Annotated in this window: 55 protein-coding genes and 1 tRNA gene (1 of these 56 running past the window's edge); 14 read left to right on the forward strand and 42 right to left on the reverse strand. The window is 39.2% G+C overall.

All coding sequences use genetic code 11. The annotated features are described in order from the left end of the window. Nucleotides 1-165: 165 nt before the first annotated feature. The 7 genes from ABMQ40_RS08440 to ABMQ40_RS08470 all read right to left on the reverse strand — a co-directional run bounded on the left by ABMQ40_RS08440 (nucleotide 166) and on the right by ABMQ40_RS08470 (nucleotide 12,415). A complete protein-coding gene (locus ABMQ40_RS08440) occupies nucleotides 166-492 on the reverse strand; it encodes a VanZ family protein (RefSeq protein ID WP_370898668.1) in 327 nt (108 codons plus the stop codon). A gap of 25 nt (nucleotides 493-517) precedes the next feature. Then, nucleotides 518-895, reverse strand: coding sequence for a glycine cleavage system protein GcvH (gene gcvH / locus ABMQ40_RS08445; RefSeq protein ID WP_370898513.1), 378 nt, complete (start codon nucleotides 893-895; stop codon nucleotides 518-520). Between the two features lie 110 nt (nucleotides 896-1,005). Beyond that, nucleotides 1,006-8,091, reverse strand: coding sequence for a T9SS outer membrane translocon Sov/SprA (sov, locus tag ABMQ40_RS08450; RefSeq protein ID WP_370898515.1), 7,086 nt, complete (start codon nucleotides 8,089-8,091; stop codon nucleotides 1,006-1,008). A gap of 6 nt (nucleotides 8,092-8,097) precedes the next feature. Then, a complete protein-coding gene (gene ruvA, locus ABMQ40_RS08455) occupies nucleotides 8,098-8,682 on the reverse strand; it encodes a Holliday junction branch migration protein RuvA (protein ID WP_370898670.1) in 585 nt (194 codons plus the stop codon). Between the two features lie 217 nt (nucleotides 8,683-8,899). Next, the gene (locus ABMQ40_RS08460; RefSeq protein WP_370898517.1) at nucleotides 8,900-11,200 is read right to left on the reverse strand and encodes an NADP-dependent malic enzyme; all 2,301 of its coding nucleotides are present in this window, start codon (nucleotides 11,198-11,200) and stop codon (nucleotides 8,900-8,902) included. Between the two features lie 15 nt (nucleotides 11,201-11,215). Beyond that, nucleotides 11,216-12,067 carry an ATPase gene (locus tag ABMQ40_RS08465; protein WP_370898519.1) on the reverse strand — a complete coding sequence of 284 codons (852 nt, stop codon included), beginning with the start codon at nucleotides 12,065-12,067 and terminating at the stop codon, nucleotides 11,216-11,218. Between the two features lie 84 nt (nucleotides 12,068-12,151). Then, nucleotides 12,152-12,415, reverse strand: a complete 264-nt coding sequence (locus tag ABMQ40_RS08470; RefSeq protein ID WP_370898521.1) for a hypothetical protein — start codon at nucleotides 12,413-12,415, stop codon at nucleotides 12,152-12,154. A 228-nt stretch (nucleotides 12,416-12,643) separates the two neighbouring features. Between ABMQ40_RS08470 and ABMQ40_RS08475 the strand changes: the two genes are divergently transcribed. The 4 genes from ABMQ40_RS08475 (at nucleotide 12,644) to ABMQ40_RS08490 (ending at nucleotide 16,367) form a co-directional block, all read left to right on the forward strand. Beyond that, a complete protein-coding gene (locus tag ABMQ40_RS08475; RefSeq protein ID WP_370898523.1) occupies nucleotides 12,644-13,102 on the forward strand; it encodes a GtrA family protein in 459 nt (152 codons plus the stop codon). Between the two features lie 3 nt (nucleotides 13,103-13,105). Beyond that, the gene (locus tag ABMQ40_RS08480; protein ID WP_370898525.1) at nucleotides 13,106-13,834 is read left to right on the forward strand and encodes a lysophospholipid acyltransferase family protein; all 729 of its coding nucleotides are present in this window, start codon (nucleotides 13,106-13,108) and stop codon (nucleotides 13,832-13,834) included. A 39-nt stretch (nucleotides 13,835-13,873) separates the two neighbouring features. Beyond that, on the forward strand, nucleotides 13,874-15,319 hold the full coding sequence (locus ABMQ40_RS08485) for an MFS transporter (RefSeq protein ID WP_370898527.1): 1,446 nt from the start codon (nucleotides 13,874-13,876) through the stop codon (nucleotides 15,317-15,319). A gap of 88 nt (nucleotides 15,320-15,407) precedes the next feature. Further along, nucleotides 15,408-16,367 carry a DUF3810 domain-containing protein gene (locus ABMQ40_RS08490; protein ID WP_370898529.1) on the forward strand — a complete coding sequence of 320 codons (960 nt, stop codon included), beginning with the start codon at nucleotides 15,408-15,410 and terminating at the stop codon, nucleotides 16,365-16,367. Nucleotides 16,368-16,740: 373 nt separating this feature from the next. Here the strand turns inward: ABMQ40_RS08490 and ABMQ40_RS08495 are convergent, their stop codons facing one another. Then, nucleotides 16,741-18,444: a CocE/NonD family hydrolase gene (locus tag ABMQ40_RS08495; RefSeq protein WP_370898531.1), complete on the reverse strand. Its 1,704-nt coding sequence runs from the start codon at nucleotides 18,442-18,444 to the stop codon at nucleotides 16,741-16,743. A 398-nt stretch (nucleotides 18,445-18,842) separates the two neighbouring features. Here ABMQ40_RS08495 and ABMQ40_RS08500 point away from each other — a divergent pair, with 398 nt between their 5' ends. The 7 genes from ABMQ40_RS08500 to ABMQ40_RS08530 all read left to right on the forward strand — a co-directional run bounded on the left by ABMQ40_RS08500 (nucleotide 18,843) and on the right by ABMQ40_RS08530 (nucleotide 26,752). Further along, nucleotides 18,843-19,055, forward strand: coding sequence for a bacteriocin-like protein (locus ABMQ40_RS08500; RefSeq protein ID WP_370898533.1), 213 nt, complete (start codon nucleotides 18,843-18,845; stop codon nucleotides 19,053-19,055). A gap of 9 nt (nucleotides 19,056-19,064) precedes the next feature. Then, on the forward strand, nucleotides 19,065-19,886 hold the full coding sequence (locus tag ABMQ40_RS08505; protein ID WP_370898535.1) for a GLPGLI family protein: 822 nt from the start codon (nucleotides 19,065-19,067) through the stop codon (nucleotides 19,884-19,886). Between the two features lie 140 nt (nucleotides 19,887-20,026). After that, nucleotides 20,027-20,830 (forward strand): GLPGLI family protein, encoded by an 804-nt coding sequence (locus ABMQ40_RS08510; protein WP_370898537.1) that lies wholly within the window; start codon nucleotides 20,027-20,029, stop codon nucleotides 20,828-20,830. 234 nt (nucleotides 20,831-21,064) lie between these two features. Beyond that, nucleotides 21,065-22,573, forward strand: a complete 1,509-nt coding sequence (locus ABMQ40_RS08515; protein ID WP_370898539.1) for a thioredoxin domain-containing protein — start codon at nucleotides 21,065-21,067, stop codon at nucleotides 22,571-22,573. Between the two features lie 300 nt (nucleotides 22,574-22,873). Continuing rightward, nucleotides 22,874-25,066, forward strand: coding sequence for a peptidase domain-containing ABC transporter (locus ABMQ40_RS08520; protein ID WP_370898541.1), 2,193 nt, complete (start codon nucleotides 22,874-22,876; stop codon nucleotides 25,064-25,066). Between the two features lie 117 nt (nucleotides 25,067-25,183). Beyond that, complete coding sequence (locus ABMQ40_RS08525; protein WP_370898543.1) at nucleotides 25,184-25,390, forward strand: bacteriocin-like protein; 207 nt, start codon at nucleotides 25,184-25,186, stop codon at nucleotides 25,388-25,390. Nucleotides 25,391-25,453: 63 nt separating this feature from the next. Further along, nucleotides 25,454-26,752 carry an HlyD family secretion protein gene (locus tag ABMQ40_RS08530; protein WP_370898545.1) on the forward strand — a complete coding sequence of 433 codons (1,299 nt, stop codon included), beginning with the start codon at nucleotides 25,454-25,456 and terminating at the stop codon, nucleotides 26,750-26,752. An 82-nt stretch (nucleotides 26,753-26,834) separates the two neighbouring features. Here the strand turns inward: ABMQ40_RS08530 and ABMQ40_RS08535 are convergent, their stop codons facing one another. The 8 genes from ABMQ40_RS08535 to greA all read right to left on the reverse strand — a co-directional run bounded on the left by ABMQ40_RS08535 (nucleotide 26,835) and on the right by greA (nucleotide 33,616). Further along, entirely contained in the window at nucleotides 26,835-27,296 is a 462-nt protein-coding gene (locus ABMQ40_RS08535) for an Lrp/AsnC family transcriptional regulator (protein WP_370898547.1), read from the reverse strand. A gap of 432 nt (nucleotides 27,297-27,728) precedes the next feature. Beyond that, nucleotides 27,729-27,802, reverse strand: a tRNA-Met gene (locus tag ABMQ40_RS08540). Between the two features lie 44 nt (nucleotides 27,803-27,846). Continuing rightward, nucleotides 27,847-29,133, reverse strand: a complete 1,287-nt coding sequence (locus tag ABMQ40_RS08545) for a peroxiredoxin family protein (RefSeq protein ID WP_370898549.1) — start codon at nucleotides 29,131-29,133, stop codon at nucleotides 27,847-27,849. A gap of 64 nt (nucleotides 29,134-29,197) precedes the next feature. Beyond that, a complete protein-coding gene (locus tag ABMQ40_RS08550; RefSeq protein ID WP_370898551.1) occupies nucleotides 29,198-29,413 on the reverse strand; it encodes an Fjoh_0651 family PID-CTERM protein in 216 nt (71 codons plus the stop codon). Nucleotides 29,414-29,418: 5 nt separating this feature from the next. Beyond that, nucleotides 29,419-31,398 carry a T9SS type A sorting domain-containing protein gene (locus ABMQ40_RS08555; protein WP_370898553.1) on the reverse strand — a complete coding sequence of 660 codons (1,980 nt, stop codon included), beginning with the start codon at nucleotides 31,396-31,398 and terminating at the stop codon, nucleotides 29,419-29,421. Nucleotides 31,399-31,476: 78 nt separating this feature from the next. Next, nucleotides 31,477-32,664: an ATP-dependent Clp protease ATP-binding subunit ClpX gene (gene clpX, locus ABMQ40_RS08560; protein ID WP_370898555.1), complete on the reverse strand. Its 1,188-nt coding sequence runs from the start codon at nucleotides 32,662-32,664 to the stop codon at nucleotides 31,477-31,479. 58 nt (nucleotides 32,665-32,722) lie between these two features. Continuing rightward, the gene (locus ABMQ40_RS08565; RefSeq protein ID WP_370898557.1) at nucleotides 32,723-33,112 is read right to left on the reverse strand and encodes an HIT family protein; all 390 of its coding nucleotides are present in this window, start codon (nucleotides 33,110-33,112) and stop codon (nucleotides 32,723-32,725) included. 33 nt (nucleotides 33,113-33,145) lie between these two features. Then, nucleotides 33,146-33,616, reverse strand: coding sequence for a transcription elongation factor GreA (greA, locus tag ABMQ40_RS08570; protein ID WP_370898559.1), 471 nt, complete (start codon nucleotides 33,614-33,616; stop codon nucleotides 33,146-33,148). Nucleotides 33,617-33,725: 109 nt separating this feature from the next. Here greA and ABMQ40_RS08575 point away from each other — a divergent pair, with 109 nt between their 5' ends. After that, nucleotides 33,726-34,178: a hypothetical protein gene (locus ABMQ40_RS08575; RefSeq protein ID WP_370898561.1), complete on the forward strand. Its 453-nt coding sequence runs from the start codon at nucleotides 33,726-33,728 to the stop codon at nucleotides 34,176-34,178. A gap of 2 nt (nucleotides 34,179-34,180) precedes the next feature. Further along, nucleotides 34,181-34,630: a D-aminoacyl-tRNA deacylase gene (gene dtd, locus ABMQ40_RS08580; protein ID WP_370898563.1), complete on the forward strand. Its 450-nt coding sequence runs from the start codon at nucleotides 34,181-34,183 to the stop codon at nucleotides 34,628-34,630. A gap of 78 nt (nucleotides 34,631-34,708) precedes the next feature. Here dtd and ABMQ40_RS08585 read toward each other — a convergent pair whose 3' ends face one another. The 26 genes from ABMQ40_RS08585 to ABMQ40_RS08710 all read right to left on the reverse strand — a co-directional run bounded on the left by ABMQ40_RS08585 (nucleotide 34,709) and on the right by ABMQ40_RS08710 (nucleotide 56,840). Continuing rightward, entirely contained in the window at nucleotides 34,709-35,221 is a 513-nt protein-coding gene (locus ABMQ40_RS08585; protein ID WP_370898565.1) for a hypothetical protein, read from the reverse strand. A 43-nt stretch (nucleotides 35,222-35,264) separates the two neighbouring features. Next, on the reverse strand, nucleotides 35,265-35,804 hold the full coding sequence (locus ABMQ40_RS08590; protein ID WP_370898567.1) for a hypothetical protein: 540 nt from the start codon (nucleotides 35,802-35,804) through the stop codon (nucleotides 35,265-35,267). A 93-nt stretch (nucleotides 35,805-35,897) separates the two neighbouring features. Continuing rightward, a complete protein-coding gene (locus ABMQ40_RS08595) occupies nucleotides 35,898-36,563 on the reverse strand; it encodes a DUF1361 domain-containing protein (RefSeq protein ID WP_370898569.1) in 666 nt (221 codons plus the stop codon). Nucleotides 36,564-36,687: 124 nt separating this feature from the next. Further along, complete coding sequence (locus ABMQ40_RS08600) at nucleotides 36,688-37,941, reverse strand: DUF4153 domain-containing protein (protein ID WP_370898571.1); 1,254 nt, start codon at nucleotides 37,939-37,941, stop codon at nucleotides 36,688-36,690. A 28-nt stretch (nucleotides 37,942-37,969) separates the two neighbouring features. After that, nucleotides 37,970-38,455, reverse strand: coding sequence for a Coq4 family protein (locus ABMQ40_RS08605; RefSeq protein WP_370898573.1), 486 nt, complete (start codon nucleotides 38,453-38,455; stop codon nucleotides 37,970-37,972). Between the two features lie 32 nt (nucleotides 38,456-38,487). Further along, nucleotides 38,488-38,769, reverse strand: a complete 282-nt coding sequence (locus ABMQ40_RS08610) for a hypothetical protein (RefSeq protein ID WP_370898575.1) — start codon at nucleotides 38,767-38,769, stop codon at nucleotides 38,488-38,490. A gap of 66 nt (nucleotides 38,770-38,835) precedes the next feature. Further along, nucleotides 38,836-39,126 (reverse strand): winged helix-turn-helix domain-containing protein, encoded by a 291-nt coding sequence (locus ABMQ40_RS08615; protein ID WP_370898577.1) that lies wholly within the window; start codon nucleotides 39,124-39,126, stop codon nucleotides 38,836-38,838. Between the two features lie 63 nt (nucleotides 39,127-39,189). Next, nucleotides 39,190-39,807, reverse strand: coding sequence for a hypothetical protein (locus ABMQ40_RS08620; RefSeq protein WP_370898579.1), 618 nt, complete (start codon nucleotides 39,805-39,807; stop codon nucleotides 39,190-39,192). Nucleotides 39,808-39,938: 131 nt separating this feature from the next. Continuing rightward, complete coding sequence (locus ABMQ40_RS08625; RefSeq protein WP_370898581.1) at nucleotides 39,939-40,703, reverse strand: enoyl-CoA hydratase/isomerase family protein; 765 nt, start codon at nucleotides 40,701-40,703, stop codon at nucleotides 39,939-39,941. Nucleotides 40,704-40,811: 108 nt separating this feature from the next. Next, on the reverse strand, nucleotides 40,812-41,498 hold the full coding sequence (locus ABMQ40_RS08630; protein ID WP_370898583.1) for an SMUG2 DNA glycosylase family protein: 687 nt from the start codon (nucleotides 41,496-41,498) through the stop codon (nucleotides 40,812-40,814). A 312-nt stretch (nucleotides 41,499-41,810) separates the two neighbouring features. Then, a complete protein-coding gene (locus ABMQ40_RS08635) occupies nucleotides 41,811-42,302 on the reverse strand; it encodes a hypothetical protein (protein ID WP_370898585.1) in 492 nt (163 codons plus the stop codon). Nucleotides 42,303-42,327: 25 nt separating this feature from the next. After that, nucleotides 42,328-42,684 (reverse strand): hypothetical protein, encoded by a 357-nt coding sequence (locus tag ABMQ40_RS08640; RefSeq protein WP_370898587.1) that lies wholly within the window; start codon nucleotides 42,682-42,684, stop codon nucleotides 42,328-42,330. A gap of 179 nt (nucleotides 42,685-42,863) precedes the next feature. Further along, complete coding sequence (gene paaZ / locus ABMQ40_RS08645; protein ID WP_370898589.1) at nucleotides 42,864-45,359, reverse strand: phenylacetic acid degradation bifunctional protein PaaZ; 2,496 nt, start codon at nucleotides 45,357-45,359, stop codon at nucleotides 42,864-42,866. A 59-nt stretch (nucleotides 45,360-45,418) separates the two neighbouring features. Continuing rightward, the gene (locus tag ABMQ40_RS08650) at nucleotides 45,419-46,099 is read right to left on the reverse strand and encodes a DUF6624 domain-containing protein (protein WP_370898591.1); all 681 of its coding nucleotides are present in this window, start codon (nucleotides 46,097-46,099) and stop codon (nucleotides 45,419-45,421) included. A 67-nt stretch (nucleotides 46,100-46,166) separates the two neighbouring features. Next, nucleotides 46,167-46,760 (reverse strand): acyltransferase, encoded by a 594-nt coding sequence (locus ABMQ40_RS08655; RefSeq protein ID WP_370898593.1) that lies wholly within the window; start codon nucleotides 46,758-46,760, stop codon nucleotides 46,167-46,169. 45 nt (nucleotides 46,761-46,805) lie between these two features. Beyond that, on the reverse strand, nucleotides 46,806-48,011 hold the full coding sequence (gene pcaF, locus ABMQ40_RS08660; RefSeq protein WP_370898595.1) for a 3-oxoadipyl-CoA thiolase: 1,206 nt from the start codon (nucleotides 48,009-48,011) through the stop codon (nucleotides 46,806-46,808). A 96-nt stretch (nucleotides 48,012-48,107) separates the two neighbouring features. Next, nucleotides 48,108-48,521, reverse strand: a complete 414-nt coding sequence (locus tag ABMQ40_RS08665; RefSeq protein WP_370898597.1) for a PaaI family thioesterase — start codon at nucleotides 48,519-48,521, stop codon at nucleotides 48,108-48,110. A gap of 314 nt (nucleotides 48,522-48,835) precedes the next feature. Continuing rightward, complete coding sequence (locus ABMQ40_RS08670) at nucleotides 48,836-49,969, reverse strand: 3-hydroxyacyl-CoA dehydrogenase NAD-binding domain-containing protein (protein ID WP_370898599.1); 1,134 nt, start codon at nucleotides 49,967-49,969, stop codon at nucleotides 48,836-48,838. Nucleotides 49,970-50,053: 84 nt separating this feature from the next. Then, a complete protein-coding gene (locus ABMQ40_RS08675; protein WP_370898601.1) occupies nucleotides 50,054-50,854 on the reverse strand; it encodes an enoyl-CoA hydratase-related protein in 801 nt (266 codons plus the stop codon). 105 nt (nucleotides 50,855-50,959) lie between these two features. Next, nucleotides 50,960-51,397 (reverse strand): 1,2-phenylacetyl-CoA epoxidase subunit PaaD, encoded by a 438-nt coding sequence (gene paaD / locus ABMQ40_RS08680; protein ID WP_370898672.1) that lies wholly within the window; start codon nucleotides 51,395-51,397, stop codon nucleotides 50,960-50,962. Between the two features lie 112 nt (nucleotides 51,398-51,509). Beyond that, entirely contained in the window at nucleotides 51,510-52,259 is a 750-nt protein-coding gene (gene paaC / locus ABMQ40_RS08685) for a 1,2-phenylacetyl-CoA epoxidase subunit PaaC (RefSeq protein ID WP_370898603.1), read from the reverse strand. 58 nt (nucleotides 52,260-52,317) lie between these two features. Next, nucleotides 52,318-52,599: a 1,2-phenylacetyl-CoA epoxidase subunit PaaB gene (paaB, locus tag ABMQ40_RS08690; RefSeq protein WP_370898605.1), complete on the reverse strand. Its 282-nt coding sequence runs from the start codon at nucleotides 52,597-52,599 to the stop codon at nucleotides 52,318-52,320. Between the two features lie 169 nt (nucleotides 52,600-52,768). Then, nucleotides 52,769-53,707: a 1,2-phenylacetyl-CoA epoxidase subunit PaaA gene (paaA, locus tag ABMQ40_RS08695; RefSeq protein ID WP_370898607.1), complete on the reverse strand. Its 939-nt coding sequence runs from the start codon at nucleotides 53,705-53,707 to the stop codon at nucleotides 52,769-52,771. A gap of 81 nt (nucleotides 53,708-53,788) precedes the next feature. Then, nucleotides 53,789-54,874: a 2Fe-2S iron-sulfur cluster-binding protein gene (locus ABMQ40_RS08700; RefSeq protein WP_370898609.1), complete on the reverse strand. Its 1,086-nt coding sequence runs from the start codon at nucleotides 54,872-54,874 to the stop codon at nucleotides 53,789-53,791. Then, nucleotides 54,874-56,190, reverse strand: coding sequence for a phenylacetate--CoA ligase family protein (locus tag ABMQ40_RS08705; RefSeq protein ID WP_370898611.1), 1,317 nt, complete (start codon nucleotides 56,188-56,190; stop codon nucleotides 54,874-54,876). The genes ABMQ40_RS08700 and ABMQ40_RS08705 overlap by 1 nt, the downstream gene beginning before the upstream one ends. Nucleotides 56,191-56,267: 77 nt before the next feature. Continuing rightward, nucleotides 56,268-56,840, reverse strand: coding sequence for a TetR/AcrR family transcriptional regulator (locus ABMQ40_RS08710; RefSeq protein WP_370898613.1), 573 nt, complete (start codon nucleotides 56,838-56,840; stop codon nucleotides 56,268-56,270). A 515-nt stretch (nucleotides 56,841-57,355) separates the two neighbouring features. Between ABMQ40_RS08710 and clpB the strand changes: the two genes are divergently transcribed. Next, nucleotides 57,356-57,671, forward strand: the 5' portion of a protein-coding gene (gene clpB, locus ABMQ40_RS08715) for an ATP-dependent chaperone ClpB (protein WP_370898615.1). Its footprint extends 2,279 nt past the window's final position; 316 of the gene's 2,595 nt are visible here — the first part of the coding sequence; its start codon is at nucleotides 57,356-57,358; its stop codon lies beyond the right edge, outside the window.

Below are 57,671 nucleotides of genomic sequence, written 5' to 3' on the forward strand. Positions count from 1 at the left end.
TTTTCAGTGCCGCAAAGATAGAACCTTATTCTTCTATCATCCAAATTTATTTAACGTGATTTTATCAATTGTGGAAACTTATATCCATAACTTACTGATAACATTATATTTTCCACATGATCAGCAGTTATCCACAATATCGAAATAAGCGTAATGGGATCAGAATCAGAAATAGCGGCCCACCAATAGCTTATATATATAATACCCAAGCAGGGATCCGATAATATCTGCTATTATATCCAGAGTTTCCATGGATCTCCCCAGGCCCATCTCTTCCTGAAGGATCTCAGTAAGAAAGGCATATATTAAAATTATCTGAAAAAAGTAAATGAATTTTATCCTGGGAAAAGCTGCAATAAAGGAAAACCCAAGAACGGCAAATATAGTCAGGTGTAAAGCTTTATCAATGCCTGAGAACATGAACCAATATTCATGATTCTCCTGTCCTGGCTTAAGAAGCATATAAGTAAGAAATGCCCAATAAATGGGCAAAATCTTACTGAATATTTTTGAGATTTTATCCAATGATAGCCTGGTATTCTTCAGCAGAAAGCAATTCAGACTGATCTGCTCCATCAGCGACTTCTAATTTGATGATCCAGCCGTTTCCGTAAGGATCGGAATTTAATAATTCAGGTTGGTCTTCCAAGTCTGAATTAAATTCAATAACTTTTCCTGAAACAGGTAAGAATAAATCTGAAACAGTTTTTACTGCTTCTACACTTCCGAAAACATCTCCACCATTAAGATCATCATCTACAGTATCTACATCTACGTATACGATATCTCCAAGCTCACCTTGGGCAAAGTCTGTAATACCGATCGTAGCAATGTTACCTTCGATTTTGATCCATTCATGATCTTTAGTGTACTTTAATTCTGATGGTGTATTCATTTCTAAATTTTTATTTTGTACAAATGTATTTAAAATTATAAAAGGTTCAAATATCGGATATAAAAAATGTCCCTCAAAATTGAAGGACATTTAAATTTTAGTCATTTTATCTAGAATCCGCCAGAATCTCCAAATGTGAAGGTTGCTGAAAGTCCTGCTCTGATGGTGGAAAGCGGGAATGCCGTGGAGATTTTGTATTTAGATGTCATCTGCTCATAGAATATCCTTAAATTAAGATTTTCAGAAACATTATAATCTGCTGACAGTTTAATATTCAATAGTTTCTGACCTCCTGTAATCTGAGAGTCATCCAACAGAATATTGGTAATGCTTGTCCTGCTGTCTCTCAAAGAGAAATCGCCTCTGATATTAAGGTCACTTCCTTTTCCTCTGGTTCCTCTTCCTCTGATATTAGCCGTTCCTAATCTGAAGTTACGGATGATATATCCTAATCTTACAACATATTCCGTATTGGCATCTTCTGTAAGGGTATGGTTCACCAATCCCAGTATTAATGTTCTCATCCTGTTATACTGTAAACCGAACTGCATATTATTTCTCATGGTAACATCAATTCCGATCAATGGTGAGAAGTTTTCAACATAACCAACCTGAGCGAAAGTAAATGGATTGATATAATCTCCATTAACGTCCAGCCTTTCTTCAAGAGGCATACTAAGACTGTTAAAGTAATCAATGCTCGACTGAATGCCTGATGCGGTATAAGTCGCAGTATATGCATGCAATAGATCAAATTTAGAGAACTGGCCGTTAATAATCGGAATATTTCTCAATCCTGAATAGGTGATTTTCCAGTTCGGTAAAGGTAAACCTGCTTTTTTAGCATCGCCTATCATTTTTGGTGATTTGCCTTCTACTGCGGCTCGGAAGGCCGGTATCAGAACATAGGCATTGGAAATACTGTGTCCTTCCGTAAATCCGTCAGGTCCTATATTTCCTCCCAGCTGCTGGGAAATTGCCCTGGCATTCTGTCTGAGAGCCTGATAAATGGCCTGCCCGTTGCTGAAGGAAGTTTTCAGCAGCACTACGGAATTGGAATAGGTGACCATATCATTGGCAAATGTATAATCCGGATTTGGAATATGGGTGATCGGATCCACATAATTAAATCCGGTATGCGAAAGATTCCTGTTATAGGTATGGAGTCCACTGAGGTCTATTCTGAAATCATTTGCCGGCATTATCTGTAGGTTGGCTCTCAGCTCGCGGGTTGACATCCGTACATACGGATCCGTCATATAATCAGAGCCACTTACCCAGCCATTTTCCATAACAATCCTTCTGATATCTGCCTGTGATCCCAACAGGAATCCTATAGTAGGTCCTCCCAGTGTCTGTCCGTATCCATACCAGTTTGGTGCAGACAATAGTCCCGGAAGAACTGTCCCGTTATTTTCAGTATAGGTAACATCCAGCTGCTTAAAGGATGTCAATAAGTAAGCTGCACTTTGCAGCGGCGTCAGCCTGTTTTTAAATTTATATCGCTTAAAGCTGAATCTTTTTTTCTCCCATTGCTGGGTATAAACATTGTTTAGGGAGTCAATCTCCTGCTTACGCTTCTGAAGTTTCGCGGAAATATTCTTGAAATATTTGAACTGCCCGAAAAACTTCGTGAAATCCGCAGTGGCTGTAGCATTGATCACATTGGTATTCTGGCCGATGGAGCCTAAGCTTTCAGATTTATTGGTATCCGGGTTAACAAAATAACTCATAACCGTACTTCGGGCGTTCCAGTTATAGGTAAAGCCATATCCAAGCTCAGCATCAATGAAATCCAGATAAGGAAGATACTGGAACGGCAGTTTATAGTTCAGCTGTACCCTGTGATTATACAATACCGGTCTTCCCGCTCTGAATATATTCCCGAAGATCGAGTTATTATCCATTGTATTGACATCCACATTATCATTAAGTGTTCTTGTCGCGGAATTAATTTCCAGCTTTAATGATTTTGTGAAATTGAAGCCTAAGGCATACTGCCAGCCAAAATAGAAGTTTCTGTTTTTAATGGCAGCGAAATCATCGCCGTAGTTTCCACTTAAGATTGCATCAATATTTCTAAATTCAAGCTCATTATAATTCCTGTCAATTTCCGTCCTGAAGGAGAATCTTGTTGGAACCGGGTTAAAATTAAATTCTTTTATCCAACGCAGATATTTGGTTGATTTGGCCGTATCACTGATCATTTTATTGAAAGGCCTGATTACCCATGGTTTGAATGTATAATTATAGTCAATATATCCCCTCAGGTATTGCCTGTAGTTTTTCTTTGTATAAATATCTCTGTAAAAGTCATCATTATAAACAGCCGTAACGGAAACGTTTTCTATATCATAGAATTTAGTTTTTTTGTTCGGGTTCACTCTTTCTTTATGCATATTGACAACTCCAATGCTTCTTTGCTGTGTGTATGTTCTTGCCACTTTTTTAAGCTGCTCTTTATTGGCGGCTTTACTAAATTCAACATCGGTGTCCAATGGATTGTACTTCGGATCTTCAATGGTCTGCGAGTAAGAATAGTTCAACGGAATCTTCATACCGCTTTTTTCCGGAAGGAACTTATCTACATTCACAGAAGTATTGATGCTGAATGCTGATTGTGTAGACTGGTTCCTTTCCGCAGGCTTGGAATCTATATTACCAAAGCCTACAGAGGTATAGGATGCGCTTGTATTTACCACAGCAAAGTCTCCCAGGTTGAAGTTCAGACTTGCATTCCCTGCATATCCTCCATCATTTTCAATTTCGGAAAGACGTATTTCGTTTACCCAAAGTACCCTGTCTATTGAAACGGCTCCTCTGTCCCCGGCATTTCTGATCCCTAACATGATGGTGGTAATATTTCCCAAACTAGGTCGCCCTTTGATATAAATCTTTTTAAAATTCACGTCTCCACCAAATAAAGGATCCTGTAACCTGGCCGCTATCTCATTTGGATGGTCTTTATCTCTTCTTATTTTAGCATCTACAAAATTCTGGATATCCAGATCCACTTCATTTTCAAACGGCCAAATTTCTAAAGGAGTAGTAGCGGTCTTCGGAGTAAGTTTCAAAGAAGCTTCATATTCGTAATAATTATCTGTAGCGTCACTTCCGAAACGAATAAAGAACTTTGTTTTTTCATCCATCTGGCCGATATTCAGATCTCTGTTCGTAGGGTCCTCTGCATGTACAAATAATTTCAACTTTTTATATCTTCTCATATCCAAAGATGTATTTTTAAATACACCTCTTGCTTCTGTGCTTACCAGATTTGAAGCTTTTAAATACAGAGAAGCTTCATTCTGTCTTTGTGCACCCGCATTTCCGCTTAAAATCTGTCTGTCAATACCCGGAGGTAAAACATATGGTGGCTGGTTCAGAGCATTTTCTTCAATATTTACGCTTCCAATTTCCAGATCCTGAGAGCTCGTATCCACAGTACCTTCATCTGTTGCAGGATCTGTACCATATTTAGCGATATTTTTAGGATATCTTCTCCAGTCTGATCTTACCAGATCCAACGTTGCGAATCTCAGAGTGGAAGTCTGATCAAAACCTTTTAGTAGCAACCTCGCAAATCTCACATTATTCAGGATTGAAATATCATGATCTCCTCCTGTTCCCGGCTCATCATATTTTGATACCGGAATCCTGAACAGATACCATTTTACTTCAGAACTCTGCCCGTTCTGAAACTGGGCCTGAACGGTTTTCACATCCACAATATTATTCTGCCCCAACGTCAGGCTAGCCTGATCAAGGTTAACGATGTATTCGTTATAGCTTTCTGTCTGATCCAGATTGTAATCTTTATTAATATCTTCAGCGTCAGGGGTCTGTGATGATACTTCCAGAGAGTTACTTTGTGAGTTTCCTTCCGGCCCTCTGAAATATTTATATCTCTGAACCACGGATGCAGCCTGGCTTCCTGTAAATTTATTAGACATGTAGAATACAAAGTCATCTACTGCCGGGTCTGTCAGGTTGGTTACCGGATTGGTAAAGGTATTTCCGAATTTCATTGCTTCCTGATCTGATGTCAGACCGTCATAGCCGGCATCCTGCGCTATTCTTTCATCCCCTTCGCTGGAGAAAGCATAGAGGATAGGAGGTTGCTTCGGCTGCACACCCCAGTTTGAATTGGTGGTTGTGGAAGGCGCGGAAGGAGTAGGCAGCCCATTCTCGTACTGCATATATCCGTCTTTAAGGATGTCCTCTGATACGTTACCCAGCTGTAACAAAAGTTTTGGTGCCGTACCTAAGGTATTTCCGTCCGCATAAGGATCCATCAACCAGAATTCCACATATTCTATATTGGAATTTACAAAATTGGAAATGCTGATCGGCCTCATGATACCAGCCCATCTTTGCTGGGTACTCTCAGTATTCGGATTTACGTTGTAAGGCCCTTTTTCCTGCGGATAATAGGAGATGTCGAATGTATGAGTATAAGTCTGTTCACCCGCTACGAAATCTCTGTTATTATAGATCTCGGAAAGCTGAACTCTTCGGGAAGCATGATTTGACATTGATTGCGGTGTGATGCCTGCAGGAGCTCTTCCTCCTACTCCCCAGAATCTCTGATCAATATTATACCAGGATAACAATCCTCTTCCGTAACCGTTAGTAAGATCGTTGCTGGTACCTGCTCCCTGGAACAGAGGGTCAGACTGGTTTTTCTCCGGCTTTGAGGCCAGACTCCAGGCTGTCGGTTCCTTTAATGATATTTTTGAGGTGGTCTGTTCAAAATCATCAATATATGACTGGTCATTTGTTCCCTTATTAAGCCCCGGAAGCAAATAGGCCGCTTCCATTTTGAAGTTAAGGCTGGATGGCGCTTCTGTATTAACAAGAGGAATTTTATCCGTTAATCTCGTCAGAAACGGCAACTGATTGTTATACATCAAATTGATCCCCGCCATGGTATTATTTACAGCTTCCTGCCCATAATTTACCTTTTGGGTAAGCGGAGATTCAGAATAGTTGACAACAGTTCCGCCTAAAATAAAGTTTTCACTAAACCTTCTTTCCAGATTTAATCCTAAGAACCTTTTTCTCTGGGTATTGAATGTTAATTGATTTTCCAATGAAATGTTGATAGCCTGTCCGGATTGCTTCACCTGCTCATTGATGATAGTCACCGTACCTAGCATATAATCCACGGTATAGTCAACACCTTCTGTTAACTGAACACCATTGGCAGAAACCTTTACTGATCCCTGCGGAACGTTTACGGCTCCCAGGGAAATCCCCTGCCCCTGTGTTCCTTTGTAACGGCCTTCCAGGGTATATCGCTGTGCCAAGTTGCTGGAGCTTGCTACCTGTTTCTGCTGGGTATAGAGATCAGAAAACACGTATTGCGGATTATTGCTTCCCAGCACCTGAGCCATATAGCTTCCGAAAGGCTGGACTTTCGTAAAGATCACTTTTCCGGCCTCGGGTCTTATCGTAATTCCGTTGACAAAGTCAAAAATCCCGTCTCCGGCAACACCTCCATTGGTCTGAAGGTCACCGTTCAGATTCAGACGGTCCCAGTTGAGTAATTTTAATAAGTTGATATCCTGAACTGGGGTATTCGGAAGATAATTCACTTTTCCTCCCGTTTGTGCATCCCTGTAAAATACATTCAGAATAAATCCGTCCTGGTTGATCTGGCTCGCATCCAAAGAATAGATATTCTTCATCATCAGGTCCCACATCGGCGATGTCGTCTTCACCGTGGAATTGGATCTTAAAACTTTCGTTATCAATACCTGGCTCTCTTCTGAAAATTCCCCTACTTTATAAACCTGGTTAGAGCCATTTACCGTATATGAGTAGGACACCGCCAAAAGCTGTCCGTCATTAAGCTTCTGATTTAAGGAGATGTATCCTAATTGTGGCTGAAGAATGTATTCGTTAGTATTCAGCCTTCTTGCTTTTTTATTGAAAATAAAATGTTCCCCGTTTTGGTAAGGCTCCGTAGATCCCGGGAATGTCTGCCCCTGCAAGATGTCAGCATAATTGGTACCTGCATCCCTCGGTGTTCCCATGGTCGTAGAAACAGCCTGATAAAGCCCATTTTGAGTATTATCCGGTAATCCTGACGCTCCTTCTCCCAGATCACGGATCCCCACAATACTTTTCTGATAAGCCAGATTGCTGTTTCCCTGATCAAGCACCCATACTTCCAATCTGGTAATATTGATTTTTGAATTGATCTGAGGATAATTCAATAAGGCATTGTCATAAGTGTTCACGAAATAATGCCCCAGGAAATAGTGCTGGTTGTCTTCATAGTCTATGGCATTTACCTTGAAATTGTTCATTACCCCTCCTCCCTGTACAACAATATTTCTGGCTTCGCCCTGTTGTTGTGAAAGCACTACAGTTCCATAGGTCTTTCCAAGCTGAAATTCGGTCTTCACCCCGAATAATGACTGTGAACCACGGATAAGACTGGTTGATAAAGGCATATTGACGTTACCAAACTCTACTCTTTTGATAATTTTATCTTCGCCACCTGCATTGGGCTTATCAACATCTCCCAGGCCTTTGGTCTGGAGATCTTTCCAGCTTCCTTTCGCCTGCCATACCAAATTCATCCTGTTCTCAAACGCAAAACCGCTCTGGGTATCATAATTGGCCTTCAACTGGAGGTTCTCTCCTACTTTTCCTAATAAACCGAGCTGAATCCTCTGGTCGATATCAAAAGTAAAGCTGGTCCTGTTCTGTGGAAGGATCAGCGGGTTATCTATTTTCTGGTATAATCCGGCAAAATCAAATGACGCGTATCCTGACGGAATAATTTCAATTTTATTGCTCCCGAAAATAGTCTCAAAGAGTCTGTTATTGATGGTGAGCGACGGTATCAGCCCTTTCTTCGCGGCATCACTTTTATCTTTTCTGAACATTAAGCTGTACCGGTCTGATTTTTCCTTGTAATAGGCCCTTGACTGAGTTGCCAGCATAAACTCCTTATATTCTTCCGGAGACATCGCTGTAGGAGGCCCTGTTATGGTGTTTCCTATTTTGGGATACACATAGTACATCCCTGTTTTTATATCATAGAAGGCTTCATAATGGGTAGGATCAGCCAGCTCATAATCTTTCTTTATAATAGCCGTATCACGCACCTGCTGGGCAAAAGTGCCTACAGATATGCATAAGAACGACAGGAACAAAAATATATTAAGATACTTATTATTTGCCACCAAGTGTTAAATGTTTTTTAAAATTTGTTTAACCAGTTCTTCCACTGAAATGTCTGGATTTTGTTTTATAATTTTATCAGCAATTTTCTCGCTCATTCGTTTAGGAATCCCCAAAACTTCTAATGCAGATAACGATTCTTCCTTTATTTTATTATCCACAAGCGTAGAAATATTTTCCTCCGGATTGCTGAATTTCTGGACCTTATCCTTCAGATCCACTATGATCCTTTCAGCAGTTTTGGCACCTATACCTTTGGCTTTCTGAATCACCATACTATTGCCGGAAAGTATGGCCGCCGCAATTTCATTGAGGCTTAAAGTCGATAATAAAATAAGAGCAGAAACTGCCCCTACTCCGTTAACGCTTATTAACAGATTAAACATTTCTTTTTCCGAACGTGTGTTAAAACCAAAAAGCAAATGGGCATCTTCACGAATGATCTGCTGGATAAACAGGAAAGCTTCCTGATTGGGAACAAGAGACTGTGAGGTCATCAAACTAATGCCTACATAATAGCCAACACCTTGTACATTAATTACTGCGTAGGTTGGAGTAAGCTCCTGAACTATACCTTGTAAAGAAAATATCATCATTAATTTTTAAAACTCCCAAATATAGTAATTTAAACTAATTTATGCTTTCGTTTCATGGACGAATGAAATTTAACTATATTTTTGAATGTAATTAGAATAATTTTTATAAAAAATAAAAGACTCCATATTTTTGGAGTCTTGAATTTTCATATTGAGAGTATTATTAAAGTCCACCCGGCTCAATACCGGAGCAGTCCTGAATAACCTAATTGTCCTATGGTTTCTTGTTTTCTTTCTTTTCTCTCCTTTGGGCATCAAGAACGGCAATGGTGGCGAGATTCACGATCTCATCAACACTTGACCGCATCTGTAACACATGGACAGGCTGCTTCAGTCCCATTAGGATAGGCCCTATAACCTGAGCCACCTTCATTCCCCTGATAATTTTATAAGACAGGTTGGCACTTTCAAGGTTCGGGAAGATAAAAGTGTTGGCCGGAGTGGTTCCCAGCTTTGAAAAGGGATAATCGCTTAAATGATCTGAATTCATTGCAAAATCAGGCTGTATCTCACCATCCACAATCATCTTTGGATATTTTTCATGAAGGATGCTTACCGCTTTGGCCACTTTCTTAGAAGTATCGGCAATGGCAGCAAAGTTTTCAAATCCAAGCATTGCAATTCTTGGTTCGATTGCAAAAGTTTTCACCGTGATTTCAGCCATTCTGGCAATATTTACAAGGTCTTCCGCGCTTGGGTTATGGTTGATGGAAGTATCAGCAAAGAAAATAGGTTTTTTTTCAGACAGGATCATCATCATCGCAGCTACCTTATCTACACCTTTTTCTTTTTCTATCACTTCCAGAACAGGTCGTAAAACTGAGGTATAATTTTTGGAAAAGCCTACAATAAGGCCATCCGTATCACCATGTCTCAGCATTAACGGGCCGAAATAGTCTCTCTGGCGAACAAATCTTTTTGCTTTATATTCGTTCATTCCTTTTCTTTGGCGAAGTTTCCACAGCGTTTCCCTGTATTTTTTTCTGTTTTCCTTCTGATCATCATCACTAGGATCGATAATCGGAATGTCCAGCTCTATTCCGAAACGCTCCATCTGCTCCCGAATGTATTTCTTGTCTCCTAACAGGCTCGGATAGGCAATCCCTTCTTCGTACAGGATTTGTGCCGCCTTCAATACATTATATTCTTCAGCATTTCCTAAGGTGATTCTCTTTGGATTAGATTTGGCACGGTTCTGCATCATTCTGACCAGCTTTTCATCTCTTCCCATTCTGTCAAGAAGCTGGTTTTCATATTCCTGGAAGTCTTCAATCGTTTTTCCTGCAATACCACTCTCAATCGCAGCTTTGGCAACGGCACTGGAAACTTTTGTTATCAATCGGTTGTCGAAAGGCTTGGGAATAAAATATTCTCTTCCAAATTGCAGGTTCTGGATGTTATAAGCTAAAATTACAGCTTCCGGAACCGGCTCTTTTGCCAGATCAGCAATGGCATGTACCGCTGCCAGCTTCATTTCTTCATTAATACCTCTGGCCTGTACATCCAAGGCTCCCCGGAAAATGTAAGGGAACCCCAATACGTTGTTTACCTGGTTAGGAAAATCACTTCTTCCGGTAGCCATAATAACATCTTTGCGGGTTTCCACGGCAAGATCATAAGCGATCTCCGGATCAGGGTTTGCCAATGCAAAAACAATAGGGTTTTCATTCATGCTGTTAAGCATTTCCGGGGTCATTACATTCCCTTTGGATAATCCTACAAAGACATCAGATCCTTTTACGGCATCTTCCAGTGTTTCTATATCGGTTTGAGCGATGAAATCCAGCTTCTCAGGAGTAAGGTTCTCCCTTTTATGGTTGATAACTCCTTTACTGTCACACATAAGGACGTTCTCTTTTTTAAGTCCCAGCGCGATATAAAGTTTGGTACAGGCGATTGCCGCTGCTCCGGCACCATTCACTACCATTTTCACCTCTTCGATCTTCTTATTGGCAATCTGCAGTGAATTGATGAGGGCCGCGGCGGAAATAATGGCCGTCCCGTGCTGATCATCATGCATTAAGGGAATATCAAGTTCTTCTTTCAGCCTTTGCTCTATATAGAACGCTTCGGGGGCTTTTATATCTTCAAGGTTGATCCCTCCAAAAGTAGGGGCAATCCCTTTTACAATTTCAATAAATTTATCCGGATCCTTTTCATTGATTTCAATATCAAAAACATTGATATCCGCGAAGATTTTGAACAGAAGCCCTTTTCCTTCCATTACAGGTTTTGAAGCTTCGGCTCCGATATCTCCCAGACCAAGAACTGCCGTACCGTTGGAGATCACCGCTACCAGGTTTCCTTTTCCTGTATAGTCATACACTGTTTCAGGCTTGTTATGGATCTCCATACAGGGTACCGCCACTCCCGGCGAATAGGCCAGAGACAGATCTCTCTGGGATGAATGCGGTTTTGAAGGGATGACTTCTATTTTTCCTTTGGGTTCAGCTTTATGGTAATCTAACGCGGCCTGATTAAAATTCTTTTCGTCGCGGTGGGTTTTACTTGACATAGAGTTTGTTTTTTATTAAAGTATATATTTAATATGGTAGTCTACTAAGCTTTCAATAGGCTTTTGTACAACATGTCCCACATTTAAATTAAGTTCTGCAGCAGCAGAACGCAGAATATTTTCATAATAGTAGGCAATGGAGCCGATAAAGTTGATTTCAGCCTCTTTTGATTCTTCATAAGGAAGTACCTGGTAGTCGAAGAAATTGATCATTTCCTCATAAACCATTTCCTGGAAATAGGGATGATCTTTTCTTTCAACCACAAATTTATTAAAATCTGCCAGATAGGCATTAGGCCTTGTGGTATGGTACATGTTTTTCAGTACCTCATCAATGGTTAGGTGATATGTGCTTTCAAATTCGGCATGCAGGTCCTCCGGAAGCTTTTGCATGAAAAACCTTCTTACCAGTTGTTTTCCAATAGCGCTGCCGCTTCCTTCGTCACCCATCAGGAAACCTAAGGAAGGAAGCTTTATTTTTATATCTTTTCCGTTAAAATAGCACGAATTCGAGCCTGTTCCCATAATGCAGACAATGGCCGGCCGGCCTTCATACGCTGCATAAGCTGCGGCCACCAGATCTTCCCTCACCGTAATCCGGGCATTTCCGAACACCTTGCCAAGCTCTTCCATTATTGTCCTGCAGTTCTTTTCAACCCCGCAGCCTGAGCCATAGAAATAGATCTTCGTGATAGAGTTTCTAACAGTGGTTAAGCTGTGATTTTTTTCAATTTCAGGGACAATAAGTTCTCTGTTGATAAAATTGGGATTGAAACCTATAGTTTCTGTTTTCAGAAAGACTTTTTTAAAATCATCCAGTATCACCCAGTCTGTTTTAGTAGAACCACTATCAACAATAGCAACCATATCTAGCATTTTAATTTAAAGACGCTAAATTATGAATTTATCTTGAAAATAGCTTAAAAACACTCCCGGGCGGTCTGAGAATTATTAATGTTTGATATCGGTTTTTCCTTCTTTAAATTGTATAAGCCAGTCTTCAATTTCATCTTCCAGATAGGATGTCTGAAGTATCATTGCATCGATAAAATCATCGGGAACAGGCTCACCTTTAGAGTTTTCCAGATTCCAAAGTTCGTTTGATATATTTTCGTATTCGGAATACACCCGTTTGAAACGAGAGTTCTCTTTTTCAAGAGCCTCAATATTTTTTTGTTGAAGCTGGAATTTTCTGTATTTGTTTTGACGTTTCATACAAATATTATAAAAATAGTGGCTGGGTTCAAAACCGTATGTTCAATCACGCATTACAAGATAGAAAAAACCATCAACACAAGTAGTTGAAAATGAATTTATTATCAGGTTATATTCACATCACTCTGAAAACTAAATTTAGAAATATTTTTGAATCTAAAAAAAATTTTAACAACTTTTTTTACTGTTTAACATATAGTTATAAATTTGCATATCATATCAATTTTGATGAGAGAATTAATACTACGCCAGAAACAGATTTTGTTCTTCATAATAGCCGGAGGACTGAGCGCGATTGTAGAAATCGGAAGTTTTAAAATCTTCAGCACCTACCTGCCTCCGCTTATTCCCAAAGAGACCAATTTCCATGGCATCCATTATCCGTTAAGCAATATTCTCTCTACAAGCTGCGGGATCATCAGCAATTACTTCTTAAGCATCTGGTTTGTATTTGAAAGGGGAAAGCATTCCAAAAGAAAGGAATTCGCTTATTTCATGGTTATTTCCTTCATTTCAACCTTATTGAGCCTGGGATTCTTCCAGTTTTTTTACAGTTTCATATTTAACGATAACATCAACCTGGGCATTTACACCTTAAGTCCCGAAATGATCAGTAAGATCTCCGCTATCCTGCTGGTGTCCATCCTTAATTATTCTGTAAAAAAGAAAGTAATTTTTAATGGCTGAACTGTGACAAAGATTTTAAATTACCTCTGGAGATTCTGGCTGCTATTGCTGGCTCTTGTTTTAACCCTCATTCTGGGAATTCCCGTTTACCTCTTATCTTTTAATAAGAAGCATTACAAGTATGCGTACCGGTTCATCCGCATCTGGTGCTTCGGAATGTTTTACGGGATGGGTTTAAGGTTTGAGCTTATCAGGCTCAGTGACCAAAAAATAGACCCGGATAAGCAATATGTTTTTATCTCGAATCATACTTCGATCATGGACATCATGCTTCCCTGCATTTTATTCCCCAATCATCCTTTATGTTTTGTGGGCAAGAAAGAGCTTGTAAAAATCCCGGTTTTCGGAACCATATATAAAAGGGTATGTGTGATGGTCGACAGAAGCAGTGCCAGAAGCCGCGCCGATGTTTACAGAAGATGCGCCGAAAAGATGGAAGAGGGAAACAGCATTGTGATCTTTCCTGAAGGCGGGGTTCCGGACGATACATCCATTATCCTGGATGATTTCAAGGACGGGGCCTTTATCCTATCATCGAAGCACGATTCTCCTCTTGCCGTATACACATTCGTAGGATTAAAGGAAATGTTCCCGTTCGACAATTCAAAAGGATACCCGGGGAAAGTAAGGGTCTATTTCAATGGAATTATGGAACCTTCCGGGTCTCCGAAAGACTTAAAAGAGAAAGCTTTCCAGGAAATAAAAAAAACCTTGCTGAAACGTTCTTTTTAAAAGAAATAGTTATATTTGTTTCCAGAAATTTTAACAAATATGTCGAATTATTCCAAGCAAACTAACTGGGGACAATTTATCCCGTTGGTTACTGTGTTTTTTTTCTGGGGATTTGTAGCTGCAAGTAATGACATCCTGATCCCAGTTTTCAAAAAAGCCTTCAATCTGTCACAAACCGAAAGTATGTATGTACAAATATGTTTCTATGTTGCATACACCGTCGGATCACTGATCTATATGCTGATCTCCAAAGGTTTGAAACAGGATCTGATCAATAAGATAGGCTATAAAAACGGGTTGATATTCGGACTTCTTATTTCTGCTGTGGGTACGTTATTATTTTATCCCGCTGCCAACCTCGGCTCATTTCCTTTAATGATTTCAGGTCTTTTTATTGTAGGGTTAGGATTCTCACTGCAACAGATTGTAGCCAATCCGCTGGCTATCGAAATAGGGCCTTCTGAAACCGGCTCTCAACGATTAACGATGGCCGGGGGAATCAATAATCTCGGGACAACAATAGGTCCGCTTATCGTTTCTTTTGCTATTTTCGGTTCTGCTACAGCCGCAAATACCGAGGCAAGCGTGGAGAGCGTGAAGATCCCGTATCTTATTCTGGGAGCAGCCTTTATTCTGGTGGCCATCATGCTTAAGTTTTCTTCGCTGCCTACCATTACCCCTACCAATGTGAAAGACACTGATGAGATCACTTCGGGAGAACATAGAAAATCCGCTTTCCAGTATCCTCAATTGGTTTTAGGAATGATCGCTATTTTTGTATATGTGGGGGTAGAAGTTTCTACAGCCAGTAACTTACCTGCCTATATGGAAAAGGGGCTGGGTTTTGAAACTAAGGATGTAGCTCCTTATATTTCCCTTTATTGGGCATCACTAATGATCGGCCGTTGGACAGGAGCCGTAGACGCCTTTGATCTGAGTGCCGGTCTGAAAAAGATCCTGAGATTCCTGGCTCCGTATCTTGCTTTTGGGGTATTCCTTTTAGTAAACGCGATCGCCAAGCATGATCTGTCTCATTTTTACGTATATGCCCTGATCATTATCGCTATGATCATTTGTGATATCATGAGTAAAGGCAATCCCGCAAGGATGCTTCTTATTTTCTCCTGCGCAGGTATCATCGCTTTGTTGATCGGTATGTTTTCAACAGGCATGGTTTCCGTATATGCTTTCACCAGCGTTGGTTTATTCTGCTCTACCCTATGGCCTTGTATTTTTGCCCTTGCCATCAATGGCCTTGGAAAGCATACCAACCAGGGTTCGGGATTCCTGATCATGATGATCATGGGAGGAGGTATCGTAAGCTTTATTCAGGGATTTGTTGCGGATCTAACCAATATCCATTTCAGCTATATCGTTGGAGTAATGTGTTTTGCTTATCTGGCGTTCTATGCCATCAGGGTAAGCGGGATTTTAAAGTCTCAGGGTATAGACCTGGATAAAATTTCCAAAGGCAGTGGACATTAATAAAAAGATATATAAGAAGAAAAGGTTTTGGGCAGGTATATTACTTGCCCAATTTCTTTTGTTTTTTGCATTTTCCAAATCGGAAACGATGATTTCCGCTTTTGAATGTTTCTTCGAATGGCAAAAGAGATTGCATCAGATTCTTTTTTCCAGTATCTCCTTTTCGATTGGAGGCGTCTTATATATTTTACTGGGAGTAATCGTTTTATACCATATTATCCGGTGTTTCAAAAGGAACAGCAGGAACAGCTCTTTATTAAAGCTACTGGCCATCATCAATATCTTTTATTTTCTTTATCAGGTCTTCTGGGGGATGCTTTATTTCCAGACCCCGATCATCAAAAAGCTTTCAGGCCATAGCGAACCTGTTCCGGATAAAGCTAAAAGGCTGGCCTTAAAATATCTTGAAAAATGTAAGGAAACCAGAAAAAGGGTGAAAGAAGACAGGAACGGAATTTTTGTTGTTACTGATCTGAGATCTGTACAATCGGAAATCCTTGCACAACAAATGAAGCTTCCGGAATATATTTCAAATAAAAAAGCACCTTTGATCAATTCTTTCAAGCCAAGCCTGTTTAAAAGCCTTATGAGCTATACAGGCATTTTAGGGTATTACAATCCCTTCACTGCGGAGGCTCAGTATAATCCGGAACTGCCTTCTACATTCCTGCCTTTCACCTGCGCTCATGAGAGCTCGCATCAACTGGGCTTTGCCAGGGAACAGGAAGCTAATTTTACAGGGTATCTTATCGGAATCAATTCCAGTAATTTAGAACTGAGATACAGCACTGAATATTTTACTTTAAAAAGTTTACTGAACTTTCTTGCCGAAAAAGATCCTGATTTCGTAAAGTCTGTTATCCGGAATTATTCCCCGGCAATGCGCAGAGACAGGCTGTATGAAAAAGCATTTATTCTGAAGCACCAGGGATGGCTTGATGATTTCTTTAGCTTTACCAATAATTTATTTTTAAAAGGCAATCAGCAGGAAGGATCCGTTACTTATTCGTACTTTATTGACCTTCTTTTAAAGTATGAAAAGGAATAAAAATAAAAAAGAATCGTATCAGGCGATACGATTCTAAAAACACAAATGATGAAAAAAAATTTATTACCTTGACTTGTTCCCTCATTCAAGGCGATGTAAAAGTACAACATATTTTATAAATACAAAAACATTTTTATCCTTTTTTTAAACTTTATGAAAACTTTAAGATTTTTTAAGTTTTTTTGAGTTCACACATCATTTAACGGTCTCATTACAAAAGGCTTAAATAAATACAAAAAGTACATTTATAAATGTATTTTGATTAAAAAAAAACATAAAAACAAACGTTAGTTTAAATAAAATAATTCACTTTTTTGGGGTACAAAATAGAAACTCATTTTATGAAATTTTATCTCAGCTGAAAAATCATATATCAATTTAGAATTTTGCTTTGTGTGACCGGGATTTCTATATAGCTGTCATTATAAAGCCTGATCACCAATGGCTCTTTGGCATCTGCCATCGTTTCATCACTTACACTTCCGCCGGTTCCATAGTTAATTTCCCAGAACGGGCTTTTAACAACACCAATCATCGCCACCAACCTGCTTCCTTTATCTATCTTCCTGCTTACAAATTCAGCATTCTGTATGGGAAGTTCCGTTTTCCTGCCGGGTGTAAGCAGCTTTCTCTTTCCATTATTTCCAGCATAGCTCGCCCTCGAAAGATAGGTAGACAGCAGAAAGTATTTCCCATCCGGCATTTGTTCATACAGGTTTACATACAGATCAACGTCTTTTTTGTTGACTGAAAATTTCAACAGGCCTGAAAAGTTGCCCGTAAATTCTATAGGTTGATCAAATGGCTGCGAAGTGATCAACAGATTATTTTTAGTATAAATAAAATGATCGACAATATTATAGGAAAGCCCAAGCAATGCGTCAGCATCCGTACGGTCTTTGAGATCAACCTTTAATTCCAGGGGCCTTCCGGAATCTGATATGGAAGGAGACATTTCTGAATTTCCCAGATAAAACCTTAGCTTTTCTTTTTCAAAGGTATCCATAGAGTACGCATTCCTCCACTGGTTTGTCCCCATCACCTGATAGTTGATCTTATTTTTCAAGAATAAAGGCTTTTGCTTTCCTTTAAAGATATAATCCAGCCATTGGATCAAAATATCATTGATATTAATTTTAGCAGCCGGATCTATGGTGTATCCTCTGAAACGATCACTGATATTTCCTTGAGCACCGTAATGATCGTATGGGCCTATGATCAAATAATGCTCCGCATTTTTGTTATATTGATAATGTTGCTTAAAGTAATATAAAGCACCACGCTGGTTCCAGTCATAATAGCCTGTTATCGTAAGCACCGGAATATTGATTGCCGAAAATTCTTTTTTGTAGGGAATCATTTGCTGCCAGAATTGGTCATATCCGGGATGATCGAGCCAACGCTGAAAAATTACATTCTGCCTCCCACTCAGAGAATCAAGTTTTCTGAAAGCGATTCCGCTTTCGTACCAGGTTTTATATACGGAATTCCACTTCTTTTCATCATTAAAGTCTTTATAGTCTGTCATTTTTCCGCTGGTAATATGGCTCAGCCATCTTAACGAATACGTCATGAATACATTGTTACGCATGGGAAAATCCATGGTTCCGATTCCCACAGCAGCTTCAGGAATTATGGTTTTCAGGGCAGGATGTAGCTTTTTCGTTGCAGCCCATTGGCTGAATCCTAAATAGCTTCCCCCAATCATCGCGACTTTTCCGTTGCTCCAAGGTTGTTTAATGATCCAGTCTATGGCTTCATTCACATCTTCAGCCTCATGCTCGAAGGGTTCAATGCTATCGCTGCTCAGGTATTTTCCTCTTGTATGTAGAATTGCACCTGTATATCCATTATTCACAAGGTTATTAACAAGATCGATGTTTTTTTTGTCCGGATAAATTGTATTGACGAGAATTGTGGTTTGTGGTTCTTTATTTTTATTAAAAATCAAGGTCAGAGAAAGCGTTGCATTGTTTTTTGTATGAATGACAATACTGTCAGAAACTTTAAGATCTATTTTTTGGCAAAAAAAACAGCTATAATATAAAACGAAAATTATTAAGAAACTTTTCTTCATCTGAAATAAAAAGCATCTAATTCAGATGCTGACTATTTGATTTTTCAAATTTTTTATTTTTTTCCTTAACGATTATTCTGCTCTTTTATTAAGCAGATATAATCCTGGAAATTTTTCTAATATTGAATTAGTATATTAAATATTGTTGTAATTATCAGATTATCACTAAAAATCGGATTTTACAAATGTATGCAATTTTGCAAAAAGTTTGAAATAAATTGCAAAAAAATCGCAAATCATTTTTCACTGATCATAGATTTTTTTTATTTACTTTGACAATATTGATAAAGCGCTTTAATCCAATTTATATTTGCGCAAATATAGATTGAAACTGATCAGGAAGCCCATGTCAGGGATTGTATGACAAAGCAAATTTTAATTACTCTAAAAATCAAAAGATGAAAAATTTAAAAAAGCTTTCGAGAAGTAAATTGAGAGATTTAAACGGTGGAGTAGCAGAAGAAGGTAGCTGCACGAGATGTGTAACCTGCTCAAATGGCATGAGATCATGTGCAACTGACACTATTGGAAATTGTGACTGTGCAGAAAACTTAGCCCAGGCAATGTGTAAAAAATGGGATAAGGATAAGATTTACCCTTATCCGTTTTAAATTTTAATTATGAATAATATTTTCTTTACATTATTCTTATTTTTATTGCAGCAGTTTTATTCTCAGAGTTATCAAGCAACTTATGATTTTGATTATAAAAGAGACTCAACAAGCAATAACTATTTTACAGTAAGCATGATTTTAGACATTGAGAAAGATCACTCAAAATTTTATTTTCAAAAGTTGCTTAAAATAGATTCGTTAATAAGAAAAGGAAAACGGATGTCTTTTTTTTCCCCGATTCAACAAATTGTAAAGAGAAAAACAAATACATTTGATTATGAAAATTTTGTGAACGTCGCAGATTTGTATTACAGTTTTGCTTCTACAGACAAAATAAATTGGAAAATATCCGATTCTATAAAAAACTTCAATAATTATAAATTACAAAAAGCAGAAGCTAATTGGGCAGGAAGACAATGGATAGCGTGGTTTTGTTTGGATATTCCCACTTCTGAAGGCCCTTACAAATTCAAAGGCCTTCCTGGTCTTGTCATGATTTTAAAAGATACTAAAAACAACTTTAAATATACTCTTACTTCTTTTAAAGCCTCCAATTTAAAATATAATACTCAAAATATAGTAGAAACAAATCTGGGAAATGTTCCAATAAAAATTAATCTCACACAATATCAAAAGTTATTATTAAATGAATATGAGAACCCCTTCAGTGAATATGAAAACATGAAAGGGACTGATTGGCAATTAACTATTTACGACAGGAAAATCAATACAATTGAAGGGCTTAAGGAAATAAAAAAACAATATCAAAACGATATTAAAAAGAATTATAATCCCATAGAACTTGATAAGGCTGTGAAATATCCTTAGTAACAACTATATTATGAAATACACATGATATATTTTCCAAAGAAAAACGAAACCGGATATACTGTTGATTGCAATTATAATCCTTATGCTACAGGATTTATTAGAAGGCTAAAAAAATTAAGTCATACACCTATATTATTATGAATCATAAAATTTTAAGTTTAATACTCATCTTTTTCTCTTATAACTTTTATACTCAAAATTTTCGTCTTGATTATCAGCTTATCTATAAAGAAGATTCCTTAAGCTCCGGGACAACGAATAAAAATATGATACTTTTGGTTCAGGGAGGTAAATCTAAATTTTTGACTGAAAAGCAATACAAAGTAGATTCGCTTAAAAGTGGCGGATCTATAGATTCTGTTTTAGGAGATAATAGTTTTTTAGCTATTAACCATGAAGAGAATTTAAGTTTTAAATATTATTTTTTTATTAAAGATGTGTACAAAATAAAAGAATTTGTAAAACTGAGTTGGGAACTAATCCCTGAAACAAAAAAAATAAGTACCTTCCTTTGTAGAAAAGCAATTTTAAAATATAAAGGAAGAACCTGGGAGGCATGGTATACTCAAGATTTGCCGATTCAGGCAGGCCCGTATATATTCCGGAATTTACCCGGATTAATAGTTTATATGGAAGATTCTACTGGTTCTTACAAATTTAACCTTCTTTCAATAAAGAAAAGATCCGATACTTTAGATTTTGAGAATATGTATAAAGAAGCGATTAACATCTCGGAAAAGCAGTTACAGAAGGTATATTTAGATTATTACAGTGATCCTCTAAGAGAGATAAGATCAGAAAGTGCGAAAACAAAATTTATAGATGAAAAAGGAAAAGAGGTAAAGCCTGATTTTAGAGAAATGACAAAAACAATTCAATCTCGTCTGAAAAAATATAACAATCCAATAGAATTGTCGGAAGCTATAAAATATCCGGATTAATTTAAAGTTTGAGAAGATTTCCATTAAACCAATGGTTTTCCAGCTTACTATTGGTCTTTTAATACCTATCTAAAATTGATAAATCATCCTATTGCAGTCGGATACATTGAATTATTAGCGGGCCAACCGATTACCCGTTATAAAACATCCATAAGATTTTAAATATGTCACCTGTTTACGGGAAAGTATTTGTATTTTCAAAACATCTAATGTATTTTAGTTAAAAATATTAATATGTTATTGGATAAACTAATCAACTATTTAAAACTTGATAAACAGGAATTCCTTTTCCAGTTTAATTCCCACCCGAATTATCCTTCGGCATTGGCATTCAGTGATACTCTGAATTTTATGGGGGTAAGAAATGATGCTTATGAGCTGGATAAAGAATACTGGGATGAACTTCCGGAAGAGTTTATTGCCATTGTGGATAATTCTTTTTCACTGGTAAAGAAAACGGGGAACAATTACGCCGTGTACTCGGACAAGGCAAAAACACTTAACAGGGAAGAATTATACAAAAGCTCAACTGATTTTGTATTATTGTTTGAAAAAACAAACCATGCGGAAAGCAAGCCCATCATCAGCTTCAGGCCTTTTGTTTATGCCATTTTAGCAATTTTCGCCATCTATACCCTGTTGAATCATACCTGGTATGAGGCCCTTTTCAATATTTTATCGTTAGCCGGTGTATATATTTCCCTGGAAATCTTCAACCAGAAATTTGGCAATACTTCTGCTGTTATCGGCAGCATTTGTGGAGATACGTCCGCTAATCCTACAACCAACTCATGCCATAAAATCATCAGTCAGGATAAGACCAGCATTTTAGGATTAAAATTCTCCGATTTTTCTTTAATTTATTTTATCGGACTCTCCGTATTAGGGTTGTTCCTGCCGGACACAGCATTTATAATTAAAGGGTTCACCTTTGTCTCCGTCCTGGCGATAGCTTATTCCTTATACATACAGGGATTTGTTGAAAAGACCTTTTGCAGGGTCTGCCTTCTGATCATATCAATTTTGGCCGCACAGCTGGCAATAGGTATTTTATTTTTCAAGAATTTATTTTTTGCTCCTCAATTGCTTTTGCTAACCCTTGCCCTGTGGATCATCTCTTTTGCCGTGGTCCTATATCTCAGCAATATTCTTGAAGAAAAGGAAACACTCCAAAAATCCAACGCCAAAAATTTAAGGTTCAAACGCAATTATGAGCTTTTTAAAGCTCAGCTTTTAGAAAATGAAAAAATAAATTTCAGTGACCACACTACTTTTTCTTTAGGGAACAAGGATGCCAGACTTCATATAGCCATTGTCTCCAATCCTTATTGCGGATTCTGTAAAGATGCCCACAGGATCATCGAAGAGCTGATGGAAAAATATCCTAATGACATTTCGGTACAGATGAGATTTAATTATTCTCCTGACAGGGCCGACGAGAAATATACCCGCCTTCTTTCAGATTTTATGCATATCTATAAAAACAGACCGGAGGAAGAATTTCTGAAAACCGTTGATACCTGGTTTGAAAGTAAGGATGAAAACAAAATCAGACAGGTTGCGGGTAACCCTTCCGGCTTTGAAGATCTGTCTCCTTTGGCAAGGATGTCGGCAGAAAACATTAGCGCCGGACTCAGCTTCACTCCCGTATTCATCATCAATGGGCACCAATTCCCGGACAAATATGACCGCGAAGATATTTATTACTTTATTGATGAATTATTAGAAGATGAAGAGGATTAGTGTAATAAAGATCAGAGAAAATTCACTAATTTAGGAAATTTAAATGTCACCCGAATAATATAGACTTAACTGGAACAGACATTTTTGTATACAGGATAAAATTATTATTTTAGGGAACAATAAATCAGAAAATAAGCCATTATGAATGCTTAAAAAACCAATATATGATGTAATCCCTGGAGGATCTTCGCACATGTATTATTGTAATAAGTATTGTCATTAAGAGTTTAACTTTAAAATAATAAGAAAAGTTGTCGTCAAAATGACGGCAATTTATTTAATATAAAATATTGATAATCATTGAAACCATTTCCTTTTTATCGTCAGCCTGATGCTAAAGATTGCGGCCCTACCTGCCTTAGAATTATCAGCAAATATTACGGGAAGAGTATTTCCCTGCAGCAGATCCGTAATCTTTCAGAAACCACAAGAGAGGGCAGCAGCCTTTTAGGCTTAAGTGATGCTGCAGAAGATTTGGGCTTTCGCTCTTTAGGAGTACAGATTGATTTTAATACCCTGGCCGGGGAGGTTCCATTTCCATGTATCGTACACTGGAACAAAAATCACTTTGTAGTAGTCTATAAAATTGACAAAAAAAATAAAGTATATATTTCGGATCCTAGCTACGGACTGATCACCTATACCAAAGAAGAATTCATCAAACTGTGGATCGGGGAGAATGCCAATGAAAATACCGAAGAAGGCATTGCCCTTATTTTGGAAACAACGCCTGTGTTTTTCCAGACCGAGTTTGATGATCAGGAAAGCAAGGCCAGTTTTTCTTTTCTTTCCAAATACCTGCTGAAATATAAGTCCCTCGTGATCCAGCTGGCTATAGGGCTTCTGGCAGGAAGCTTACTGTCATTGATATTCCCCTTCCTCACCCAAAGTATCGTAGATGTAGGGATACAAAACCAGGACCTGAATTTCATCTATCTGGTCTTGCTGGCCCAGATCATGCTGTTCATGGGAAGAATGGGGATCGAGGTTATCCGGAGCTGGATCCTTCTTCATCTTTCAGCAAGGATCAATATTTCCATTATCTCCGATTTCTTTATCAAACTCATGAAGCTTCCCATCAGTTTTTTCGATACAAGGATGACCGGCGATATTATGCAGAGAATCAATGATCACCACAGGATAGAACAGCTCCTCACCAGTTCATCCCTGAATACCTTATTCTCACTTGTAAATCTTATTATTTTCAGCATTGTTTTATTATTCTATGATTACAGACTGTTTATCGTTTACCTGGTGGGGGCGTTTGCCTATATCGGATGGATCAGTTTTTTCCTTAATAGAAGGAAAGAGCTTGATTATAAAAGATTTTCCCAGGTATCCCAGGAGCAAAGTAAGGTAATAGAGCTTATCAATGGTATGCAGGAAATTAAAATGCATAATGCCGAAAAGCAGAAACGCTGGGATTGGGAATTTTTACAGGTAAAATTATTTAAAATAAGAATCAAATCCCTTTCACTGGAACAATGGCAGTCCGTAGGGGGAAATTTTATTAATCAGATGAAAGATATTCTGGTCAGCTTTCTTTCAGCCAAGCTTGTCTTAAGCGGAAACCTTACACTGGGGATGATGCTTTCGGTACAATATATCATCGGCCAGCTCAATAGTCCTTTGCTACAGCTTATAGACTTTATTAAGCAGACCCAGGATGCTAAAATTTCATTGGAAAGACTGGGAGAAATCCATGATAAAGAAGATGAAGAGAATAAGGATGAACAATATGCCTCTGATCTTCCGCAAAAAGATATAGAAATAGAAAATGTATCGTTCAGGTATATCGGTTCGGATTCTTATGTTTTTGAAAATTTGAATCTGACGATCCCCTATCAGAAAACTACTGCTATCGTGGGGGCCAGTGGCAGTGGAAAGACTACCCTTTTAAAACTGTTAATGAAGTTTTATGAACCGAACGAAGGCGAAATAAGACTCGGAAATACAAAACTGCAGAATGTTTCCCCAAGGTTCTGGAGAGATCATTGCGGGGTGGTGATGCAGGAAGGCTACGTCTTCAATGATACCATTGCCAACAATATTGCCATCGGGGAAGATTATATAGATAAGCAAAAGCTAAGGAAAGCTGTAGAGATTGCCCATATCAAAGATTTTATTGAAGGATTGCCTTTAAGCTATAATACCAAGATCGGCAATGAAGGTCTGGGTGTGAGCGGCGGGCAAAAACAGAGGCTTTTCATTGCCCGGGCCGTTTACAAATCACCGGAATACATTTTCTTTGATGAGGCTACTTCCGCACTGGATGCGAACAATGAAAAAATCATTATGGAGAATCTTGAACAGTTTTTTAAAGGCAAAACTGCTATCGTTATCGCACACAGGCTTTCCACGGTAAGGCATGCCGACAAGATCATTGTTCTGGATAAAGGAAAAGTAGTGGAAGAAGGTAACCATTCAGAATTGGTGGCATTGAAAGGCGAATACTACAGACTGGTGAAAAATCAGCTGGAGCTCGGGAATTAGTTCCTGTGTATGATCCGGGATCTACAGGTGAATCACCTATGCAGAAAAACAAAAGAAACTTGGAAAATAATCTGTTTTTTCGCTAACTTCACCTAACCAACTCTAAATCTATACGTTATGAAAAATTTAAAGAAAATCGGGAGACAAGATCTCAAAGAAGTATACGGTGCCGGGCCGGTTCCTGCTTATCCGTGTAATTGTTTCTGTTATATCAATAATGTAAAGCAATGGAACCCATGCAACCAGTACTGTCCCGGAGGCGTTGTGATCCCGGGCGTTGAGCCTGGAAATGATCCTAAATGCGACTATAAGTTACCGTTATAACAGATCTTATGAAAAGTAATCAAAATCCTAAGCTTAGGATTTTGATTTTTAAGCAACCTATCAATGGAAAAAGACATTTTAGACAATATTGAACTGCGTTCGGAAAGCGTTCAGGATATTCTTACCCAACCTCCCCACTGGATGATCCGTTGGGGAAATACCATCATATTTATTATTCTGATACTCATTTTGATCATGAGCTATATAATAAAATATCCGGAATTCATTCCGGCACCTATTATTGTAACTTCGCAGAACCCCCCTGAAAAGCTGGAAGCCCGGACTAATTCTAAAATAGAAAAGATCTTTATAAAGAACCATCAGGAGGTCAGAAAGAATGATGTACTCATGGTAATGCAGTCCACCGCCAATTATAAGGATGTTTTGGAACTGAAAAAAATAGTGGATTCCATAGCTCCTGACCAGCTTTCTTCTTTTCCGCTCCGCGAGACCTCTCATTTCAAGCTTGGAGAGCTTCAGGGAGATTACAATAGTTTTGCAAAGGCATTTCAGGATGAGCAGCTGTTTACCCGGCTTCAGCCTTATGCTCCTGAAAATCTGGCTGCTAATCAAAGTATTTCCGAATACAGGGTGAGAATTGCAACCCTCAAACAGCAGAAAAATCTGGAATTAGCCAAATATGAGCTTTCGAAAAAAAGCTATCAGCGTTCCCAGGAATTATTTAACCAGGGAGTTATCGCTGCGGTAGAGCTTGAGAATGAGAAGGTGAAATATATTCAGGCCCAGCAAAACCTTGAAAATATCACCATTTCATTATCCCAGATGGAAGAAGCCATTGCCAATCTTCATAAAACCAAAAGCGGAGCAGCCATTAATACCGAAAAAGACAAGATCACCTACTCTTCCCAGACGCTACAGCTGTTTGAGCAATTGAGAAAAGCTTTGAAGCAGTGGGAACAAAACTACCTTGTGGTCTCCTCTACCGACGGAGTAGCCAGCTTTCAGCAGTTTTACGGAGAAAATCAGTTTGTAAAGACCGGCGATGTTATTTTGTCTATTCTTCCAAGGAATAAAGAGCAATTAGTGGGCAGGATGTCTGTACCTTCTACCAATTCAGGTAAAATTGTTCCCGGAGAAAAAGTATTGATCAAATTGGATAATTACCGTTTCCAGGAATATGGAATTGTTGAAGGCAAAGTACAGAACATTTCCCTTTCTCCTGATGACAAGGGGAATTATTACGTGGATGTGATCTTACCGAAAGGCCTGAAGACCACCTATAATAAGAATCTTCCTTTTGACAAAGAGCTTAAGGGAAGTGCTGAGATCGTTACCCAGGATTTGAGGCTGATCGAGAGGTTTTTCTACCAGATCAGGAAGTTATTGGGATATCAAAGCTGATATCCCGAAGAAAAGCTATAGAAACCTTACCACCCACCGTATGATGACCCATAACCGCAGGGATTAACCCACCCGAATTATTCTATATTGTCAAACCATGGGTATTCTTTACCTGCGCCATTACGAATGTACTGTGGGTGCTTCCTATTGACTGCACAGAACCCAGGATATTGAAAACAAAATTCTGATATTGCTTCATGTCCCGTACATAAACCTTGAGGAGAAAATCAAAATCACCGGATATGCTGTAGCATTCCGCCACTTCTTCAATTTCCAGGATTTCCCGCTCAAATTCCACGGCCAGGTAGCTATCATTACTTTTTAATTTTAATTGACAATAGACGGTGAATCCAAGGTTAAGCTTTTCCGCATCCAGAATAGCTGCATATTTCTTAATATACCCTTCCTGTTCAAGTCGTTTAACGCGTTCAAAAACAGGCGACGGAGATAGGTTAACTTCTTTAGCAAGCTCTTTAACCGTAAGTTTTGCATCTTTTTGAAGAAGCCTGAGCAACTGCAGGTCTTTATCATCAAGGTGTTCCATAGAATATTATTCTTTAAATGTTGATATCTGCCCAAAGATAAAGAATTTTGTTCTTCATATACATTATTACACAGAATAATTTACTTAATTTATATTAATCCATTGCCAATTTATTCTTTATATCTATTTTTATATAAGTCAATAAAATTGATGGATTTTTTGACAATTCTACAAAATAAAAAGTAAAGGGAATATTTATAGAGAGAGATCACTCTAACCGGAGCGGTCTCTTTTTAAGATTGAAAAGTATTTTATAAAAATTTAAGAAGTTTTACACTCAACTTATTAATCTTAGGGAAAGCAGCGTACGAATGTATAGCTGCTTTTTTTAGCACCTTAATCTTATACTTACTTAGCTGCGGTTTTTAAAATTAATTGCTGGTACTAACAAAAAAGGTTGTAAGAAAATTTCTTACAACCCTTTACTTATTGTAGCGAAGACGGGATTTGAACCCGTGACCTTTGGGTTATGAATCCAACGCTCTAACCACCTGAGCTACCTCGCCGTTTTGGTGGTGCAAATATAGAAAATATTTGCTTATCACCAAAATTATTTTATCTTAAAATAATCCAAAACATCGCCTACATGGTCTGGTTTGCTGATTATCTTATTGTTAGCATCTAAAATAAAATACGAAGGTGTGGCATGTACATTATAGGTTTCCACATAGCTGCTGTTCCATCCCTTCAATTCGGTATCATTTATCCATGGAAATGCTGAGATCCTGTTAGTATAGGAATTTTTATCCACATCTAAGGACAGACCGACAATCTGAATATTTTTAGCTTTTAAATCATTATATTTTTCCAGAAGCTTTGGAAGCTCAGTCTCACAGTGGGAGCATGTGGATGACCAGAAAACGACAACCTTTTTATCCGCTTTTACTCCATGAAGGGACTTAGCAGTTGTATTTACAGCTGATTGGAATTTATAATCAGGGAATACGGCTCCTATTTCAACATTTGCATTGGACTTCAGTGTAGAGGCAAGCCTGTCAGTAATGGTACATTTAAGGTTTTTGGCCATATTAAGGTACTTATCCTTAAACTCTTTCATGTCATACACATCGAAAATATCAATTAATTCTGATAGAACGGTTTGCCCTCTCGGAGTTTCCACCTTCACCCTGTCAAGAAGTTTATCCACCGAACCGCTAACGTTGGTATTACCGCCTGCATTAAGATAAGCCACCAGTAAAGGTCTCAATAAAGAAGAGGTTTCCAGCATTTCATTAGAGGTGTCTATAAAATTGATGATATCATCCTGGGTCACCTTCTTCCCGTTACCATCAGATAAAAAATTATTATAATTCGTATTATAATAGTATACAAAAGGATGCTGTGCCTGGTCTATGGTCCCAAGCTGGCCGGATAACCTGCTGATCTCAGCATTTAATGCCTTCCCGAAATCTGAATTGTCTTTATAGTATTCCTTAATCTGGGATAAAGCCGGCAATATCAGTTGTTTTTTCTGGGTACTTTCCTGCAGTTTACTCATCAGTGAATTGGCTTCATCCTGATAAATAATATCCTTAATTTTATTATTTTGAGTATCGAGCTTAATGCTTACGTTTTTGTTCTCGGAAATAAAATTAAAACTATTGTTGCTACCGGGAAAATAGACTTTCATCATACCCATATAGTTATCAGGATATTTAAAGGTCCAGATATTATTTTTACTTGGCTGCTTCGTAACAATAATATCCTTAGATCCGTTTAATGTGTAGAGGATAGCGTCTTGATCTTTAAAGTCTGCAGGTGCCTGAATAGTTACTGTAAATTGTGCCTGTAAAGCAAGGGTCGTAAGTACTGTTGATAGTATATAAATCTTTTTCATGGGGTAAAAATAAAAAAACTCCCTGACTAATCAGAGAGTTTAATATTATTTTAATAAAATTTTATTATGATATTTTCTTGCCCGAGTATTTCTTTGTAAAGAACACAATGAACATTACTGCAATAATCCCTAATACATATACATACATATCTATAGGAGAAGCCTGCCCACCTGTTCCGTGGCCCCCGGTTGATCCGCCCCCAGGGTTTGGTGGCTGCGCATTTACCAGAAAAGTAAATAGAAGAGAAAGAGCAAATACTAGCTTATTTATAGTTTTCATATTTTTTATTTTAATATTTTAGTGTTAACAGTTTCCCCTTTGTCAGAAACAATTTTTACAACATAAGAGTTTTTAACCGCATTATCTAATTCAATCACAAAATCTCTAGATGTGTCAACTGCTTTCTTGGAAAGAACAAGTTTACCACTCATATCATAAACTTCAATATCTGCTTTCTTCCAGTTAGGATCAAATCTAACAATATAATTAGTAATTTCCGGATTATATACTACCATTGTTCTTGATGGTGTCGCAACAGATTCGGAAGCTAGAACTCTTTCTGGCTCACCATAATACAGGTCATATTCTGCTCCTGTTACAGGAATTACAGCACCTTGTACCGCTGGTGTCGGCGTTCCGTTCGGAGCTTTGTAGTAGAACCCTATCCCTGAAGATAATTGGTGTGTTCCGTTTGATACTAATTCAGCGTTCTCTCTGATCTCAAATTTATATGATTTGATTGCAGAACTATAATTAACAAGTTTTACATTTTTCCCTTTAAAGTTGTTCTCATTAGCTTCATTGATATATAGCCAATACTGAGAAGTGTAGTTATTATCATAACCTCCGGTAAGAGCTTCCTCAAAAGTACCTACCACATTAGCTCCGCTGGCCGCGGCCTGGATACTGGTAGCAGAAGAAGTCTGGTGACCTGTAGTAGCGGTAGGAGTAACAACGTAATAGGTTCTTCCCACCTCATTTCCTGCAGCATCTAAGGCAATCACCCCAAGCTGCTTCACATTCCCTGTTTTAGCAGTGGTCTGAGAATTCTTAGCAGCGGTAACACTATAATCTGTACCTGCAGCTCTCACAGTATTACTGAATCTTCTAAGTGTTTCGAAGTTCAATGTCTGAGGTGTGTTATCTCTAAGCTTTATGATAAATGGCTGCATCGGCTTAATAATCAATCCGATATCACCTACAGGCGTACCATCATTGTTAAAAGTTTGGATTTGAGCTCCGGTAGAATAGGTTGTCCCGTTAGGATAGGTTACAACGGTACCGGCTGTATATTCAACTCCCCAAAGGTTAGTAATATTATTTCCGTCTGTTACACCTGTATTTTCCACATATCCGATTCTGGACAAATCCAAATTGGTAAAGTATGGGTTTCCGAGCTGGTAAATATTTTTACCGTAAGTGCCCTGCCATGCTCCCGTAGTATTGTCAAATTGGTCCTGAAGATAGGTGTTGTATTTTTCGTTGTACTGGTTAACATTGTTCCCGGTAGGTCCGAAGTTAACTGTAGACCCGGCTCCCTGTAAGTTTACCATTGTAGTAGAAGCACTTGAAGGAATCGGTGCTCCGTGAAGCGTAAACACTGAACCGGCCGGTGTAGGTGCAATAGTTGGTAAAGTTGCAGGTGGCGTACTTAAGTCAAGGTTATTGTTTTTTGACCCTAACATATAGTACACAGGAGCGGCTGCAGTAGTATTGGACAAACTGGTAACGTGATTGGAAACCACAAGAGGGTTATTCCATGTCAGTATTTCATTTTGTGAATATCTGGCAGTACTGAATGCTTTCGCTAATTCTGTTGATAAGGAACTGAATGCTTTTCCGGCAAACGGCAGGGCAATTTGCTGGAAGTAATTTCCATTACCGTGCTTCGCTGTTCTGTACTCTTTACTTACGATCCCGGTAAGGTTTGCAGCTGAAATTCCGTTGATGTACAACTGTCCGTAAGTAGAAGTTTCATAGTTGGCAGGGTCATTAAGTCTCAAGACGACATTTCCCCCGTCAGTTTTGGCAGCACCCCCGGTAGTGATGGTTTTGAAGGCATCAGCAGCAGTAGCGTCGATCATAACATTACCGTGGATGTCCATGATACCATTACCTCTTGTCTGTATACCACCTCCGGTATACAATAGTGTGCCTTCACTTACATATGTATTGGCGGTGTCATCTACGTGTAGTAAAACATTCTGCGCCTGAACAGAATAACCCACGGCCAATAGACCAATAGCAAATAAACTTTTTCTCATTGTATATAATTATTTGTGCGTTAATACAATATCTCAACCGCAAAGGTATGATTTTTTTTCTAACAAAAAAAAAATATTTTATTTATTAACAAAAATATTATCTCTGGTTAATATTATTTCTTTTTCCTCTCCTATGGAAAACATATAGTCTTCAAGAACTTTTTCCGTGGTCCCTCTCAATCCCCGGGCACCAAGCCCTTTTTCAATGGTCTCATCAACAATTTTTTCTATGGCTTCATCTGTAAAAACCAGGTTGGCCCCATCCATTTTAAATAATTCCACAAACTGGTTCACAATTGAATTTTTAGGTTCTTTCATGATCCTCACCATGGTCTCCTTTGTGAGTTTATCAAGATAGGTAATGATCGGAAATCTTCCCAAAAGTTCGGGAATTAATCCGAAAGAACGAAGATCAATAGCATTAATATTTGTTAATATATATTCATCTTCATCCACTTTATTGATTTTTTCAGAGCTGAAGCCTATCGCCTGTTTGTTCAGCCTTCTTTCGATGATCTCTTTAATCCCGTCAAAAGCCCCTCCGGCAATGAACAGGATATTCTGGGTATTTACCTGAATATATTTCTGGTCAGGATGCTTTCTTCCCCCCTGAGGCGGAACATTCACAATACTTCCTTCCAGCAGTTTCAGCAGCCCCTGCTGAACCCCTTCCCCCGAAACGTCTCTTGTGATGCTCGGATTATCAGATTTCCTTGCGATTTTATCAATCTCATCGATAAACACGATTCCTTTTTCAGCTTTTTCAACATCATAATCAGCAACCATTAAAAGCCTTGAAAGAATACTTTCAACATCTTCTCCCACATATCCTGCTTCCGTCAGGATCGTAGCATCCACAATACAGAAAGGAACATTTAATTCTCTTGCTATGGTTTTGGCCAGCAGGGTTTTACCCGTCCCTGTCTCACCGATCATAATGATATTTGATTTTTCAAGCTCCACTTCCCTGTTTTCATCCTGGGCATGAAGTAATCTTTTGTAATGGTTGTAGACTGCAATGGCCAGCTGTTTCTTAGCCTGGTCCTGCCCGATTACATATTGATCAAGAAATTCCTTGATCTCTTTGGGTTTTTTCAGTTCTTCTATATTTTCTGCGGGTGAAAATCCGGCCTTAGAGACACTGTCTTTTATAATGGCATGAGCCTGCTCTATACAATTCTCACAAATAAAGCCGTTCTGACCGGAAATCAGCATCTGCACCTCATTTCTTTTTCTGCCGCAGAAAGAGCATTGGTTTGAATTCATTTTAATAATATAGTATATGACAAAGAAATCGTAAAATTGTTTTTACGATTCCCGATTTTTAAGCGTTAATAATTGAGTTCTGAATTTCAGTATATTCTTTTTCCGATAATTTCAACCTTTCGTTCCTGAAATTCATATCTTCCATTTTATTTAAAGGGATCAGATGGATATGGGCATGCGGAACTTCCAGTCCCACAACGGCCACTCCTACCCTCACACATGGTATTGCACTTTTGATTTTCTTAGCCACCTGCTGGGCAAATCCCCAAAGGTTCTTGTATTCTTCGCTTTCCAGATCAAAAATCAGATCGATTTCTTTTTTAGGGACTACCAGGGTATGCCCTTTCACTAATGGCATCGCGTCTAAAAAAGCGACAAAGTTTTCGTCTTCCGCGACTTTGTAAGAGGGAATTTCACCATTAATGATTTTTGTAAATATTGTACTCATTTTACCAGAAATTAGAATATTTTAGTCAGCCTATTATAAAGAGATCTCCAGTACTTCAAAAGACAACTTGTTTCCGTTCGGTAAAACGATTTCTGCAGTTTCACCTACCGCCTTGCCCAATAAGCCTTTTGCAATAGGGGTATTTACAGAAATTTTCCCGCTTTTCAGATCACTTTCATTATCCGGTACCAATGTAAATACCTGTTCCTGCTTCGTAGCATTATTTTTAAGCTTCACCGTCGTTAAGATGGAAACTTTTGAAGTATCTAACTGGCTTTCGTCTATAATTTTAGAAGTAGCTATAGCATCTTTCAGCTTAGAAATTCTCATTTCCAGCATACCCTGGGCTTCTTTAGCCGCATCGTACTCTGCATTTTCAGACAAATCTCCCTTGTCCCTAGCTTCTGCGATCTGCTGGGTAATTTTTGGTCTTTCCACAGTTTCCAACTGTTCCAGCTCAGCTTTCATTTTCTCTAATCCCTCCTTTGTTACATAGCTTGCCATAATTTTCAAAATTTAGTTTTAGTATAAAAAAATAATCCGACATTTGCCGGACAATGTTTTCTTGTAATATTCGTTTAAAGTTTTACAAATATATAAAATTTAATTTGAAATGAAAAAAACTTTTTCAACACTTTCAATTATCACTTTACTGATATTCAATAATTTAATTATAAACTCATGCGGAAGCAGCGAAGACACGGTAAGTTGCTTCCCAGACACCCCCATCAATGTAAGCTTAAATCTCAATTTTCCCGCATACTATTCCCTGAACCAGGTAGGGGGATGGGTATATATTGATCAGCAGCAATCGGGAACGAGAGGCCTGATCGTGGTAAGAGCTTCCGATACCACCTTTAAGGTATATGACAGGAATGCTCCCCATATTTGTCCCGATACTAATACCACACTTGAGGTTCAGGATAATATCAGGGTGGTATGCCCCAAGGACAATGCCCAATGGATATTGTTAACAGGGCAGCCTACCGCTGTTGCCAACGTTCCACCGAAGACATACCTCTATAATTTCAATCCATCCACAAAAGATTTAAACATTTATTATTAATAATGAAGGTCGTTATTCAGAGAGTTTCGGAAGCCAGTGTAAAGGTGGACGGAAAAGTCGCAGGAGAGATCGGAAAGGGCTTAATGCTTTTGGTAGGCATTGATGAAGATGACGAAAGTTCTGATGCGGACTGGCTGGTCCAGAAGATTCTAAATCTCAGGATCTTCGGGGACGAGGCGGGAAAGCTGAACCTTTCCGTAATGGATATCTCCGGGGAAATTCTGTGTATCAGCCAGTTTACTTTAATTGCTGATTATAAAAAAGGGAACCGTCCTTCTTTCATTAAAGCCGCCAGACCGGATAAGGCCATTCCCCTTTTTGAATATTTTAAAGAAGAGCTGGCAAAATCCGGGCTGAAAACCGCAAGCGGGATTTTCGCAGCGGATATGAAGGTTTCCCTCATTAATGATGGCCCGGTAACCATTGTAATGGATAGCCGTACGAAAGCATAACGTATTCTATTCCGTATATTAAAACAAAAGCGTCTCTCAGATTGAGGGACGCTTTTCAAAAATAAACTTTTATAAAAATTAATTGGCAGGAACACTGCTGAAGTTGAGTGCAACTTTGATGTTCATATCTGAACTTGTCTGATTTTTCAGTTCATAGACGGTTCTTACCGTAACCCCCGCGCTTTTTACAACTTCATCCAGAAATCCTGTATTGTTCAGATCCAGGTTTAAGCTGGATGCGTCTGATGAGATATTGGTCCTGGAAGCTACCAGCCTTTCACCTGTACCATTGGACGATATATATACTTTTATGGATTTAAAAGCGCTTAAATTTCCTCCGGATGGTGATACTACCGATACTTTCGCGTCAGAAATCCTGACATCTTTGATTTTTGCGTTGTTATTACCTCCAAACCATGTTTGAACATTAGAGGCTGTTGCCGTGGAGGAGATCTCTTTATCAGCCGGAACTCCGGTTGAAACCAAAACATTTGCGGTATAAGGAAATGTATTCTGAACCAGTGATTGTACGGTTCCACAGCTCACAAGCGCCACCGAAGCAACTGCCGCTGTTAAAAATATATTTTTCATAATGGTGAAACTTTGAAGATTAGTTTGCAGAAATTGTACCAAATTATTCCACACTTACCGTAAAATTTCCTTTTGTATTTCCGGATGCCATATTACTTTTCCCTATGATCAGCCATACTTCTCCTTTTTCCTTAATATCATAAGTAATGTCTCTCCCGAAAGGTCCGTCATAATCTCCGCCAGGCAATCTGATCTGGTTAAAGCGGATGTTGAAATCTTTTTCCTTTGTGGAAATACTGGCTTTGAGATTCGGCTTATCATAATTTGAAATTTTCAGGATAAGCTCCTGATTTTGATCCGTGAACTCTTCTCCAAAGGTAAATGGAAGCTGAGAGGCGTCCGCTGTCCTTATGATCTGCCCGTCTTTTATATCCCTCATCACTCCTTTGCTTAGAACTGCCTTGGTTGCAGGCGCATTATTAATGATCGAATCTTTTTTTCTCATTGCAGCAGAATCCGTTCCGGCCTGCGAATCGGGTTGTGCGGTGACAGCCACCGAATCATGGCTTGCCGTTTCTGTAACGTTTCCTTCTTTTTTACAGGAAATAATGATCAGCGGGATTAGCAATAATAATTTTTTCATAGCAATTTTTTATAATGTTTTCTGGTTATAGCTACTTGCAGGTATAATCCGAAGCTAAAACCGTTCCACAAACCCCAGTAAAAGTGAAAACATTCAGGATTTTCTGCCTGCCCACCTTCTTTCCGGATTAATTACCCAATGCATAAAATTAAGTAAAACACCCATCAGTATCGTCATTCCCCAAGTTCTGGGATGATGAAAAGGATAAATGCATCTTTCCGTAATATCATTAAACAGTCCGGAGGGATCATGCAGGATATCCCAGCTATTCCATCTCAGAAATCTGCCCAGGTAAACACCGAAGCCGTTCAGGAAAAGCAGGAAAACAGCCAGGATATTCACGGTATACCTGTTAAAATGATCTCTGAGCAAATCTTTGATATCATTCAGGCTGGCAAATCCGAAGATCAGCCCTGTCCAGGCAAAGGAAAGAATCATGATCAGATCGTACCAGAGAGGAACCGGACTCCTCATTTTAAGATGAAGAAGGTCCGTAAATATGTAAGGCGAATTGGGAAAAAACAGCACCCACATTGTAATGGCAATGCCCAGCAGTACCTTGCTTCTGATATTCCGGATCACCAGATAACTGCTGATCACAAAAGGAATACAGGCCAGTAACAGGTTTTTATTCAGAAACAAAAATATCTTCGTTTCACTTATATAATATCGAAAAACTGACATGCCGAGGCAAAATCCTGCCATCAGCATCAAAAGCAGGCTGATATTCCACCTTGAGCTTTCTTCAGGTTTTTTCATTACTCCGGAGTGTTAATGGTTTGATAGTACAGGATTTTAGATAAGAAGCTTTCCTTTTGCCGAATCTTCACTTTATTTAAGATTTCTGATTTCAGCTTTTCTTCATGCTTTTCTTCAGCATATTTCAAAAGCGGCTTTTCACTGAAATTAACGGACTGTTTATGGAAATCCACATCAAAATTTTGCGGGTGATATTTTGCGAGGTGATCAGGCAACCCCAGTTGATATAGCTGCAAAACAGTATCGTTCCGTAGAAATACCAGGCCATGGTATTGAAAAGGAATGCGTTTCTTTTCCTCATCTGTATTTTTATAAAGGTCAGGATAAGGCCTATCAGTGATAATACCAGGAAAGCGCATACCCCTAACCTCTTATAGGTATAACCATAATTTATGATATATTCAAAATTCTTCATCATGGCGGAAAATATCAGAACAGCATTGAGGAAGATCCATATCTTGGCTAATATCTTCAGCAAACCCGCTTTAGGATCAAAATTAAAGGCAGACTTAAAGTAAAACATGATCACCAGGATCGCCATAATGATAGAAGCGATCACGGCATTTACCCTTTCATGGGTTTCCTCCGAAAGCTGAACCGGAGATTTCCCTGCTTCGTAGAACTGCTCGTAGTTATAAGTAACAATAAAGAAAACCAACAGGATATTCAGCAGGAAAAACGAAATCACTCCGCTGGTTCTTTCGGCATCAAGATCAAGAAAAGAATAGGAGGGTTTCAGAACTTTGTCTTTTTCCATGAAATCATTGTTCAGAACATGATTCTGTTTATATATCAGCCTTTCAACGGTATAGTTCCAGTAATTGAATGCAATAAAAAATCCTAAAGCCGTAACGACTAATAACTGCCAGAGATTAATGTCTATTTCAATATTCGCAAAGAGGTTTGCAAAATGATCACTTCCCACGGAATAGACAGCAAAGAAAACAGCTACGAGTATCAGCGGGATCAAAACAAAGGCCAGTGTTTTCTGCCACAGCCCCGGGATATTTCTTTTCGGAAGCCATCCATCAAAATGGAAAAATCTGCATATTGAAGTAAAACCGTTTACAATAAGAACAGGAATCAGCAAAAGCATTTTCATCCTTCTGTTTCTTGACCGGTATGACAGGAGCAATAGTGAGCTTACGACAGCCAGGAAAGAGGAAAAGTCACCATACCAGGCAAAAGCGATGCTGGACAGTATAGTAGTCACAAAAAAAATAAAAAATGTCCTCGTTCTGTTTTTTTCCAGGGTCCTGTAAAGAGTGAGCAGAGAATAAAGTATTCCTAAAATACCAAGGTTAAGACCGATATTTTCATTGTAAAATAAAATTACAAATAAGACGGTCGTAAGAAATATATATTGATGGGTTTTCATAGGGCTTGGTTTGAGATTAATTAGTCCGTTAAAAATGTACCGGGGTTTGCTTTTGCCGGATAAAATCTTTCAGGTGTTCGAAATTCTGCCAGAGCAGGGCTTCAAAGTCCATGTGATGGAAAGGTCTCATATTCTGTCCTTTTTTATAGGCACGGATGTACATGGCCAGGTATTCAGGAAGGAGCAATGTTCCTAAAGCTATGGCTGCAAGAAGATGGGCATTCAGCTTGCCATTCCCCAGAAGCAGATACTGCATGGCGATCTCATCCTCAAAGTTGGTCCCGCAGTCTGTGATCAGGTGATGCACATCATGGTTTTCCATTTTGGGAATCATCGTAAAGCCGTGTTTCTTATAAAACTCTCCCAGTTTTCGCCCTAAAGAATCTTCCTGAAACTCCAATAGCTGCTTTTCATTGAATTGCCACTGTCTTTTTTTCTTTTTAAAGTATTTCCTGTATAATTTTTGTGTTTTCTCGTACACAAAAAGAAGCAATTTAACGCGTATTCTTTTCATAATTTATTCGGTATTAATTGATACTTCCTGTTCTAGCTTCCCGCAAACGGGCTTCCGAAAATCCCGACGGCCAGCTCAGCCCAGATTAAAAACAATACCAGTAAAATAACCATGACAATCATCAATTTTGAAAGAAAAGTTTTTTTTGCCATGACTGTCCTGTGTATGAAGAAGGCAGCTCCAAAGAGCAATACTGCCGCAATGATAAAATCAAACGGTGACCAGTTCCAGCCTTCCATAAAGAGATTTCCTAAAAATGCCGTACCCAATAATAAAGCCGGTACAGCGAAAATGAACATTGTTTTTTGTTTCATTGTGAACATATTTTAAAATTATAAAGTACTTTGTATTTCAAAGTTAAAAAGCAAAAAAAATTTATCCTACTTCCAGATCAGTTTTTCTAAAGCATTCAGATGTTCAGTAAAAGCCTCTCTTCCACTTTGTGTTACCCTGTATGAAGTTTTTGGTTTTTTCCCGACAAATTCTTTCTTCACTTCTATATACCCGGCTTTTTCCAAAGCATTGCTATGGCTCGCCAGGTTGCCATCCGTAATTTCCAGTAAACTCTTCATCTCCGAAAAATCAACCCAGTCGTTGACCATAAGAACAGACATGATGCCTAATCTCACACGGCTTTCGAATTCTTTATTGAGTTGATTTATTTTTATCATATCCAGGTTTCTGACTTATTTAAAAGTTATATAAAATATTACTTATTTAACAGATTATTCCAGTTATTTATATTTTTTATGCATGATCAATCCATAAACGATATGCAAAATTCCGAAACCAAAAGCCCAGAAGAGCAGTCCCCACCCCAAAAAGAATATGGAAACCAGTCCCAAAACAATCTGGCAGTACCCCAAATATTTAATGTCTGTAAGTGTATATCTTTCAGCATTTACGAGGGCGATTCCATAAAAGATCAGGGTTGCCGGTGCTACCAAAGGAAAAAGATGATGGTATAAAAGAGCCAGGCAAACCACTCCTCCCGTCACCAGAGGAACAGAAAACGTGATTAACAATCGTTTTGTGGTGGCATCCCAGATCTTAAGCCCTTTTTTTCTGCTTTTGCTAACCGTAAAGAAATATCCGCTCAAAACAGCAAAAAACAAGATCAAAATCCCGATGATGATAAGTTTCCTGACCAATGCCGGGCTATAAATGTTTCTTTCCCCATCAAAATAATCTATCCCTTCCCTCTGGAAAACAAAATATGCATAAGCAGCACCTATAAGTGCTACCAGCCCAGCAAAAACCCCGGATAATCCGCTTAAGGAAATAAACCTGGATGAACGCTCCATCATGGAACGGATATGGGATAAGTCTTCGTGATAGTTTTTTGAATCCATATAAAGAACTTTGAAATACAAAGTTATAATTTATTTTCAAATTCCAAAAATTTTTTTTACCGGATTATCAGGTAAATGAAAACCGCCGGGGATGTTCAGCGGCTTAACGATCTAATAATCAGCAAAGTTTATTATTTTGCTCTCAATCTTTCTTTAATGGCTTCAATATTTTTTTTGGCAGATTCTTCCAGGATGAGGCTTGCGCTCATATGGATCCTTGCAGGCATCAGTTCATCGAAGTGATCGGTTCCTTCCCAGGAAACTTTTTTAATCAGGGCCAGAGCATCGCTGCTTCTGGATGCGAGTGTCTTCATAAACTTCTCAAGCTTGCTATCCATCTCTGCAATATTTTCAGAAACAGAATGATAGATATTGTGCTGTTCTGCCCATTCTGCGGATCTGAAATCAGCATCTATGGCCATTGCAGAAAACTGGGATCTTCCTATTTTTCTTTCCACATAAGGGCCGATAACGAACGGGCCGATACCGAGGTTGATTTCCGTTAAGGCTAGTGCCGCATCTTTGGTTGCAAAACAGTAGTCTGCACCACAGGCAATTCCTACTCCGCCACCGGTAGTTTTCCCCTGTACCCTTACCACTACAATTTTACCGCAGTTTCTCATGGCATTCAGAACTTTGGCAAAACCTCCGAAAAATTTTGCAGACGCTTCCAGCTCTTCAATCGCCAGCAGCTCATCAAAGCTTGCTCCGGCGCAGAAGGCCTTTTCTCCTTCACTTTTTACAAGAATGGCTTTTACCTCATCTTTGGCACCTTCATCTAAGATCGTCTGTGCCAATTTCTCAAGAATGGCTCCGGGAAGAGAGTTACTTTTTGGAGTTCCGAAAGTAATTTCGGCAATATTGTTTTTAAGTTCTGATATTACAAATTCGTTCATTTTAAATGTATTTGAATCATGCAAAAATACTAAATAGAAGGCGTCCGGAGAAATTATACCCACAGGAAGCGGACATTGATGAACGTCCGGCAGGTATTGATCATCAGTTTATCCCTTCAGGGCAACGATATATTTGTCTATATACAGTTGTTTTTCCTTTGATTTATACTGCTGGATAAACCTCGGATGCTCCAGAACCGTCATGGATTCAAACATTTTTTCTTCCTGATTCAGTCTGGCAATAAAATCCGCGTTTTTCTTTCCGAGGACAAAGACTTTGGAGGAGTCAAGGTTCAGGCTGATATGTTTTTTCAATGATTCAATCATAAAGCCTTTCACAGCTTCAAAAAGCGTTTTGTCATCATAATAATTGGCATTCAGCCAGCCTTTCTTTGATTTTCTGACAATAGCCAGGGGAAAAGGGGAATTAATATAGATATCTTTATAAAATGCTTCCGCTCCACCGTATTCCGCGATCATGTCATACATAAAAACTGATGAAACCTCATGGGTATAAGCTGATGTCATTTTAATCCCGCAAACACTTTCAAGACGTTTGGTATCGGTAAAAGGGATACCCGTGACTCCAGCTCCATGACGGCTGGGATTAATCCCTATAATAAATTTCCTGCGGTTTTCATCATTATAATATTTATGATAAAACCTCCGCATCACATCCATTGTTTCCGGATTCTCCAGGTACGGGTTTAACACCTGAAAACCTTCCGGAAGTTTTCCGGAATAGCTCAGATTTTGATTGAACTCTATAACTTTATCGGCAAAAGTTTTATTCATATTTAGTATTCCAAATAAGATCCGGGCGGTCAGATTTTTGCCCGTCATTATATTAGTACTTAAAAATACAATTATATTAGTTCAAATCAAACTCCTCTTCATTTTTCAAACCTTTGATAAAGCTTTCAAAATCTTCATTTCATCATACGGAAAATCTTTTATGTAATCTCTTACTGAATAACTTTCAGTCCATAAATCTGCAAGGTGAAAGTCTTGAAAAATTTTAATTCCATAGATCTCCTGTATTACCTAAAATATAAAAAGCAGTTCCAATTACCTCGAAACTGCTTTAAAAATTTATAAAAAATAACGTCAGTCTGTGATATTTATAATAGCATCGCCCGACAAAAATGACAGATCAGCGGTAATACCTCCTGCTGTAAAGCTGGTAAATCCGCCGGCCTGGCAACCTATGCCCAACCGGTATTGCTGACCGTTGGGTGCATAAATGATCGCCTGAGACCAGGTTACAAGATCCGTGTCCGTCTGGGCCAGCATCTGCCCTAATGATAAATCGTACAGCTTGTCATAATTTCCGGCTACAAAATGCCAAACGTTGATAGGCAGGCTTGACGTCATGCTCAGATTATGCTGGCTATAGGATACGGATTCCCCGGCCGGTAAAACAACCGGTGTTTCGTTATATATGATAGGAACACAGTCCTGGGCGGTGGCACTGGGGTTAACACTAATCACAACAATAGGGATATCGTGTGATGAGAAATTCATTATTTTAATATTATTGGTCTGTGAATAGTACAGGGTGCTGAAAAACAGCAGGAAAAGAGTGATCAGGTATTTCATGATTAAAGCTTTGGTTATATGAGTTTCATAGGGTCCGGGAACTGGTATTGTCAATATAAATGTCCAATGCCCAGTTGATTATGGCACTTTTGTCGCCATCAGTGGCTTTTTGCATCTCATAATCATTTACCCCTGTAGATTTTATCAGCCCTTTGGCAGCAGGTAAAAGCAAATCTTTTCTTCTTTCACTCATTTCCGGAAAACCGGGCATTTTCATTTCCTCTGATGTAGGTCTGTTTTCAGGCTTATTGATATTTTTCAGCGCCTCTCTGAAGTTCGTCATCGCTTCGGTCTGATGATTTTCCTGCGAGACCATCAGATTCTCATTGCTGCATGAGACAAGAGATAGTACACATGCAGCAATTAAAAATGTTGTTTTCATAGTAATAAGTTTTTGATCTTACAAAAATATAAAATATTTCAATTTAAAGTGAATAAATTTTAAAAATAAATATATATTAATTAATTTTCAACAAAACACTATCACTATTTCCTAAGGAACAGCATAAAAAAATGTAGCAATCTGATCAATTGCTACATGTATCTAATGGTTATTTAAAATCATACCAGGCCGAACTGCTCAAAATGATGGGTAAAATGCTTTCTGTGAACCAGCTCCCACATTTCCTTATTCAATTTTCCGAATACAAAGTTCATGTGCTCTGCCTGCGGATTTTCTTTGTAATAAATTAAATATCTTTTTAAAGCATCTATGAAAGACTGTTTCGCAGCTTCAAGATTTTTATGTCTTAATTCGAACAACTTCTCATCTTCAGCTAAGAAAGGAGCAGGGAAATCTTTCGGCATTTTCCGGTGATTGTATAAAGAATCCTGCCATTTTTCCAAATGTTCTTCAGGGGTAAAGCATTTATCCGCTTCAGGTTCACTCAGGCTTACCAAAACTCCGTGCTCAAGATGCTCAATCATTTGCTGAGGAGACATTTTCCCCCATTTCGGCGCAGTATGATCAGTCAGCCCATTTAAAATTTTCTGGATATTCTTTACATTCAAATCGATGAAAGGAGATTTTTTTGCCACCAGGGTTAAAATTGTAGCTACACAAACCACTTCTTCCCTTTGGTTTACGACCTCCACCAGCCATTTTACAACACCGGAAGGGATATTTCTTCCTTTCACCCCTCTGTTGATTTTTTCTTTTGCCGTTAAATACACCGTGATCGTATCTCCCGCATACACAGGCTTAAAGAACGAACAGTTTTCCAATCCGTAATTGGCAATAACAGGTCCTTTTTTACCCGAAACAAACAACCCAGCAGCTGCCGAAAGGATGAAGTACCCGTGCGCAACCGTTTTGTCGAAGATTGTTCCTGTAAGGCTCGTTGCGTCTGTATGTGCGTAGAAATGATCCCATGAAACATTGGAGAAATTAACGATATCTGCATCAGTAACCGTTCTACCTGCCGTTTCTAAAGAATCTCCAACTTCAACTTCCTCAAAATATTTCTGGAAAGGATGCTTGTCTGAGAATTTTTTCTCCGCTCCTTGCTGATAAATTTTAGTAATAGCCGTTAAAATATCCGGTGACCCCTGAATAGCTGTTTTCTGAAGGAAGAAATGAAGACCGTTCAGGCCACCCATTTCCTCGCCACCCCCGGCTCTACCCGGCCCCCCATGCATCAGAGTAGGAAGCGGAGATCCATGGCCTGTGCTTTCTTTGGCATTGTCTCTGTTTAAAACGAAAATCCTGCCATGCTGGGAAGCCATTTTCCAGGAAGTTTCTGCCACAAACTGGTCATCGTAAGAGACAATAGAACCTACCAGACTTCCTTTTCCTCTTTTTGCCAAAGCTGCGGCTTCCTCCGCATCTTTATAAGGCATCATGGTAGATACCGGCCCGAAGGCTTCTACATCATGAGAGATATTTTTCTCAAAAGGCTTGTCATTAAAGAATAATTTCGGGCTCATAAATGCACCTTTTTCATAGTCGGCATCTACAAGCTCGTGTTGGCCGTCATAGATCAGTTCTGTTTCGGCCTTAAGCATATTTATTTTTCTTAAAACCTCTTCATATTGTTGTCTTCCAACTAAAGATCCCATTCTTGTTTCCCTGTTCAGCGGGTTCCCGATCTTGGTTTGGTCCAAAGCTTTGGATAAGGCATTCTGAACGTCGCCAACCAAATGTTCGGGTACGATGATTCTTCTGATTGCCGTACATTTTTGTCCGGCTTTTGTAGTCATCTCGTTACGAACTTCCTTGATGAACAAATCAAATTCCGGGGTTCCCGGTTTTGCTTCCAGCCCTAAAATTGAACAGTTTAAGGAGTCCGCTTCCATATTGAAACGAACTGCATTTCCGGCAATTGACGGTAAGGATTTTAATTTTCTACCTGTTGTTGCAGAACCTGTGAACAAAACGGAATCTCCATCTTTTACATAGTCCAGGATATTTCCCGGCTCCCCGCAAACCAACTGAACCGCACCTTCCGGCAGCAATCCGCTTTCAATCATATCCTGAAAAACGGCATTGGTTAAATAAGATCCGAACGGGGAAGGTTTTACAATGGAGGGAACACCCGCCAATAATGAAGTTGACAATTTTTCCAGCATTCCCCAAACCGGAAAATTGTAGGCGTTGATCTGTACGGACACCCCTTCACTTGGAGTCAGAATATGCGTTCCAAGATGAGTTCCGTTGGCAGAGATTTTTTGAGTATCCCCGTCCACCCAGAACGGCGTATTCGGGAGCATTCTTTTGGCCAACCCTGAATAGGTGAAGAAAGTACCGAAGCCTCCTTCGATATCCACCCAGGAATCCACGTGGGTTGCTCCTGTTTTATATGATAATTCGTAATATTTTTTCTTTCTTTCCAGAAGATATAGGGCTACTTTCTTCAGCATTTCCCCACGATCATAGAACGTCATGGAAGAAAGGTTTTTGTACCCTACCGTTCTCCCGTAGTCAAGAGCCTGCTCAAAATCAAGCCCCTCCGTATCGGAGACAGCAACCTGTTCTCCTGTCACGGCATTGTACAAAGGGATTCCGTTTCCGGTTCCTTCCACCCATTGGCCGTAGATATAGTTTTTTAGTTTTTCCATGTAAATATTATTATTTTTCTTTTTTATTTCTGATCTTCTGTTAGCTTCATGTACACCATCTATCTTTGTTTTTGGAGCTTCAAAGCTTCTTCCAAGGTATATTTTTTCAAGACAAAGTCTTTTCCGAAAAGATTTTTAGCGTATTCTTCAAGTGTTTCGGTAAATCCTGCTTCTTTTCTCAGGCTGTTCACCTTATCTAAATCTTTAACCGGCCAGATCATGGAAACCACATCGGGCTTTCCTTCTTTCATAATTTTAAAAGACGCTCCCTGAGTCCCGTAGATTTGTTCTTTTCCTTCTTCCATCAGCTGCCTGTCAAGCATCATGGCATATAGTCTGAAAGGCAGCTCACCGGCTTCAGCCGCTTTTTTAATCATGGGAATATATTGTTTTATTTTAGGGGAATGCTGAATCACCAGCCATGCCGTTCTGTTCTCAGGCTCTCCTACCAAAGATTTTCCGGGATAGCCATATCGGGCGATAATCTTTTCGATTTTGGAAAGATTTTCCCTATCCTGGTTATCCATAATACGGGGCAGGCGCGAGAGGTCTTCGCCGGTAAGATTTTTTTCTTTCAGTATCTGCTCTTTTCTTTCAGGAGAAATGTCAGACTGCAGGAGCTCGCGATAGATCTGGTCATCATGATCAATCCGGGCAAGCTCATTTTTCAGCTCAATATTCACCGGCTTCTGACAATTCATTGCAACAGGAAAGAAAATAACCCAAAATAAATATTTCATAAAGTTTTCTTTTATTGATTCCAGGAAAAGAAAAGAGATTCTATCAACCTTTAGGTATGGAGTAGAACTATTTAACATCATCCCAAATACTGTAATCAACGATTTTCGCAGGGGTCTGCTGAACGTATTCCGTAAACGGTTCGCAAGGCAGGATGGCGTCCTTTCCTTCTCTGGCCAACTCCTGGTACAACTTTGTCCCTTCCGTTTTCCAGTGGATCATTTCGTCGGAGACATCACGGATGATTTTTGCAGGGCTTCCAACAATTAATTTTCTTGGCTCACTTTTAAAATTTGCAGGTACAAAAGCCAATGCCCCGATGATACATTCATCTCCGATCACCGCTTTATCCATCACCACCGCATTCATTCCTACCAGGCAATTTTTTCCGATATGTCCGGAATGAATTATCGCACCGTGACCGATATGTGCCGATTCTTCCAATATGGTCTCAATATTCGGGAATACATGCAGGGTACAGTTTTCCTGAACATTGGCGCCGTCTTTTACAATGATTTTTCCCCAGTCGCCACGGATAACCGCATTGGGGCCTACATATACCTCTTCACCGATTTCCACATTCCCGATAATTACCGCCTGCGGATGGATATAAGCAGAGGGCTTGATGATCGGACGAATGCCATGATACGAGTAAATATTCATATTTTTCCTGTTAGCAATTGTAATAATACTGTCACATTCTGAAAGCTATACTCTTTCAATGACCATAGCATAGCCTTGTCCTACACCTATACAAAGTGTACACAATGCATATTTCTTATTCTGTTTCTGAAGCTCAAGCGCTGCGGAACCCACGATTCTGGCACCTGAAACTCCCAGCGGGTGTCCGAGGGCAATAGCTCCTCCGTTCGGATTTACCCTTGGATCATCATCGTTTAAGCCTAAAGTCCTTGTCACTGCCAGAGCCTGGGCTGCAAAGGCTTCATTTAATTCGATAATATCCATGTCATCTAAGGAAAGGTTCAGCCTTTTTAATAATTTCTGAGTGGCTTCAACAGGTCCTATTCCCATAATTCTCGGTTCCACACCGGCAACCGATGATCCTAAAATCTTAGCTTTCGGTTTTAATCCATATTTTTTTACGGCTTCTTCACTCGCCAGGATCAGTGCTGCGGCGCCATCATTCATTCCGGAAGCATTGCCCGCCGTTACAGTTCCTTCTTTCCTGAAGGCCGGACGAAGCTTTGACAGACCTTCCATTGAAGTAGTCGGCTTAATAAATTCGTCTTTATCAAAGATAACCGGCTCTCCTTTTCTCTGAGGGATTTCAACTTTAACGATTTCTTCCGCCAGTCTCCCGTTTTCTTGTGCTCTTGCAGCTTTCTGCTGAGACCAGAGCGCAAATTTATCCTGATCTTCACGGCTGATCTGATGGATATCCGCCAGATTTTCCGCAGTTTCTCCCATTCCGTCAACACCGTACATTTCCTTCATTTTCGGATTAATAAATCTCCATCCGAAAGTGGTGTCAAACATCTGGCTGTCTCTCCCGAAGGCTGCGCTTGGTTTTGACATTACATAAGGGGATCGCGTCATATGCTCTACTCCACCCGCAATGTAAATTTCACCTTCTCCAGCAGCGATTGAACGGAAAGCATTGGCCACTGCCGACATCCCGGAAGCGCAAAGCCTGTTTACCGTTTCACCCCCAATCTTGTACGGAAGTCCGGCCAATAAAAGCCCCATTCTTGCTACATTCCTGTTATCCTCACCCGCCTGGTTGGCGCACCCGAAAATAACGTCCTCAATTTCCTCAGCAGGAACTTCAGGGTTTCTTGCCACGATTTCCTTAATGACTATTGCGGCCAGATCATCCGCCCTCACTTCCGATAATCCTCCCTGTAGCTTTGAAATAGGAGTTCTCACATAATCTATGATATATACGTTGTTCATATTTTTTTGCTTTAGCTATAAGCGGCATGCAGCAGGCTTTGCAAGCATCACAAGAGCTTACTTCCTATTGCTTAAGGCTTAAGGCTTATTGCTTATTTATAATTCTATTACTTTTTTTCCTATTTTATATACTGTTCCTACAAATTTTGCAATCAATTCCTCATTCTGGTTGGTGATTCTGATATCGTATACGGCCGTTTTCCTGGTATCATTTACCAGTATACTTTCCGCTCTGAAAGAATCACCTTCCTTCCCAGCTTTAGTGAAATTGATGATACAATTCAATGCAACAGCGGCATCACCGGCATTGTTCGACGAAAATGCCAATGCAGAATCTGCAAAAGCAAAGGTGACGCCTCCGTGAACCGTTTTAAGCCCGTTAATCATTTCTTTTTTGATGGGCATTTCCAGTAAACAATAATTTTCTTTTACTTCGATCATTTTGATATTCAGCCATTGGGAGAAATAATCCTGATCGAACATATATTCTACAACTTGTCTCGGCGTCATTTAATTTTTTTATTTAAAGAACTTTTTTTCTTTTGATTCTGATTGTTTAATTCATCAATAAAATAATACAGTATAAATAGCCCCGTGAAATATAATGCACCCGATTTCCAGTTTAAGTTTTCTAAAAGTCCTTCCTGAATGCTCTTCTGATCCGGTAGCCTTATCAGCATGAACATAAGCGTCATGAAAATAGCTATTAACAGGCATTTTATTATTCTTTTTCTATTGATTTTCATGCTTATCAGTATATCTTTTAAAATCTTAATTTATCTTTATTGAGCCGATCTCCTGATCAGTCCTTCAGAAAAATTATATTACATCTTTCTCAGCAAAGGGCTTTGCCTGTATCTTTCTTCCTGGTATTCTTCATAAAGATTCTGAAGGGTCCCGGAAATTTTTTCATATCCGATTTCTTTTCCCCAGGTCAACAATCCTTTCGGATAATTTACCCCTTTCTGCATGGCCAGCTCAATGTCTTCATCGTTGGCAACACCCAATCTTTTGGCTTCAACCGCTTCATTAATCAGCATTGAAATAATTCTTAAAAATATTTGCTGATATAAAGCTTCATCTTTTTGAGCAACCGGATTCTGTGCATTTTCACTGTAATCATAAAAGCCTTTACCGGTTTTCCTGCCATGAAGCTTAGCTTCAGCCATTCTTTGCTGAAGTAAGGACGGCTTGTATTTAGGGTCATAGAAATAATCTTTATAAACGGTAGTGGTCACGGCAAAATTCACATCCACACCAATCAGATCCATTAGCTCGAAAGGCCCCATCTTGAAGTTTCCAAGGGTTCTCATTGCTTCATCCACCTGCTCCGGGGTTGCAATATTTTCTTCAACAATCCTCAGTGCTTCGCCGTAATATGGACGGGCGATCCTGTTGACTATAAAGCCCGGAATATCTTTGGCGATCACAGGGGTTTTTCCCCAGTTTTTCATCAGGTCGTAAATTTTAGCGGCAAGGGACTTTTCTGTCAGCAAAGACGGGATAACCTCAACCAGAGGCATTAATGGAGCCGGATTAAAAAAATGGATTCCAATGAAACGCTCAGGCTTCCTGAGCTCCGCACCAAGAGAAGTGATTGAAATGGATGATGTGTTGGAACCGATAATGCAATTTTCAGAAACATAAGTTTCCAGTTCCGAGAAAACTTTGGTCTTGATCTCTTTATTTTCGATGATCGCCTCAATAACGAGATCTGAATCTTTCAGATCCTGCAAGGTCTCCCCTTTGATGATATTATTCCTGATCTCCGTGGCTTTTTCCTGAGAAATTTTTGTTTTTTCAACTAATTTCTGCAATGTTTTTTCTAAGCCGCTCAGTGCTTTATCTATCTGCTGGGTCTGCGCATCGAATAAAACAACTTTACATCCTGCTGTTGCAGCTACCTGGGCAATTCCTATCCCCATAGTTCCTGCACCAATAATTCCGATATTGTTCATATTTGTACTGTGTAGAGTGTACAATGTAAAAAGTACTTTGCCCAATATACACTGTACATTGAGTTCTTACATTGTACAACTGCTTTATTTTCCTGTATAATTAGGTTTTCTTTTTTGTAAAAAGGCATTTACACCTTCCATAAAATCTTCTGTTTCTGAGGCTCTCTGTTGAAGATCGCCTTCCAGCTCAAGCTGTTCTTTCAGTGTATTGTTGTACGATTCGGCAAAAGCTTTTTTGGTTAATTTAATTGCTGCTGTTGGCATATTCGCCATTTTTTCAAGGATTTCCATCGATTTCGGAAGAAATTCCTCTTCGCTGAAAACTTCAGCTACCAATCCGTATGACCGGGATTCTTCTGCTGAGAGCTTTTTGCCTGTAAAAGCCAGATAATTGGCCAGTTGTCTTCCCAAAAGTTTTGGCAGGAAGTAAGTTCCCCCGGTATCAGGGATCAGCCCGATATTGGAAAATGCCTGTGCAAAATAGGCTTTATTATTAGCCAGCACAAAGTCACAGATCAGAGCAAGCATCGCACCTGCCCCGACTGCCGGACCATTTACCAGTGCGATAACAGGTTTTCTGCATCGCGTAATCTCAATAACCAAAGGATTATAATAGTCTACCACAATTTTTCTGATGATATCATGGTCATGATGCTCTTTGCCTACGGTAAAAGCTTCATCCAGATTCTGACCCGAGCAAAAAGCCCTTCCTCTTCCGGAGATGGCCACACATCTTACCGTATCATCTTCACTGCAGTGCTTGACGAAATCTTTTAGCTCTGCCAACGATGGCTTGGTGAGGGCATTTAAAGATTCCGGCTGATTGAGGTATGCAATTTTGAGTTTCCCGTCAAAATGCGTTTCGATATCAAGTTGTGTATACATAATGTAATTTTTTAGCAATGCACTAATTTAAAAATAATGTGGCAATGTATCAGTGTATCTCTATAACAATAATCCGAGATTGAGAAACTGATGCTGCTATCGGCTCTAATGACATTTGAAATAGTCAAAGGGCTCCAGGCAGTCCAGACACTGGTAGGAAGCCTTACACAAAGTAGACCCGAACCTGCTGATCTGCCTGGTATGCTCTGAACCGCAGCGAGGACATTTTTTAGGTTTTCCGATGTAGTGCTCATCAGCACCTTTTTCCGGTGGTGTAATTCCGTATGCCCGAAGTTTTTCCCGTGCTTCATCCGTCAGCCAGTCTGTTGTCCAGATCGGGAACATTTTAGTTACCACTTTCACTTCCCAGCCGTTTTCCTTCATGGCTTTCATGATATCTTCCTCAATGGTAAACATGGCAGGACAGGCAGAATAAGTAGGTGTAATCGTTACCTCACATGAATGGTCACCGGTAACTTTTGCATCTCTTACAATACCTAATTCCACGATATTGATCACCGGAATTTCCGGATCGGGAATCATTTCTAATATTTCTCTAGGACTTTTCAATCTTTTTTAATTTAACCGTGTATCAGTAAAACGTTCGATAACCTGTATAACGGGAAATCGCTATACGGGTAACTGATATTGTCGTTTACCACGTACATCCCGGATATGCTCTCTGCATATATTGCAGTTCGCAAAGGATGTATCCAAAATATTCCGTATGATAACCTGTTCTGGATTTTGGCTGCATAAATGGATTTTCAGGGTATGCTAATCCGAAATCCTGAAAATCTTTTTGTGTAATGGCAAGAAATTCCTTGTACAATTCATCAACATTCGGAACAATATTTAAAGCAATCAGGTCATCTTCGCCTTCCACCTTTGCGAATAAACCTTTTGTATATTCCCAGATATTTTCAACGGCATTAATCAGACGTTCCCGGCTTTCTTCCGTTCCCTGGGCGAAAATTTTCATCCAGGATGAGGTGTGAATGTAATGGTATTTCACTTCCTTCAATGATTTCTGGGCAATCGCAGAAAGCTCTTCGTCTGCTGAGCCAGACAATGCTTCATACATCAGCTTCTGATAAACGGAGAAAATGTACACTTTCAGGATGGTCTGGGCATAATCTTCATTAGGCAGCTCCACCCAGTGCGCATTTACATATTCATGCTCATACCTTAAAAAGGCCAGATCATCTTCACTTTTTCCATTATCCGCTACTCTCGAAGCGTACTGATAAAAGTTGTTTGCCTGCCCGAGTTCATCCAGAGCAATATTCGTCAATGCGATATCTTCTTCCAGATACGGGCCTTTCCCACACCATTCGGATAATCTCTGCCCCATGATGAAACTGTCATCAGCAAGCTTTAGTAAATAATTATATAGTGAATTCATTTTTTACAGAATTTGAATCAGAGGTCAGAATTAGCTTATTCCGGACCTAACTTCTATTTTACATATTTTTCACGTCATTAGGAATCTCATAGAAAGTCGGGTGACGGTACAGCTTGTCGTCCGCAGGATCAAAAAACGCATCCTGGTCCATTCCTTCTGAGCTTACAATATATTTGCTTGGAACCACCCAAACGCAGGTTCCTTCTTTTCTTCTGGTATAAACATCTCTCGCATTCTGCAAGGCCATTTCTGCTGTTGGTGCCTGAACTGTTCCGGCGTGTTTGTGGGATAATCCCGGTTTAGTCTGGATAAACACTTCCCACATATCTAATTGACTCATTATTAATTTTAATAATTTAATGTTAAAATATCTTCAATATACTTTGTAAATCTTATTTCCTTCTCATTTTCAATTTTAAAAGGGAGGCTTGCCAGTTTATTCACATCCTGTCCTTTTAATAAGGAGATACCTAAGAAAAAGTTTCTGGAATATTGCGTTCACCGGCTTCTTATATTACCTCTTTCTGTTGCTTTTTCGCAAAAGCTGCTGCCGCTTCTTTTACCCAGAGGTTTTCCTGCTGGGCTTTTACTTTGGTCTGCAATCTTTTTTTATTACAAGGGCCGTTTCCTTTCAGCACTTCCATAAATTCATCCCAGGGAAGCTCACCGAAATCATAATGGCCTCTTTCTTCATTCCATTTCAGGTCTTTATCCGGAATGGTTAATCCCAAAAATTCAGCCTGAGGAACAGTAACGTCGATAAATCTTTGACGGAGGCTGTCGTTGCTTTCCCTTTTTACCCTGTAATTCATGGAGATCTTAGAGTTTGGCGAGTTATCGTCATTCGGGCCAAACATCATTAAAGCCGGCCACCAGAAGCGGTTTAATGCTGCCTGGGCCATTTCTTTCTGCTGTTTTGTACCACGGCAAAGTGCCATCAAAATCTCATAACCCTGCCTTTGGTGGAAAGATTCTTCCTTACAGATCCTTACCATCGCTCTGGCGTAAGGGCCATAAGAATTTCCCATCAGCATTACCTGATTCATAATAGCGGCTCCGTCAACCAGCCAGCCAATGGCTCCTATATCCGCCCAGCTCAATGTAGGATAGTTGAAAATGCTTGAATATTTCGCTTTTCCGGAAAGCATATCGTCGTAAGTGGCATCCCGATCGGCACGGATCGTTCCGTTTCCTAAAGTTTCCGTTGCGGCATACAGGTACAGGCCGTGTCCTGCCTCATCCTGAACTTTGGCCAGAAGGGCCATTTTTCTTCTTAAGGTAGGTGCCCTGGAAATCCAGTTGGCCTCCGGCAACATACCTACAATCTCGGAATGCGCATGCTGTGAGATCTGCCGAACCAATAATTTCCTGTAATCATCAGGCATTACATCCTTCGGCTCCACCTTATTTTCTTCGTGAACGTATTGAACAAATTTTTCTAAGTCCATTTCTATTGTTTTTTGTACTAAGTAAAATGCGGCTGTACAATATATATTTTCTATATCTGTTGTACGGTTCCCCATTTAAAATTAAACATCATAATTAAGCATCACCACATTGGTAGTAGGATGACACTGGCATGTCAGCACATAGCCTTTGGCTACTTCGTCTTCGGTAAGCGCAAAGTTTTTCTCCATAAACACCTCTCCTTCCAAAACCTGCGCTTTACACGTACAACAAACTCCTCCTTTGCATGCGAAAGGCACAGGAAGGTTGTCTTTCAACGCTTTATCTAAGATACTTTCTTTTTTGGAATTAAGATGGAACGAATATTCATCATCATCGATGATCACCGTTACCATACTTTCTATATTGGCGATTGCCTTGAATTCTTCACTCATTTCCTCTGTATTTTCTTCATCCGGAGCAGTGAAGTATTCATATAAGACCTGGATGGCAGGCACTTTCTTATCTTTCTTTAAATAGTCGGCAATACCCTTGATCATCTCTGCAGGTCCGCAGATAAAATATGTTGACTCCTGAACATTGATATCAGCATATCTTTCAAATAAATTTTCCAGCTTCTCCGGAGATATTCTCCCTTCAAAGATAGGATCCTCATGCTTTTCGCGGCTTACCAGATAGATCACTTTCAGCCTCCCGTTGAAATGCTCAACCAGCCTGTCTATCTCCGCTCTTTTCATCACATGATTCATACTTCTGTTGCTGTAGAACAGGTAAGCATTGCTGTTCGGCTCCTGATAAAGGCTTTCTTTAATATTGGACAGAACCGGGCTGATCCCGCTTCCTGCTGCCAGACCTATATATGTTTTTGTGTTTGAAGGGTGGTAAGTGGTATTGAAGCTTCCCATAGGGGGCATCACTTCCAGAACTTCATCCATATGAAGGTGTTCATTGAAGTATCCTGAAACTTTACCGCCTTCCAATAATTTTACCAATACTTCCAGTGTGTTGCTTTTTTCACTCGGAGCATTGCATATGGAATAAGAACGTCTTTCTTCATTCCCGTTGATCATCATCCGGAAGTTGAGATACTGCCCCTGCTTGAACCTGAATTTATCCTTCAGCTCTTCCGGGATTTCCACCGCCACATTCACCGCATCCGGCGTATCTTTCTGAACTTTTACCGTTTTTAGTTTATAAAATGAATTCATTATTTTTTTAGTATTCTATTAATTTTTCCACCTTCGCACTTTGGCAAACTGTCCTGAGCATGGATCTTTACCTGTGTAGTGATCCCCACTCTTTTCTTTATTTCGCTTTCTATATTTTTTCCGAAATTTCCTATAAAATTAAAATAGTCACCGGTATTTACCTCCATATTCTGGGCCTTTACAAAATCATCATCTATTTCCACATCAATATCCAGCGCTATGCACATCTGCTCTTTTTCAACGGGGGTCAGATAATAATTGGGTACCACTCCCTTCACATGTGAAAAAGCCTCTTCTATCTGGCTGGGGTATACGTTCACTCCTCTTACGATCAGCATATCATCGGCTCTTCCCAGGATTGGTTTCATTTTCACCATTGTTCTTTTGGCATTCTTATCGTAATAAAGGCTTGTAATATCGTTGGTCCAGTAACGCAGGAGCGGCATGGCTCTTTTTGTTAAAGTGGTAATCACCAAAACGCCGTCTTCTCCGAAAGGAACCGGCTGTCTGGTAACGGGATCCAAGATTTCCGGATAGAAATGATCTTCCCAGATATAAGATCCGCCTTTCTCTTCAAAGTCTTCCATTGATACTCCCGGACCGATGATTTCGCTCAATCCGTAAATATTGGTGGCATGAACTCCTAATCTCTCTTCGATATGGCTCCTGATAATTTCTGTCCACGGCTCAGATCCCAGCACAGCATATTTTAGGCTGATATCATCCGCAGTAATTCCTCTGCGGGCAAATTCATCAGCAATCGTTAAAGCATAAGACGGTGAACAGCAAATCACTTCCGGCTTAAAGTCTGTGATCAGGTCCACTTGTCTTGCCGTCATTCCGCCTGAGATCGGAAGAACGCTCATGCCTAATTTCTCCGCACCGTAATGCAGACCAAGCCCGCCGGTAAAAATACCATATCCGTAAGCATTATGCAACTGCATGCCCGGTCTCGCTCCGGCAGCATTTAAAGATCTTGCCACCACTTCACTGAACAAATCTACATCTTCTTTCGTATATCCTACAACCGTAGGCTTCCCGGTTGTACCACTCGAACAGTGGATCCGCTGCAATTCGTTTTTGGGAACGGTAAACAGCCCGAACGGATAATTGTCTCTCAAATCCTGTTTATAGGTAATCGGAAGTTTCGTAATATCTTCTATTGATCTGATATCTTTCGGAGATATTCCCAATTCATTAAATTTTCCTTTATAAAACCCCGATCTCTCCTCAAGATAACCCACCAGATCAGCCAGCCTCTCAGATTGAAGCTGCCTTAACCGGGCCGGTTCTAAATACTCAACTGAAAAATCCATAACTAACTAACACTTGTTAGGTGTAAATTTAAAAAGATTTTCCTTCCCGACAAAATTTTTATGATTTTGATCATGTACTACGATTTTCCCAAAAGTCCATATAGAATTTTATTCCTTATCTCATCATTGATCTCAGAGGTTGATCCGGCATTTCGCTTGAACCAGAAATAGGAATTATTCAGGGTATGGAGGATGAATCTTGTGGTAAAAGTGGGGGATTTCAATTCCCAGTTTTCAGCCTTATAAATACCGGAGATCAGTTCTTCAACTTCAAGCTGGTATTTTTTCCTCAATTCGATAAATTCAGGAAGCCTTTCTTCGAGATGTTTCCATTCGTTGGAATAAATGTGTGTGACATCCCGGTTTTTAAGGACAACAGACAGGTGTTTATCAATAAAAAGATTTAATTTGTCCTTTGGAGCGATCTCCGTGTTTTTTACCTCCTGAAGCTCATCAAAAAACTCCTGGGCAATGCCGAAACATATCCATTCAAGGATCTCTTCCTTGGAACGGATATGGGCATATAAAGATGCTGCCTTTATATTCAGCTTTGTCGCCAGATCTCTTACAGAACTTCCCAAATAGCTTTTTTCTTTGAAAAGTTCAATTGCTACCTCTAATATTTTCTTTTGTTTTTCTTTAAGCTCCATTGGTAAAAATGCAAATGTAATTATTCTGGTTTTAATATTCTGATTTTAATAATTATTTTAACTAAAGCCACATACGGATGTTTTTTGTATTCAGTTAATTACAATTTAAAGTTTTCCTTTCTAAAGTATCTGCGTATAGGCTTAGGCAGCATATTATGATAAACTATTTCCTCATGATACTGCAACGGTTACAGCACAGAGCCAATTTAACTCCACCGCTTTTTTTACGGTTTTTTGTGGTCTGACTGTTGTTCCATTATTTTTAAGCGAACTGAAGATATCCGGAAATTTTGTCAAGTTAATTTAATGTTAAAAATGCAAAATCCGGAAATTTTGTCCTTATTTTTTATAAATTTAATAATTGAACAATTTTTGTGATAAAGCCATTGAATTAAATGATTGAATCAGATTGTAAGACATCAGACTTTAGATAATCAGATAAAAAATCACATCGATTCAGATCTTATGGTCTGAAATCTGATGTCTGAAAATCTAGCCATCAAAAATATTAGAATATGAATTTAAACCAATATACTGTTAAATCACAAGAAGCCATCCAGGCCGCTCAACAAGTCGCCATGGAATTTGGCAATCAGAGCATTGAACCTCAGCATCTTCTTGAAGGTATTTTTCAGGTAGATGAAAATATTTCACCTTTCTTACTAAAAAAGTCTGAAGCAGACGCCACACTGGTAAGGGAGCGTAACCGTGAAAGCATTGAGAGGCTTCCCAAAGTACAGGGAGGAAATATTTACCTTTCACAATCCGCCAACAAGGTTTTGCTGGATGCTCCCAATATCGCAAAAAAAATGGGAGATGAGTATGTAACCA

The sequence above is a fragment of the Chryseobacterium gossypii genome, from assembly GCF_041361455.1.
In the GTDB taxonomy this organism is placed as follows: domain Bacteria; phylum Bacteroidota; class Bacteroidia; order Flavobacteriales; family Weeksellaceae; genus Chryseobacterium; species Chryseobacterium gossypii.

Excerpts from the sequence above, each read along its gene's own strand:
- ABMQ40_RS08515 (WP_370898539.1), top strand. The coding sequence starts at position 21,065 with ATGTTATTGGATAAACTAATCAACTATTTAAAACTTGATAAACAGGAA.
- ABMQ40_RS08460 (WP_370898517.1), bottom strand. The coding sequence starts at position 11,200 with ATGTCAAGTAAAACCCACCGCGACGAAAAGAATTTTAATCAGGCCGCG.
- dtd (WP_370898563.1), top strand. The coding sequence starts at position 34,181 with ATGAAGGTCGTTATTCAGAGAGTTTCGGAAGCCAGTGTAAAGGTGGAC.
- ABMQ40_RS08555 (WP_370898553.1), bottom strand. The coding sequence starts at position 31,398 with ATGAGAAAAAGTTTATTTGCTATTGGTCTATTGGCCGTGGGTTATTCT.
- ABMQ40_RS08585 (WP_370898565.1), bottom strand. The coding sequence starts at position 35,221 with ATGAAAAATATATTTTTAACAGCGGCAGTTGCTTCGGTGGCGCTTGTG.
- ABMQ40_RS08640 (WP_370898587.1), bottom strand. The coding sequence starts at position 42,684 with ATGAAAACAACATTTTTAATTGCTGCATGTGTACTATCTCTTGTCTCA.
- ABMQ40_RS08655 (WP_370898593.1), bottom strand. The coding sequence starts at position 46,760 with ATGAATATTTACTCGTATCATGGCATTCGTCCGATCATCAAGCCCTCT.
- ABMQ40_RS08705 (WP_370898611.1), bottom strand. The coding sequence starts at position 56,190 with ATGGATTTTTCAGTTGAGTATTTAGAACCGGCCCGGTTAAGGCAGCTT.
- ABMQ40_RS08575 (WP_370898561.1), top strand. The coding sequence starts at position 33,726 with ATGAAAAAAACTTTTTCAACACTTTCAATTATCACTTTACTGATATTC.
- paaD (WP_370898672.1), bottom strand. The coding sequence starts at position 51,397 with ATGATTCCCGATCCGGAAATTCCGGTGATCAATATCGTGGAATTAGGT.
- paaA (WP_370898607.1), bottom strand. The coding sequence starts at position 53,707 with ATGGACTTAGAAAAATTTGTTCAATACGTTCACGAAGAAAATAAGGTG.
- ABMQ40_RS08475 (WP_370898523.1), top strand. The coding sequence starts at position 12,644 with ATGAGAGAATTAATACTACGCCAGAAACAGATTTTGTTCTTCATAATA.
- ABMQ40_RS08550 (WP_370898551.1), bottom strand. The coding sequence starts at position 29,413 with ATGAAAACTATAAATAAGCTAGTATTTGCTCTTTCTCTTCTATTTACT.
- ABMQ40_RS08495 (WP_370898531.1), bottom strand. The coding sequence starts at position 18,444 with ATGAAGAAAAGTTTCTTAATAATTTTCGTTTTATATTATAGCTGTTTT.
- greA (WP_370898559.1), bottom strand. The coding sequence starts at position 33,616 with ATGGCAAGCTATGTAACAAAGGAGGGATTAGAGAAAATGAAAGCTGAG.
- ABMQ40_RS08615 (WP_370898577.1), bottom strand. The coding sequence starts at position 39,126 with ATGATAAAAATAAATCAACTCAATAAAGAATTCGAAAGCCGTGTGAGA.
- pcaF (WP_370898595.1), bottom strand. The coding sequence starts at position 48,011 with ATGAACAACGTATATATCATAGATTATGTGAGAACTCCTATTTCAAAG.
- ABMQ40_RS08510 (WP_370898537.1), top strand. The coding sequence starts at position 20,027 with ATGAATCATAAAATTTTAAGTTTAATACTCATCTTTTTCTCTTATAAC.
- ABMQ40_RS08465 (WP_370898519.1), bottom strand. The coding sequence starts at position 12,067 with ATGGTTGCTATTGTTGATAGTGGTTCTACTAAAACAGACTGGGTGATA.
- ABMQ40_RS08590 (WP_370898567.1), bottom strand. The coding sequence starts at position 35,804 with ATGAAAAAATTATTATTGCTAATCCCGCTGATCATTATTTCCTGTAAA.
- ABMQ40_RS08530 (WP_370898545.1), top strand. The coding sequence starts at position 25,454 with ATGGAAAAAGACATTTTAGACAATATTGAACTGCGTTCGGAAAGCGTT.
- ABMQ40_RS08675 (WP_370898601.1), bottom strand. The coding sequence starts at position 50,854 with ATGTATACACAACTTGATATCGAAACGCATTTTGACGGGAAACTCAAA.
- paaB (WP_370898605.1), bottom strand. The coding sequence starts at position 52,599 with ATGAGTCAATTAGATATGTGGGAAGTGTTTATCCAGACTAAACCGGGA.
- ABMQ40_RS08500 (WP_370898533.1), top strand. The coding sequence starts at position 18,843 with ATGAAAAATTTAAAAAAGCTTTCGAGAAGTAAATTGAGAGATTTAAAC.
- ABMQ40_RS08525 (WP_370898543.1), top strand. The coding sequence starts at position 25,184 with ATGAAAAATTTAAAGAAAATCGGGAGACAAGATCTCAAAGAAGTATAC.
- paaZ (WP_370898589.1), bottom strand. The coding sequence starts at position 45,359 with ATGGAAAAACTAAAAAACTATATCTACGGCCAATGGGTGGAAGGAACC.
- ABMQ40_RS08620 (WP_370898579.1), bottom strand. The coding sequence starts at position 39,807 with ATGGATTCAAAAAACTATCACGAAGACTTATCCCATATCCGTTCCATG.
- ABMQ40_RS08600 (WP_370898571.1), bottom strand. The coding sequence starts at position 37,941 with ATGAAAACCCATCAATATATATTTCTTACGACCGTCTTATTTGTAATT.
- ABMQ40_RS08545 (WP_370898549.1), bottom strand. The coding sequence starts at position 29,133 with ATGAAAAAGATTTATATACTATCAACAGTACTTACGACCCTTGCTTTA.
- ABMQ40_RS08605 (WP_370898573.1), bottom strand. The coding sequence starts at position 38,455 with ATGAAAAGAATACGCGTTAAATTGCTTCTTTTTGTGTACGAGAAAACA.
- ABMQ40_RS08700 (WP_370898609.1), bottom strand. The coding sequence starts at position 54,874 with ATGAATTCATTTTATAAACTAAAAACGGTAAAAGTTCAGAAAGATACG.
- clpX (WP_370898555.1), bottom strand. The coding sequence starts at position 32,664 with ATGAATTCAAACCAATGCTCTTTCTGCGGCAGAAAAAGAAATGAGGTG.
- ABMQ40_RS08565 (WP_370898557.1), bottom strand. The coding sequence starts at position 33,112 with ATGAGTACAATATTTACAAAAATCATTAATGGTGAAATTCCCTCTTAC.
- ABMQ40_RS08490 (WP_370898529.1), top strand. The coding sequence starts at position 15,408 with ATGATTTCCGCTTTTGAATGTTTCTTCGAATGGCAAAAGAGATTGCAT.
- ABMQ40_RS08670 (WP_370898599.1), bottom strand. The coding sequence starts at position 49,969 with ATGAACAATATCGGAATTATTGGTGCAGGAACTATGGGGATAGGAATT.
- ABMQ40_RS08710 (WP_370898613.1), bottom strand. The coding sequence starts at position 56,840 with ATGGAGCTTAAAGAAAAACAAAAGAAAATATTAGAGGTAGCAATTGAA.
- ABMQ40_RS08650 (WP_370898591.1), bottom strand. The coding sequence starts at position 46,099 with ATGAAATATTTATTTTGGGTTATTTTCTTTCCTGTTGCAATGAATTGT.
- ABMQ40_RS08595 (WP_370898569.1), bottom strand. The coding sequence starts at position 36,563 with ATGAAAAAACCTGAAGAAAGCTCAAGGTGGAATATCAGCCTGCTTTTG.
- ABMQ40_RS08665 (WP_370898597.1), bottom strand. The coding sequence starts at position 48,521 with ATGACGCCGAGACAAGTTGTAGAATATATGTTCGATCAGGATTATTTC.
- ABMQ40_RS08470 (WP_370898521.1), bottom strand. The coding sequence starts at position 12,415 with ATGAAACGTCAAAACAAATACAGAAAATTCCAGCTTCAACAAAAAAAT.
- ABMQ40_RS08610 (WP_370898575.1), bottom strand. The coding sequence starts at position 38,769 with ATGAAACAAAAAACAATGTTCATTTTCGCTGTACCGGCTTTATTATTG.
- ABMQ40_RS08625 (WP_370898581.1), bottom strand. The coding sequence starts at position 40,703 with ATGAACGAATTTGTAATATCAGAACTTAAAAACAATATTGCCGAAATT.
- ABMQ40_RS08635 (WP_370898585.1), bottom strand. The coding sequence starts at position 42,302 with ATGAAATACCTGATCACTCTTTTCCTGCTGTTTTTCAGCACCCTGTAC.
- ABMQ40_RS08535 (WP_370898547.1), bottom strand. The coding sequence starts at position 27,296 with ATGGAACACCTTGATGATAAAGACCTGCAGTTGCTCAGGCTTCTTCAA.
- ABMQ40_RS08630 (WP_370898583.1), bottom strand. The coding sequence starts at position 41,498 with ATGAATAAAACTTTTGCCGATAAAGTTATAGAGTTCAATCAAAATCTG.
- paaC (WP_370898603.1), bottom strand. The coding sequence starts at position 52,259 with ATGAATTCACTATATAATTATTTACTAAAGCTTGCTGATGACAGTTTC.
- ABMQ40_RS08505 (WP_370898535.1), top strand. The coding sequence starts at position 19,065 with ATGAATAATATTTTCTTTACATTATTCTTATTTTTATTGCAGCAGTTT.
- ABMQ40_RS08485 (WP_370898527.1), top strand. The coding sequence starts at position 13,874 with ATGTCGAATTATTCCAAGCAAACTAACTGGGGACAATTTATCCCGTTG.
- gcvH (WP_370898513.1), bottom strand. The coding sequence starts at position 895 with ATGAATACACCATCAGAATTAAAGTACACTAAAGATCATGAATGGATC.
- ruvA (WP_370898670.1), bottom strand. The coding sequence starts at position 8,682 with ATGATATTTTCTTTACAAGGTATAGTTCAGGAGCTTACTCCAACCTAC.